The 56,994-nt window shown below is 69.5% G+C and carries 53 protein-coding genes (2 of these 53 cut by a window edge); 28 read left to right on the forward strand and 25 right to left on the reverse strand.

What is annotated here, in order from left to right; all coding sequences use genetic code 11:
* From glpK to AC1XX3_RS14775, 4 genes are all read left to right on the forward strand, one after another.
* On the forward strand, positions 1–262 hold the 3' portion of the coding sequence (glpK, locus tag AC1XX3_RS14760; RefSeq protein WP_483321892.1) for a glycerol kinase GlpK. Its footprint begins 1,256 nt before the window's first position; only the last 262 of its 1,518 coding nucleotides appear in the window; the start codon falls outside the window, past its left edge; it ends in the stop codon at positions 260–262.
* Positions 263–319: 57 nt separating this feature from the next.
* On the forward strand, positions 320–2,032 hold the full coding sequence (locus tag AC1XX3_RS14765; protein WP_483321893.1) for a glycerol-3-phosphate dehydrogenase/oxidase: 1,713 nt from the start codon (positions 320–322) through the stop codon (positions 2,030–2,032).
* A 151-nt stretch (positions 2,033–2,183) separates the two neighbouring features.
* Positions 2,184–3,605 carry an AMP-binding protein gene (locus AC1XX3_RS14770; RefSeq protein ID WP_483321894.1) on the forward strand — a complete coding sequence of 474 codons (1,422 nt, stop codon included), beginning with the start codon at positions 2,184–2,186 and terminating at the stop codon, positions 3,603–3,605.
* A 69-nt stretch (positions 3,606–3,674) separates the two neighbouring features.
* Positions 3,675–4,238, forward strand: a complete 564-nt coding sequence (locus AC1XX3_RS14775; protein ID WP_483321895.1) for a P-loop nucleotide/nucleoside kinase family protein — start codon at positions 3,675–3,677, stop codon at positions 4,236–4,238.
* Between the two features lie 15 nt (positions 4,239–4,253).
* On the opposite strand, the gene AC1XX3_RS14780 is transcribed toward AC1XX3_RS14775, so the two are convergent.
* Positions 4,254–5,150 (reverse strand): NAD(P)-dependent oxidoreductase, encoded by an 897-nt coding sequence (locus tag AC1XX3_RS14780; RefSeq protein ID WP_483321896.1) that lies wholly within the window; start codon positions 5,148–5,150, stop codon positions 4,254–4,256.
* A 69-nt stretch (positions 5,151–5,219) separates the two neighbouring features.
* On the opposite strand from AC1XX3_RS14780, the gene AC1XX3_RS14785 reads away from it, so the two are divergent.
* From AC1XX3_RS14785 to AC1XX3_RS14805, 5 genes are all read left to right on the forward strand, one after another.
* The gene (locus tag AC1XX3_RS14785; RefSeq protein WP_483321897.1) at positions 5,220–6,647 is read left to right on the forward strand and encodes a lactate racemase domain-containing protein; all 1,428 of its coding nucleotides are present in this window, start codon (positions 5,220–5,222) and stop codon (positions 6,645–6,647) included.
* Positions 6,648–6,859: 212 nt separating this feature from the next.
* Positions 6,860–7,345, forward strand: a complete 486-nt coding sequence (locus AC1XX3_RS14790) for an RNA polymerase sigma factor (protein WP_483321898.1) — start codon at positions 6,860–6,862, stop codon at positions 7,343–7,345.
* The gene (locus AC1XX3_RS14795; RefSeq protein ID WP_483321899.1) at positions 7,338–7,973 is read left to right on the forward strand and encodes a methylated-DNA--[protein]-cysteine S-methyltransferase; all 636 of its coding nucleotides are present in this window, start codon (positions 7,338–7,340) and stop codon (positions 7,971–7,973) included. Before AC1XX3_RS14790 ends, AC1XX3_RS14795 begins: the two co-directional genes overlap by 8 nt.
* A gap of 183 nt (positions 7,974–8,156) precedes the next feature.
* Positions 8,157–10,616 (forward strand): DNA gyrase/topoisomerase IV subunit A, encoded by a 2,460-nt coding sequence (locus AC1XX3_RS14800; protein ID WP_483321900.1) that lies wholly within the window; start codon positions 8,157–8,159, stop codon positions 10,614–10,616.
* 25 nt (positions 10,617–10,641) lie between these two features.
* Positions 10,642–11,142, forward strand: coding sequence for a beta-class carbonic anhydrase (locus AC1XX3_RS14805; RefSeq protein WP_483321901.1), 501 nt, complete (start codon positions 10,642–10,644; stop codon positions 11,140–11,142).
* Positions 11,143–11,180: 38 nt separating this feature from the next.
* On the opposite strand, the gene AC1XX3_RS14810 is transcribed toward AC1XX3_RS14805, so the two are convergent.
* Positions 11,181–13,256: a DNA gyrase/topoisomerase IV subunit B gene (locus tag AC1XX3_RS14810; RefSeq protein WP_483321902.1), complete on the reverse strand. Its 2,076-nt coding sequence runs from the start codon at positions 13,254–13,256 to the stop codon at positions 11,181–11,183.
* Between the two features lie 278 nt (positions 13,257–13,534).
* Between AC1XX3_RS14810 and AC1XX3_RS14815 the strand changes: the two genes are divergently transcribed.
* Both AC1XX3_RS14815 and AC1XX3_RS14820 read left to right on the forward strand, forming a co-directional pair.
* Positions 13,535–13,732, forward strand: a complete 198-nt coding sequence (locus tag AC1XX3_RS14815; RefSeq protein WP_483321903.1) for a DUF7455 domain-containing protein — start codon at positions 13,535–13,537, stop codon at positions 13,730–13,732.
* A 230-nt stretch (positions 13,733–13,962) separates the two neighbouring features.
* Positions 13,963–14,613, forward strand: coding sequence for a dihydrofolate reductase family protein (locus tag AC1XX3_RS14820; protein ID WP_483321904.1), 651 nt, complete (start codon positions 13,963–13,965; stop codon positions 14,611–14,613).
* Positions 14,614–14,794: 181 nt separating this feature from the next.
* Here the strand turns inward: AC1XX3_RS14820 and AC1XX3_RS14825 are convergent, their stop codons facing one another.
* Positions 14,795–15,382 carry a small ribosomal subunit protein cS23 gene (locus AC1XX3_RS14825; RefSeq protein WP_483321905.1) on the reverse strand — a complete coding sequence of 196 codons (588 nt, stop codon included), beginning with the start codon at positions 15,380–15,382 and terminating at the stop codon, positions 14,795–14,797.
* Between the two features lie 255 nt (positions 15,383–15,637).
* On the opposite strand from AC1XX3_RS14825, the gene AC1XX3_RS14830 reads away from it, so the two are divergent.
* Complete coding sequence (locus tag AC1XX3_RS14830; RefSeq protein ID WP_483321906.1) at positions 15,638–16,126, forward strand: hypothetical protein; 489 nt, start codon at positions 15,638–15,640, stop codon at positions 16,124–16,126.
* Positions 16,123–16,725, forward strand: a complete 603-nt coding sequence (locus AC1XX3_RS14835) for a GNAT family N-acetyltransferase (protein WP_483321907.1) — start codon at positions 16,123–16,125, stop codon at positions 16,723–16,725. The genes AC1XX3_RS14830 and AC1XX3_RS14835 overlap by 4 nt, the downstream gene beginning before the upstream one ends.
* A gap of 110 nt (positions 16,726–16,835) precedes the next feature.
* Here AC1XX3_RS14835 and AC1XX3_RS14840 read toward each other — a convergent pair whose 3' ends face one another.
* Positions 16,836–17,780 (reverse strand): NADP-dependent oxidoreductase, encoded by a 945-nt coding sequence (locus AC1XX3_RS14840; RefSeq protein ID WP_483321908.1) that lies wholly within the window; start codon positions 17,778–17,780, stop codon positions 16,836–16,838.
* Positions 17,781–17,873: 93 nt separating this feature from the next.
* On the opposite strand from AC1XX3_RS14840, the gene AC1XX3_RS14845 reads away from it, so the two are divergent.
* The 3 genes from AC1XX3_RS14845 (at position 17,874) to AC1XX3_RS14855 (ending at position 19,755) form a co-directional block, all read left to right on the forward strand.
* Positions 17,874–18,398 carry a MarR family winged helix-turn-helix transcriptional regulator gene (locus AC1XX3_RS14845; protein ID WP_483321909.1) on the forward strand — a complete coding sequence of 175 codons (525 nt, stop codon included), beginning with the start codon at positions 17,874–17,876 and terminating at the stop codon, positions 18,396–18,398.
* A gap of 79 nt (positions 18,399–18,477) precedes the next feature.
* On the forward strand, positions 18,478–18,870 hold the full coding sequence (locus AC1XX3_RS14850; protein WP_483321910.1) for an SAV_915 family protein: 393 nt from the start codon (positions 18,478–18,480) through the stop codon (positions 18,868–18,870).
* Positions 18,871–19,047: 177 nt separating this feature from the next.
* Complete coding sequence (locus AC1XX3_RS14855) at positions 19,048–19,755, forward strand: type III PLP-dependent enzyme domain-containing protein (protein WP_483321911.1); 708 nt, start codon at positions 19,048–19,050, stop codon at positions 19,753–19,755.
* On the opposite strand, the gene AC1XX3_RS14860 is transcribed toward AC1XX3_RS14855, so the two are convergent.
* From AC1XX3_RS14860 to AC1XX3_RS14875, 4 genes are all read right to left on the reverse strand, one after another.
* On the reverse strand, positions 19,699–19,986 hold the full coding sequence (locus tag AC1XX3_RS14860; protein WP_483321912.1) for a DUF1330 domain-containing protein: 288 nt from the start codon (positions 19,984–19,986) through the stop codon (positions 19,699–19,701). The two genes, AC1XX3_RS14855 and AC1XX3_RS14860, sit on opposite strands and share 57 nt — an antisense overlap.
* Before the next feature lie 155 nt (positions 19,987–20,141).
* Positions 20,142–21,602 (reverse strand): RNA polymerase sigma factor, encoded by a 1,461-nt coding sequence (locus AC1XX3_RS14865; protein ID WP_483321913.1) that lies wholly within the window; start codon positions 21,600–21,602, stop codon positions 20,142–20,144.
* Positions 21,603–21,869: 267 nt separating this feature from the next.
* The gene (locus AC1XX3_RS14870; RefSeq protein ID WP_483321914.1) at positions 21,870–22,265 is read right to left on the reverse strand and encodes a universal stress protein; all 396 of its coding nucleotides are present in this window, start codon (positions 22,263–22,265) and stop codon (positions 21,870–21,872) included.
* On the reverse strand, positions 22,265–23,740 hold the full coding sequence (locus AC1XX3_RS14875; protein ID WP_483321915.1) for a glutamate-cysteine ligase family protein: 1,476 nt from the start codon (positions 23,738–23,740) through the stop codon (positions 22,265–22,267). The genes AC1XX3_RS14870 and AC1XX3_RS14875 overlap by 1 nt, the downstream gene beginning before the upstream one ends.
* 84 nt (positions 23,741–23,824) lie before the next feature.
* Here AC1XX3_RS14875 and AC1XX3_RS14880 point away from each other — a divergent pair, with 84 nt between their 5' ends.
* The 3 genes from AC1XX3_RS14880 (at position 23,825) to AC1XX3_RS14890 (ending at position 28,029) form a co-directional block, all read left to right on the forward strand.
* The gene (locus AC1XX3_RS14880) at positions 23,825–24,625 is read left to right on the forward strand and encodes a thioesterase family protein (RefSeq protein ID WP_483321916.1); all 801 of its coding nucleotides are present in this window, start codon (positions 23,825–23,827) and stop codon (positions 24,623–24,625) included.
* A 27-nt stretch (positions 24,626–24,652) separates the two neighbouring features.
* The gene (locus AC1XX3_RS14885; protein WP_483321917.1) at positions 24,653–26,845 is read left to right on the forward strand and encodes a S9 family peptidase; all 2,193 of its coding nucleotides are present in this window, start codon (positions 24,653–24,655) and stop codon (positions 26,843–26,845) included.
* Positions 26,846–27,051: 206 nt separating this feature from the next.
* Positions 27,052–28,029: a sigma-70 family RNA polymerase sigma factor gene (locus tag AC1XX3_RS14890; protein ID WP_483321918.1), complete on the forward strand. Its 978-nt coding sequence runs from the start codon at positions 27,052–27,054 to the stop codon at positions 28,027–28,029.
* 102 nt (positions 28,030–28,131) lie between these two features.
* On the opposite strand, the gene AC1XX3_RS14895 is transcribed toward AC1XX3_RS14890, so the two are convergent.
* Complete coding sequence (locus AC1XX3_RS14895) at positions 28,132–28,995, reverse strand: acyl-CoA thioesterase (protein WP_483321919.1); 864 nt, start codon at positions 28,993–28,995, stop codon at positions 28,132–28,134.
* A gap of 146 nt (positions 28,996–29,141) precedes the next feature.
* On the opposite strand from AC1XX3_RS14895, the gene AC1XX3_RS14900 reads away from it, so the two are divergent.
* Genes AC1XX3_RS14900 through AC1XX3_RS14910 form a run of 3 tightly spaced genes read left to right on the forward strand, consistent with a single transcriptional unit; the run spans position 29,142 to position 31,172 of the window.
* Positions 29,142–29,735 (forward strand): sulfite oxidase-like oxidoreductase, encoded by a 594-nt coding sequence (locus AC1XX3_RS14900; protein WP_483321920.1) that lies wholly within the window; start codon positions 29,142–29,144, stop codon positions 29,733–29,735.
* Positions 29,736–29,737: 2 nt separating this feature from the next.
* Positions 29,738–30,526 (forward strand): FAD-binding oxidoreductase, encoded by a 789-nt coding sequence (locus AC1XX3_RS14905; protein ID WP_483321921.1) that lies wholly within the window; start codon positions 29,738–29,740, stop codon positions 30,524–30,526.
* On the forward strand, positions 30,519–31,172 hold the full coding sequence (locus AC1XX3_RS14910) for a DUF1684 domain-containing protein (protein WP_483321922.1): 654 nt from the start codon (positions 30,519–30,521) through the stop codon (positions 31,170–31,172). Before AC1XX3_RS14905 ends, AC1XX3_RS14910 begins: the two co-directional genes overlap by 8 nt.
* 4 nt (positions 31,173–31,176) lie before the next feature.
* Here the strand turns inward: AC1XX3_RS14910 and AC1XX3_RS14915 are convergent, their stop codons facing one another.
* The gene (locus AC1XX3_RS14915) at positions 31,177–32,067 is read right to left on the reverse strand and encodes a proteasome assembly chaperone family protein (RefSeq protein WP_483321923.1); all 891 of its coding nucleotides are present in this window, start codon (positions 32,065–32,067) and stop codon (positions 31,177–31,179) included.
* A gap of 95 nt (positions 32,068–32,162) precedes the next feature.
* Positions 32,163–35,990, reverse strand: a complete 3,828-nt coding sequence (hrpA, locus tag AC1XX3_RS14920; RefSeq protein WP_483322116.1) for an ATP-dependent RNA helicase HrpA — start codon at positions 35,988–35,990, stop codon at positions 32,163–32,165.
* A 269-nt stretch (positions 35,991–36,259) separates the two neighbouring features.
* On the opposite strand from hrpA, the gene AC1XX3_RS14925 reads away from it, so the two are divergent.
* Positions 36,260–37,330, forward strand: a complete 1,071-nt coding sequence (locus AC1XX3_RS14925) for a HoxN/HupN/NixA family nickel/cobalt transporter (RefSeq protein ID WP_483321924.1) — start codon at positions 36,260–36,262, stop codon at positions 37,328–37,330.
* Between the two features lie 13 nt (positions 37,331–37,343).
* Here the strand turns inward: AC1XX3_RS14925 and ppk2 are convergent, their stop codons facing one another.
* Both ppk2 and AC1XX3_RS14935 read right to left on the reverse strand, forming a co-directional pair.
* Positions 37,344–38,309, reverse strand: coding sequence for a polyphosphate kinase 2 (gene ppk2, locus AC1XX3_RS14930; protein ID WP_483322117.1), 966 nt, complete (start codon positions 38,307–38,309; stop codon positions 37,344–37,346).
* 139 nt (positions 38,310–38,448) lie between these two features.
* A complete protein-coding gene (locus AC1XX3_RS14935) occupies positions 38,449–39,378 on the reverse strand; it encodes a T3SS (YopN, CesT) and YbjN peptide-binding chaperone 1 (protein WP_483321925.1) in 930 nt (309 codons plus the stop codon).
* 153 nt (positions 39,379–39,531) lie between these two features.
* On the opposite strand from AC1XX3_RS14935, the gene AC1XX3_RS14940 reads away from it, so the two are divergent.
* The gene (locus AC1XX3_RS14940; RefSeq protein WP_483321926.1) at positions 39,532–40,086 is read left to right on the forward strand and encodes a hypothetical protein; all 555 of its coding nucleotides are present in this window, start codon (positions 39,532–39,534) and stop codon (positions 40,084–40,086) included.
* Here AC1XX3_RS14940 and AC1XX3_RS14945 read toward each other — a convergent pair.
* Entirely contained in the window at positions 40,001–40,972 is a 972-nt protein-coding gene (locus tag AC1XX3_RS14945) for a hydroxymethylglutaryl-CoA lyase (protein ID WP_483321927.1), read from the reverse strand. The two genes, AC1XX3_RS14940 and AC1XX3_RS14945, sit on opposite strands and share 86 nt — an antisense overlap.
* Positions 40,973–41,024: 52 nt before the next feature.
* A complete protein-coding gene (locus tag AC1XX3_RS14950; RefSeq protein ID WP_483321928.1) occupies positions 41,025–41,969 on the reverse strand; it encodes an AEC family transporter in 945 nt (314 codons plus the stop codon).
* A gap of 130 nt (positions 41,970–42,099) precedes the next feature.
* On the opposite strand from AC1XX3_RS14950, the gene AC1XX3_RS14955 reads away from it, so the two are divergent.
* Positions 42,100–43,272 (forward strand): PrsW family intramembrane metalloprotease, encoded by a 1,173-nt coding sequence (locus AC1XX3_RS14955; RefSeq protein ID WP_483321929.1) that lies wholly within the window; start codon positions 42,100–42,102, stop codon positions 43,270–43,272.
* Positions 43,273–43,373: 101 nt separating this feature from the next.
* Here AC1XX3_RS14955 and AC1XX3_RS14960 read toward each other — a convergent pair whose 3' ends face one another.
* From AC1XX3_RS14960 to AC1XX3_RS14975, 4 genes are all read right to left on the reverse strand, one after another.
* On the reverse strand, positions 43,374–43,940 hold the full coding sequence (locus AC1XX3_RS14960; protein ID WP_483321930.1) for a hypothetical protein: 567 nt from the start codon (positions 43,938–43,940) through the stop codon (positions 43,374–43,376).
* Positions 43,941–44,207: 267 nt separating this feature from the next.
* Positions 44,208–44,987, reverse strand: coding sequence for a GAF and ANTAR domain-containing protein (locus tag AC1XX3_RS14965; protein ID WP_483321931.1), 780 nt, complete (start codon positions 44,985–44,987; stop codon positions 44,208–44,210).
* Between the two features lie 325 nt (positions 44,988–45,312).
* Positions 45,313–45,894 carry a hypothetical protein gene (locus tag AC1XX3_RS14970; protein ID WP_483321932.1) on the reverse strand — a complete coding sequence of 194 codons (582 nt, stop codon included), beginning with the start codon at positions 45,892–45,894 and terminating at the stop codon, positions 45,313–45,315.
* Complete coding sequence (locus AC1XX3_RS14975; protein WP_483321933.1) at positions 45,891–46,361, reverse strand: SgcJ/EcaC family oxidoreductase; 471 nt, start codon at positions 46,359–46,361, stop codon at positions 45,891–45,893. The genes AC1XX3_RS14970 and AC1XX3_RS14975 overlap by 4 nt, the downstream gene beginning before the upstream one ends.
* 70 nt (positions 46,362–46,431) lie before the next feature.
* Here AC1XX3_RS14975 and AC1XX3_RS14980 point away from each other — a divergent pair, with 70 nt between their 5' ends.
* A complete protein-coding gene (locus AC1XX3_RS14980; protein WP_483321934.1) occupies positions 46,432–46,899 on the forward strand; it encodes a MarR family winged helix-turn-helix transcriptional regulator in 468 nt (155 codons plus the stop codon).
* Between the two features lie 183 nt (positions 46,900–47,082).
* Here the strand turns inward: AC1XX3_RS14980 and AC1XX3_RS14985 are convergent, their stop codons facing one another.
* From AC1XX3_RS14985 to AC1XX3_RS14995, 3 genes are all read right to left on the reverse strand, one after another.
* Positions 47,083–49,947: a vitamin B12-dependent ribonucleotide reductase gene (locus AC1XX3_RS14985; protein ID WP_483321935.1), complete on the reverse strand. Its 2,865-nt coding sequence runs from the start codon at positions 49,945–49,947 to the stop codon at positions 47,083–47,085.
* A gap of 153 nt (positions 49,948–50,100) precedes the next feature.
* A complete protein-coding gene (gene nrdR, locus AC1XX3_RS14990; RefSeq protein ID WP_483321936.1) occupies positions 50,101–50,646 on the reverse strand; it encodes a transcriptional regulator NrdR in 546 nt (181 codons plus the stop codon).
* 294 nt (positions 50,647–50,940) lie between these two features.
* Positions 50,941–51,360 carry a DUF2752 domain-containing protein gene (locus AC1XX3_RS14995; RefSeq protein WP_483321937.1) on the reverse strand — a complete coding sequence of 140 codons (420 nt, stop codon included), beginning with the start codon at positions 51,358–51,360 and terminating at the stop codon, positions 50,941–50,943.
* Positions 51,361–51,467: 107 nt separating this feature from the next.
* Between AC1XX3_RS14995 and AC1XX3_RS15000 the strand changes: the two genes are divergently transcribed.
* On the forward strand, positions 51,468–52,343 hold the full coding sequence (locus AC1XX3_RS15000) for an RDD family protein (RefSeq protein WP_483321938.1): 876 nt from the start codon (positions 51,468–51,470) through the stop codon (positions 52,341–52,343).
* Positions 52,344–52,370: 27 nt separating this feature from the next.
* Here the strand turns inward: AC1XX3_RS15000 and AC1XX3_RS15005 are convergent, their stop codons facing one another.
* A complete protein-coding gene (locus tag AC1XX3_RS15005; RefSeq protein WP_483321939.1) occupies positions 52,371–52,778 on the reverse strand; it encodes a hypothetical protein in 408 nt (135 codons plus the stop codon).
* A gap of 266 nt (positions 52,779–53,044) precedes the next feature.
* On the opposite strand from AC1XX3_RS15005, the gene lexA reads away from it, so the two are divergent.
* The gene (lexA, locus tag AC1XX3_RS15010; protein ID WP_483321940.1) at positions 53,045–53,854 is read left to right on the forward strand and encodes a transcriptional repressor LexA; all 810 of its coding nucleotides are present in this window, start codon (positions 53,045–53,047) and stop codon (positions 53,852–53,854) included.
* A gap of 42 nt (positions 53,855–53,896) precedes the next feature.
* Here the strand turns inward: lexA and sthA are convergent, their stop codons facing one another.
* Complete coding sequence (gene sthA, locus AC1XX3_RS15015; protein ID WP_483321941.1) at positions 53,897–55,342, reverse strand: Si-specific NAD(P)(+) transhydrogenase; 1,446 nt, start codon at positions 55,340–55,342, stop codon at positions 53,897–53,899.
* 93 nt (positions 55,343–55,435) lie between these two features.
* Positions 55,436–56,994: the 3' portion of an ATP-dependent DNA helicase gene (locus tag AC1XX3_RS15020; RefSeq protein ID WP_483322118.1), read on the reverse strand. It continues 397 nt past the right edge of the window; 1,559 of the gene's 1,956 nt are visible here — the last part of the coding sequence; the start codon falls outside the window, past its right edge; the stop codon is at positions 55,436–55,438.

The following is a 56,994-nucleotide window of genomic DNA, read 5'->3' on the forward strand; positions in this document are numbered from 1 at the left end:
GAACGGCCTGTGCATGCAGATCCAGGCCGACACCCTCGGCGTCGACGTGGTCAGGCCGGTGGTGGCCGAGACCACCGCCCTCGGAGCCGCGTACGCCGCCGGGCTGGGTGTCGGCTTCTGGTCCTCGGCCGAGGAGCTGCGCGCGAACTGGCACGAGGACCAGCGCTGGACGCCGTCCGTGGCCGAGGACGAGCGGCAGAGCAGCTATGCCGGCTGGAAGAAGGCCGTCGAGCGTACGTTCGGCTGGGTCGACGTGGAGTGAGCCTGTCGCCCTCGCCCGCCCCGGCGCCGATCGACTTCACCTGATAGGAAAGAGGGCATGTACTCCTCCAGCTCTCCACTCAGCCCCGCGTCCCGGGACGAGGCCCTGCAACGCCTCGCGAGTGAGGAGCTCGACGTGCTGGTGGTGGGCGCCGGGGTGACCGGCGCCGGCTGCGCGCTGGACGCGGCCACCCGCGGGCTCAAGACCGGGCTGGTGGATATGCGCGACTTCGCCGCCGGGACCTCCAGCCGGTCCACCAAGCTCTTCCACGGCGGTCTGCGCTATCTCGAGCAGCTGAACTTCGCCCTGGTGTTCGAGGCGCTGAAGGAGCGCCAGCTCGCGCTGACCAAGCTGTGCCCGCACCTGGCCAAGCCGGTGCCCTTCCTCTATCCGCTGAGCAAGCCGGTCCTCGACCGCGGCTACGCCGGCCTCGGCATCGGTGTCTACGACGTGATGGGTGCCGGTCGCGGCGTGCCGCACCACCTGCGGCACCTCGGCCGGCGCAAGACCTTCGAGTCGTTCCCGTCCGGCAACCGATCCGCCCTGACCGGGTCCATCAAGTTCTACGAAGGACAGGTCGACGACGCCCGGCACACGATGATGCTCGGCCGCACTGCTGCGCACTACGGCGCCATCTGCGCCATGAGCACCCGGGTGATCGGCTTCCTCCGCGAAGCCGACCGCGTCGCCGGCGTCCGGGTCAAGGACCTGGAGTCCGGTGCGGAGTTCGAGATCCGGGCCAAGCAGACGATCAACGCGGCCGGGGTCTGGATCGACGAGATTCAGCAGATGCTCGGTGGCCGCGGCCAGTTCCGGGTCCGCGCCTCCAAGGGCGTCCACCTGGTGGTGCCGCGGAACCGGATCAACTCCGCCACCGGCCTGATCACCCGCACCGAGAAGAGCCTGCTCTTCATCGTCCCGTGGGGCAGCCACTGGATCCTGGGCACCACTGACACCGCCTGGGATCTCGACCTGGCCCACCCGGCGGCCAGCCAGGCCGACATCGACTACATCTTGGACCACGCCAACACCTTGCTGGCCGACCCCCTGACCCGCGACGACGTGGTCGGGGTGTATGCGGGGCTGCGGCCGCTGCTGGCCGGTGAGGAGGACATCACCTCCAAGCTGTCGCGCGAGCACGCGGTGGCCTCCCCCGTCCGCGGCCTGACCATGATCGCCGGTGGAAAGTACACGACCTACCGGGTGATGGCCAAGGACGCTGTCGACTCGGTGGTGCACGACCTGGGCCGGACCGTGCCCAAGTCCTGCACCGAGGATGTCCCGCTGCTCGGGGCCGACGGCTACCAGGCCCTGTGGAACGGCCGGGAGAACCTGGCCGAGCAGATCGGGCTGCGGGTGTCGCAGGTGGAGCACCTGCTGAACCGGTACGGGTCCCTGGTCGGCGAGCTGTTCGCGATGATGGAGCAGCAGCCGGGCCTGTCCGCGCCGCTGGAGCACGCCGACGAGTATCTGAAGGTCGAGGCCGTCTACGCCGCCTCCCACGAAGGCGCCCTGCACCTCGACGACATCCTCGCCCGCCGGACCCGGATCTCGATCGAGACCTGGGACCGGGGGGTGGGCGCTGCGGCGGAGGTGGCCGCGCTGGTGGCCCCGGTGCTGGGCTGGAACGACGACGACGTGGCCCGCGAGGTGGAGCACTATGTGGCCCGGGTTGCGGCCGAGCGGGAGTCGCAGCATCAGCCCGACGACCTGTCGGCCGACGCCGCGCGGCTGGGCGCCCCGGACGTTCGGATGGGCGGCAGGCAGTAACGTGTGCCCGGGCGTGCCTGCCATCAGGTGCGCTCGGGGATCGACGGCCGCATCGCGGACCGTCAGGATCCGGCGGCGCTGCCGGGCACAGCCGAGGCGGGACGCGAGCACGCTGAGGTCGCAGCCGCCAGCGACCGGAGGAACTGAACAGATGCCACTGCACCCCCAGGTCCGAGCCGCGCGCGACTTCCTGCTGCAGCACCGCAATGACTACGACGTCGCCTACCGCGGCTTCACCTGGCCGGAGCAGCCGCTCTACAACTTCGCCACCGACTGGTTCGACGGACTGGCCGAGGAGAACCCCGACGGCCTCGCCCTGTGGGTGATCGACGGCGACGTCGAGCAGCGGCTGACTTTCGCCGAGCTCTCCCAACGCTCGGTGGCCGCGGCGCACCTGCTGTATGACCTGGGGCTGCGCCGGGGTGACCGGCTGCTGCTGGTGCTCGGCAACTGCGTGCCGCTGTGGGAGATCATGCTGGGCGCCTTCCGGCTCGGCGCCGTCCTCATCCCTGCCACACCGCAGCTGTCCAGCGCCGATCTGGTCGACCGGGTCGACCGCGGCGGTGCCCGGCTGGTGGTGGCCGATGCCGAGGCGGCCGCCACGTTCGACGGTGTCCAGCTCGAGCTCGGCAAGGTGGCGGTGGGGCGTCCGGTCGCCGGCTGGGTCCCGTACACCCGGATGGCTGACTTCCTCGGCGCCGATCCCCACCTGCCGGGGGCGAGCAAGGGGGGCGACCCGAGCCTGCTCTGCTTCACCTCCGGCACCACCGCGGTGGCCAAGCTGGTGGAGCACACCCAGACCTCCTGCCCCATCGGCCACCTCTCGACGATGTACTGGATGGGACTGCGTCCCGGCGACATCCATCTCCACCTCTCCTCGCCCGGCTGGGCCGAGCCCGCCTGGAGCAACGTCTTCGCTCCCTGGTTGGCCGGCGCCACCGTCCTGGCGGTCAGCTCCACCCGGTTCGACCCGGCCGAGCTGCTCGACGTCATCGCCCGGACGCAGGTCACCACCTTCTGCGCCCCGCCCACCGTCTGGCGGATGCTGGTGCAGACCGACCTGGCCGCGATCCGCACGTCGCTGCGGGAATGCCTGTCGGCCGGCGAGCCGCTCAGCCCTGCGGTGATCAGCCAGGTGCAGCAAGCCTGGGGACTCACCGTCCGCGACGGCTACGGCCAGACGGAGACCAGCGCGTCGGTCGGGAACCCGCCCGGTGCCCGGGTCAAGCCCGGCTCGATGGGCCGGCCGCTGCCCGGCTACCGGGTGCTGCTGATCGACCCGGCCACGGGCGACCGCTCCGACTCCGCGGGTGAGCTGTGCCTGGAGCTGGAACGAGAGGAGCACGGGTTCTGGCATCCGGCCCGGCCGTTGCCGCTGATGACCGGCTACAAGCAGCGGGCGGACGTCTTCGACGACGAGCTGAACTTCGCCGCCTTCGCCGGCAACGTCTACCACACCGGCGACCTGGTGAGCCGGGACAGCGACGGCTACCTGACCTACGTCGGGCGGGCGGACGACGTGGTCAAGGCCAACGACCACCGGATCAGCCAGCTCGAGCTGGATCGACGGTGAGTGGCAAGCGCCGCGTGGAGCTGCGGACTCGCGAGAATGACGAGGATGACCGACCGGCCGGAGAGTTCCGTGACTGCGACGTCGACCGCTGAGCCGCGGCTGTTCCTGCTCGTCGGGCTGCCGGCCTCGGGCAAGACCACCCTGGCCCGCGCGATCGAGGTGCAGCACCGGGCGCTGCGGCTGACGCCTGACGAGTGGATGATCCCGCTGTACGGGGAGTCCGATCCGGGCGGCAAACGTTCTGTGCTGGAAGGACGGCTGATCACCGTGGCGCTGCGAGTCCTGGCGCTGGGGGTGCCCGTGGTGCTCGACTTCGGACTGTGGAGCCGCGACGAACGGTCCGCGTTACGGGCCCTGGCCGCAGACGTCGGGGCCGAGACCGAAGTGACGTATCTACCGGTCGAGTGGTCGGTCCAGCGACTTCGGGTCGCGGAGCGGTTCCGGGCCACGCCGGAGCAGACGTACCCGATCACCGAGGCCGAGCTGGCCCAGTGGCGGGACCAGTTCGAGGAGCCGGACGCTGCGGAGCTGGCCGGCTCGGCGTCGCCGGAGCCACCCACGCCCTATCCCAGCTGGGCCGCCTGGGCGGTGCTGCGCTGGCCATCGCTGGTGCCGCCGTCGCCGGCTGAGTGAGTCCGACCGGTTCAGCTAGGCGGGGTCGCGCCTCGCCAGCAGCCCGACCTCGTCCTCGAGCAGGCGCAGCACCGCGATGGAGTCCTGCGCCCCGTGCCCGGCGATGACCGCGCGGTCGTGCAGGTCCCGGGCGGCCGAGCCGACCGCGAGGTGGATGCCCAGCGAGGTCGCCAGCTGCACCGCCAGGTCGTTGTCCTTGCGCACCAGGTCGAGGCTGAAGATCGGCTCGAAGTCCCCCGCCACCGCCCGCGGCGCCACGGAGCGGAACAGCCCACTGACCGTGGCGGCGCCGGAGTCGATCACGGTGTCGACGAACAAGCCGGGGTCGATCCCGGCCGCCTCGGCGAGCAGCAGCGCCTCCGCGGTGACGGCGTTGATGACGCTGAACATCAAGTTGTTGACCACCTTGACCGAGGCGGCGGCACCGACCTCGCCCGCGTGCACGACCCGGTCGGCGAGCGGACGGAGCACCTCGGCCGCCACGTCGTACGCCGCAGCAGGACCGCCGACCGGAAAGGTCCAGCTGCCGACCCGGTCGGGTCGGCCGAGGATGGGCGTGTCGAGGTAGGTCGCGCCGGCCGCCTCGGCGACCTGGGCGTTCGCCCGCGCCGACTCGGGGCCGATGGTGCTCGTGTCGAGGACCAGCGGGGTGGCGCCGTCGGCGAGGAGCCGGCTCAGCACCTCGGCGACCTGGTCGGGGCCGGGCAGGGACAACAGCACTGTCGGGCAGGTGGCGGCGAGCTCGGGAAGCGAGTCGGCCACCGAGAGCCCGGCCGCCCGCGCGTCGGCGACGACATGCTCGCGCACGTCGTACCCCACGGCCGGGCCGTGCGCGGCCAGCGCGTCGAGCATCGGGCGTCCCATGGCGCCTAGGCCGACGACCCCGATCGGGCCGTGCGATACGGTCGTCACCCTTGCCCCCTGATATCCGTCTAGCCCAACTGGTGGCTAGACAATAGGGCCACGACACGGAGGTCACGGATGCGACTCGCCATGGAGTACGGCGACGGCCAGCTCGAGGTCGAGGTGCCCGACGGCACCCGGGTGATCTCCCCCGACCACGCCCGGCACGAGCCCGACCCGCTGGCCGACCCGGTCGCCGCCACCCGCGAGGCTCTCCGCAACCCGCGAGGCTCGGCCCCGATCGGCGACCTGGTCGGCCCGGGCAGCACCGTGACCATCGCCTTCCCCGATCGGGTCAAGGGCGGCACGCACGAGACGGCCCACCGCAAGGTGGTGCTGCCGCTGCTGCTCGACGAGCTGGAGGCCGCCGGCGTACGGCTGACGGACGTGCGGCTGGTCTGCGCCATCGGGCTGCACCGCAAGAACCGGCGCGAGGAGTTCCTCGACTACCTGGGCCAGCAGGTACTCGACCGCGTGCCGGCCGCGAATCTCGTCAACCACGACGCCGAGGACCCCGGTGGCATCGCCGACCTCGGGATCTCCGAGCTCGGCGACCCGGTGCAGGTCAACAGTGCCGTGGTGGAGTCGGACCTCTCCATCCTCATCGGGCACACCGCCGGCAACCCGTACGGCGGGTTCAGCGGCGGCTACAAGATGCCGACGACCGGGCTGACCACCTGGCGCTCGATCGCCGCGCACCACGCGCCGCAGTCGCTGTACCGCGAGGACTTCGTACCGGTCTCGGCCCGCAGCCGGTTCCGCGACCAGCTCACCGCGATCGGGCAGGCGATGGAGGCGCGGATGCCGCAGCCGTTCTTCAGCGTCGACGCGGTCCTCGACTCGAAGTCGCGTCAGCTCGGCGTCGTCGCCGGGCGGATCGCCGACGTGGAGCGCGCGACATGGCCGCTGGCCTCGCAGCGGACCGACCTCGAGGTCAACGACGAGCCAGCCGACGTGCTGCTGGTGGGGATCCCCCGCAACTTCCACTACGGCCCCGGCATGGGCAGCAACCCGATCCTGATGATGCAGGCGGTCGGGTCGTCCCTCGTGCGGGCCAAGCGCGCGCTGGTCTCGCGGCCGATCGTCATCGCCGCGGCGATCTGCGACGGATGGTTCAACGACTTGGAGTTCCCGCCGTACCGCGCCGCCTTCGAGCTGTTCCAGCAGTGCCAGCACCCGGCCGACCTCGTCCAGCACCAGGAGGCGCTGGCGACCGACCCGGAGTGGGTGTATCGCTATCGGCACCACTACGGCTATCACCCGTTCCACGCGTTCTCGATGCTGTACGTCGGTGGGATCGCGCGCGACCATTCCAGCGCCGTCTACATCGCCGGTGCCAAGCGCCCCGATCTCGCGCGAGCGATGGGCGCCCGGACCAGCGCGACGGTCGAGGAGGCGCTGCGTGAGGCGGCCGCCACCATCGGGCGCACCCCGCGCGTGCTCGCCGTACCCGCCCTCTCCAAGCCGGCCTTCCACCTCGCCAGCGGAGCACGTCGCACGCTCTGACTCGATCCCGCTCTTCGCTATGGAGCGCAGGGGTCCAACGACTGACCGTCCAGCCCGGCGGTCAGCGGTCGTGGGTGGAGCGGGTGGACCGCGCCGGTCGGCCCGCGTACGGTCGGTCGAGGTGAGATCTGGTGCGGGCGGGCCCGAGCCAGCAGGTTGGCATGGGAGGAGGCGCCATCTCACATCCATCGCAGTCCGAACGTCTCTTGGGCGTGAGCCTCCCGCCATTCGAGCAGATCGTCCGTGAGCACGGACCCACTGTGCTGCGGGTCTGTCGCGCCCTCACCGGACCGGCGGACGCCGATGATGCGTGGTCGGAGACGTTCCTCGCCGCGCTACGGGCCTATCCCGAGCTGCCGCCGGGGGCCAACGTACGGGCCTGGCTGCTCACCATCGCCAAGCGCAAGGTGATCGACGGCCATCGCGCCACCGCCCGTCGACCGGTGCCGGTGCCCGACCCCGGACCACGGCACCGCTACGAGGACGACCGTCCCAGCGACGGCGACTCCACCCTCGCTGAGCTGCTTGCGACGCTGCCGGACAAGCAACGCCTGGCCGTGGTCTATCACCACGTCGCCGGGCTGAGTCATCGCGAGGTGGCAGCCCTGCTGGGCAACTCCGAGGTGGCCGCCCGGCGCGCGGCCGCCGACGGGATCAAGAAGCTGCGCCGCACCTACCCGGGAGCACGCCATGACTGAGTACTCCACCGCTGCCGATGATCAGGTCCCCGCCTCCCTGCGTCGGCTGTTGCTCGACAGCCCTGAGGAGTCAGCAACCCTGCTGCGCCTGAGCGATCGCCTCGCGGACGACGCCGCGAACGCTGGCCTGGTGGATCTGGCCTACCGGGTGGTCGACTCCCCCGTCGGCGACCTGCTGCTGGTCGCCGCCGACCGCGGCCTCATCCGGGTCGCGTTCGAGGCCGAGGGTCATGACCAGGTGCTGGCCGACCTGGCCGGCCGGGTCAGCCCGCGGGTCCTGCAGGTCCCCCGGCGGCTCGACGACGCGGCCCGGCAGCTGGCGGCCTACTTCGCCGGACGGCGAACCGGCTTCGACCTGCCGCTCGACCTCAGGTTGGCGCGGGGATTTCGGCGCGAGGTGCTGGAGCAGCTGCGCACCGTGGACTACGGCTCCACCGTCAGCTACGCGGGGCTGGCGAGCCGTGTCGGACGCCCCCGGGCCGTTCGGGCCGTCGGCACCGCTTGTGCGACCAACCCGCTGCCGCTCGTCCTCCCCTGCCACCGGGTGGTCCGCTCCGACGGGACGCTCGGCAGCTATCTGGGTGGCGCACCGGCCAAGCAGCTGCTGTTGTCCCTGGAGGCCCGGTGAGCGCCGACTGGCGTGACCGAGCGGCGCGCCATAGCGGGACCGGGCGGGGCGCAGACGGTCCCGGCCTGCGTGCCGGTTCTCGAATCCGCCCGCTGACCAGGCAGAATCGGTCCAGCGCGGGTCCCCCGCGCATCGAGTCAGTACGTCTGCGCCCGCGCAGATCCGAGGAGCACGAGTACACCGATGGCACGCAAGACACCGGCCCCACCCGCCGACGACGACTTCACCGAGCGGATCGTCGACATCGACGTCTCCTCGGAGATGCAGACCAGCTTCTTGGAGTACGCCTACTCGGTCATCTACTCGCGCGCCCTGCCCGACGCCCGAGACGGTCTCAAGCCGGTGCAGCGGCGCATCCTCTACTCGATGAACGAGATGCGGATCTTCCCCGACCGCAGCCATGTGAAGTGTGCCCGCGTCGTCGGCCAGGTGATGGGCCTGCTGCACCCGCACGGCGATGGAGCGATCTACGACGCCCTGGTCCGCACCGCCCAGCCCTGGACGATGCGCCTCACCCTCGTCGACGGCCACGGCAACTTCGGCTCGCTCGACTCCGGTCCGGCAGCGATGCGCTACACCGAGTGCCGGATGGCACCGGCGGCCCTGGCCATGACCGAAGGCCTGGACCAAGACACCGTCGACTTCAAGCCCAACTACGACGGCAAGGACGTCGAGCCGGTCGTCCTGCCGGCGGCCTTCCCCAACCTGTTGGTCAACGGGGCCAGCGGCATCGCCGTCGGCATGGCCACGAACATGCCGCCGCACAACCTGATCGAGGTGATCCAGGGACTGCGGCACCTGATCAAGCACCCGGATGCCACCGTGGACGCGTTGATGAAGTTCATCCCCGGGCCCGATCTGCCGACCGGCGGCAAGATCATCGGCCTGGACGGCATCCGGGATGCGTACCACACCGGTCGCGGCTCGTTCCGGATCCGCGCCACCACCCGGATCGAGCAGGTGCACCCGCGCCGCAAGGGCATCGTGATCACCGAGCTGCCGTACATGATCGGTCCGGAGAAGGTGATCGAGCAGATCAAGACCGGGGTCAACGCCAAGAAGCTGCAGGGCATCGCCGACGTCAAGGACCTGACCGATCTCGCCAACGGCACCCGGCTGGTGATCGAGGTGAAGAACGGGTTCAACCCCGAAGCCCTGCTCGAGCAGCTGTTCAAGGCGACCAAGCTCGAGGACTCGTTCTCGATCAACAACGTGGCCCTGGTCGACGGCCAGCCGCGCACCTTGTCGTTGCGTGAGCTGCTCACCGTCTATCTCGACCATCGCATCGACGTCACCCGGCGGCGTACCCAGTTCCTGCTGACCAAGGCGATGGACCGACTGCACCTGGTCGAGGGCCTGATGACCGCGATCCTGGACATCGACGACGTGATCGCGATCATCCGCAGCTCCGACGACGCGGCCGCGGCCCGGACCCGGCTGATCGAGGCATTCGACCTGACCGAGATCCAGGCCAACTACATCCTCGACATGGCCCTGCGCCGGTTGACCCGCTACAGCGTGCTCGAGCTGGAGTCCGAGCGCGACGAGCTGGCCGCCACCATTGCCCGGCTGGAGGAGATCTTGAACAACGAGGAGCAGCTGCGCGCCCTCGTCGGCACCGAGCTGGCCGAGATGGCCAAGCAGCACGGTACGCCCCGGCGCACCATCCTGCTGGCCGCCAGTGGCGTCGCGGCCACCGCGTCGGCCACCCCCTTGGAAGTCGCCGACGACCCCTGCTGGGTGCTGCTGTCCTCCGCCGGTCTGCTGGCCCGCACCGACCATGCCGAGCCGCTGCCGACCGAGGGCGCGCGAGCCAACCACGACGTCGTCACGTCCGCGATCCAGGTGACCGCCCGCGGCGACTTCGGTCTGGTCACCTCCGCCGGTCGGCTGGTGAAGGTCAACGCCCTCGACCTGCCGACCGTGCCGGCCACGGCGAACGCGCCGAACCTGCAAGGCGGCGCCCACGTCTCCGAGCTGGTCACGCTCGATCCCGGTGAGCGGGTGCTCTGCCTGACCACGCTGTCCGAGGACTCGCGAGGTCTGGCGCTGGGCACGGCCCGCGGTGTGGTGAAGCGGGTGAACCCCGAGGTGCTCAACAAGGAGGCATGGGACGTCATCCGGCTGGACGCCGGCGACGTCGTGGTCGGCGCGGTCGAGCTGACCCGCGACGACGCCGAGCTGGTCTTCGTCGCTAGCGACGCGCAGCTGCTGCACTTCCCCGCGTCGTCGGTACGCCCCCAGGGCCGCTCCGGTGGTGGGATGGCAGGGATCAAGCTGGCCGCCGGCGCCAGCGTGGTCTTCTTCGGGGCCACGCCAGGTACGGCCGAGAGCGTCGTGGTGTCGATCTCCGGCTCGTCGGCGGCGCTGCCCGGGACCGACGTCGGGTCGGTGAAGGTGACCCGCTTCGAGGAGTATCCGGCTAAGGGTCGGGCCACGGCCGGCGTGCGGTGCCACCGGTTCCTGAAGGGTGAGGACACTTTGCTGCTGGCTTGGGCGGGGCCGGCGCCGGCGCGCGCCGCGGCAGCCAGCGGATCGCCGGTGGAGCTGCCCGCGACGGACAGCCGCCGCGACGGTTCCGGGGTCCCGGCCGGCCAGCCGATCGTCGCCGTCTCGTCGCCACAGCACGAATCGGCGTCCTGATCGAGGTCGTCTACGCTGTTGGGTTGTGACTGAAGCTGATTTCACTGACCTGTTGGACGGCAACCGCGACTACAGCGAGCGGTTCGCCCTGGGCGGCTTCGACGGTATTGCGCACGCCGGCGTCGCCATGGTGACCTGCATGGACAGTCGGATCGAACCGCTGGAGATGGTCGGCCTGCGGGTGGGCGATGCCAAGATCATGCGGACCCCTGGCGGGCGGGTCACCCCGGACGCGCTCATCGGCTGCATTCTCGGGGTCCATCTGCTCGGGGTGAACCGGATCATGATCGTGCCGCACACCCGGTGCGCCATGGCCAGCGGCGACGACGCCGCCATCGCCCGCCGGGTGCGAGAGGAATCCGGGGTCGACCTCGGTGACCTGGTGCTGGGGGCGTCCCCCGACCAGGAGGCCCGCCTGGCCGAAGACGTCGACCGGCTGCGGTCACACCCCCTGATCGCCGGCCGGGCCCGAGTCGGCGGGTTCAGCTACGACGTCGACACCGGTCGCCTCCACCAGCTGCGCTGACCTGGAGCTTCGTTCGCCGCTCAGGGTTCTGCGCGGCGTCAGGCGTCGATGGCGGCGGCGTCCAGCTGGTAGGCGCCGTCGATGATGAACTCCTTGCGCGGACCGACCTCGTTGCCCATCAGCATCTCGAAGGTGGCTTCGGCGATGATCGCGTCGTCCACGGTGATCCGGCGCAGCTGGCGATGCCGAGGGCTCATCGTGGTCTCAGCCAGCTGGTCGGCGTCCATCTCCCCCAGCCCCTTGTAGCGCTGGGGCTCCTTGAAGTTCTGGCCACGCTTGGTCAGCTCCGCTGCCTTGCGCTGATACTCCGCGTCCGAGTACGTGTAGATGTATTTGTCGAAGCCACGCTTGGGGTTGATCAACTCGAACCGGTGCAAGGGCGGCACGGCGGTGAACACCCGTCCGGCTTCCACCAGCGGGCGCATGTAGCGGAAGAACAGTGTCGCCAGCAGGCAACGGATGTGGGCACCGTCGGAGTCCGCGTCGGCCATGAAGATGATCTTGCCGTAGCGCGCGGCGTCGAGGTCGAACGTACGTCCCGTGCCGGCGCCGACGACCTGGATGATGTGGGAGCACTCGGTGTTCTTCAGCATGTCGCCGACCGAGGCCTTCTGCACGTTGAGGATCTTGCCGCGGATCGGCAGCAACGCCTGGAACTCCGAGCTCCGGGCCAGCTTGGCCGTGCCCAGCGCCGAGTCACCCTCGACGATGAAGAGCTCCGAGCGCTCCACGTCGCCGCTGCGGCAGTCGACCAGCTTGGCCGGCAGCGAGCTGGACTCGAGGGCGTTCTTGCGGCGCTGCGCCTCCTTGTGCTGGCGGGCGGCGACCCGGGCTCGGGAGGCACCGACCACCTTCTCCATCACCAGCCGGGCTTGCGCCTTGGTCTCCCGCTTGGTCGAGGTGAGGAACGCGGTCAGCTCGCGCTCGACCGCCTTGGCCACCAACCGCGACACCGCCGGGGTGCCGAGCACCTCCTTGGTCTGTCCCTCGAACTGTGGCTCGGCCAGACGGACCGTGACGACCGAGGTCATTCCCTCCAGCACATCGTCCTTGACGATCTCCTCGCCACTCTTGAGCAGCCGGGTCCCCTGAAGCACCGTCGCGAACGTCTTGGTCAGGGCCCGCTCGAACCCGGCCACGTGAGTGCCACCCTTCGGGGTGGAGATGATGTTGACGTAGGACTGGGTACGGGTCTCATACCCGTCGCCCCAGCGCACGGCGATATCGATGTCCAGGGTCCGGTCGACGTCGGTGGGCGTCATGTTGCCGTCGTCGTCCAGCATCGGCACTGTCTCGGTGAACTGGTCCTGACCCTGCAGCCGGATCACGTCGGTGACCGGCTGGTCGGACGCGAGATACTCGCAGAACTCGGCGATGCCGCCGTCGTGCAGGTGGGTCTCCTCGGTCACCTCGCCGGTCCGGGCGTCACGGATGTGCAGCGCCAGGCCGGGGACGAGGAAGCTGGTCTGGCGGGCACGGTCCTGCAGGTCCGACAGCGACAGCTCCGCCTCCTTCAAGAAGATCTGTCGGTCCGGCCAATAGCGGACCCGCGTGCCGGTGACGCCGCGCTTGGCCTTGCCGACCTTGCGCAGCCCGCCGCCGGGAGTGAACGGCGCATCCGGCCCGGGACCGTCGAAGACGCCAGGGGTGCCGTACTTGAACGACATGCCCCACGTCGTCGAGTTGCGATCCACCTCGACATCGAGGCGACTGGACAGCGCGTTCACGACCGACGAGCCGACACCGTGCAGGCCACCGGTCGCGTTGTAGGACCCGGCACCGAACTTGCCGCCGGCGTGCAGCTTGGTGAAGACGACCTCGACGCCCGACAGCCCGGTCCGCGGCTCGATGTCCACCGGGATCCCGCGGCCCTGGTCCGCGACGGCGACAGAGCCGTCGGCCTCCAATGTGACGAAGATCTCCTTGCCGTATCCGCCGAGCGCCTCGTCCACCGCGTTGTCGATGATCTCCCACACGCAGTGCATCAGTCCGCGGGTGTCGGTCGACCCGATATACATCGCGGGGCGCTTGCGGACGGCCTCCAGCCCTTCCAGGACGAGCAGGTGGCGCGCCTCGTACTCCCGGCTTTCGGTGGCAGGCTTTGGCGTTGGCACCAACCGAGGTTAGCGTCTCGCACCGACGAATCCACGCTGGCACGCCCAACCCGGTCGGTGTCTCGCGCCGAGCTCTGGACTGCTGTTATCCGGCACGTAGGCTGGGTACTGGCTTCGTTACACAAGATTCATGAGCCTGAGACCGGCTAAGGGAACAATCTCAGCCCGATTGGATGTTGACTAGGCGTAGCCCGTAACACCCAGCAGCCAGAATCACCCAGCAGTTGGCCCGATCTCCGGACCACTAAGATCGGACTTCCTAGAAAGAGAGGCCTATCGTGAGCTCTACAGTCATCGAGGACGCTGCCTTGAACGCAGCAGACCGTTGCGACCGGTGCGGCGCGCAGGCCTATGTGCGAGTCACGCTCGCGAGCGGTTTCGACCTTCTCTTCTGCGCCCACCACAGCAAAGAGCACGCTGACAAGCTCAAGCAGGTTGCGCTCGAGATCCACGACGAGTCGGAACGGATCGCCTGAACCGCCCCACCTGAACCACGGACTGGCCCCTCGCTTCGCCGAAGCGGGGGGCCACTTCTGTCCCCGGGCGCCGCGACGGGGGTAGCCGGGAGGCGATAACGCCGTCGCCGTGCGGCGACCGAGCAGTCGCCGGCAGGCGATCGGCGACCCTGCCCACGGGAACCAGACTCTTCGGTATCACCGCCGGTGCACACTCAGAAGATCACCAGGCCTGGGAACGGAGAAGAATCATGCAGATTTCAGTACACGCCTTCGTCACGCTCGACGGCGTCATGCAGTCACCCGGAGGACCCCAGGAGGACCCCAGCGCAGGATTCTCCACCGGAGGATGGATCGTTCCGTTCCCGGGCGAGGACTGGGGTGCCGTCGTCGACGGCTGGTTCCAACGCACCAGCGCCGTACTGCTCGGCCGAAATACCTTCGAGATGATGCGTGGCTACTGGCCCCACGTCACCGAGCCGAACAATCGGGTCGCGCGGGTGCTCAACGACGGCCCCAAGTACGTCGTCAGCACGGCCCTCACAGCCGAGGACGCCGGGTGGGGCGACACGACCATCATTCGCGACGACGTGATCGGTCGGGTCGAACGGCTCAAGCGGGAGGGGGACGGCGACCTGCAGGTGCACGGCAGCTGGCAGCTGGTCCGCTCCCTGCACGACGCAGGCCTGGTGGACGTCTTTCGGCTGCTTCAGTTCCCGGTCGTGGTGGGACGTGGCAAGCGGCTGTTCGGCGACGACCCCGTGCCCACCGGCTTCACCGTCTCGGCCGCCGAGGTCCTGCCGGGCGGCATCGTGGCGCTCGAACTGCACCAGACCCGGTTCGGTTCGCTGGCTGTGGGCGAGTACGCGGTTCGCGACGGAAAGGAATCGGTCGTCAGCTAGGCCCATACTGCCCGGCACACAACGGCAGACACCCTGAACCGATGGGAGCACCACCGTGGCGACTCCCAGGTCGACGGTGTTCATCAGCCGACCCCGCGGCTGCTGCCGATGATGTCGGGCGACACTCGTCGGAGCCGGCGAGCGCTGAGGGCCTCAGCGCTCGCCCTGCGACGCGGCAGCGTCATGCCCCCGCGTCCGTGCGCGGCGCCCGCTGCTCGACCAGGCGACGGTGGGCGCAGGTGTAGGCAGCGAAGGCCCCAGCTGCGCTGGCGAGGTTGAAGACCATCCGGGAGCGCCAGTGCCAGGTCTCGAACTCGGTCGCCACCCGCTTCAGGGTCTCCGCACTGTGCACCGCTGGACCTTCGACGAACATGATGTCGTTCCGGGGCCAGAAGTAGGTGATCGAGGCAACGCCCTCGCCGACGATCATCGCCAAGCTGAGCAGCAGCAACCAACGCACGCGACGCTGCGGCCAACCCAGGAGCAGAGCTGCGGCGCCAAGGACCCAGCAGACGAAACCGATCGGCGGGAAGAAGTCGGAGGGCCCACTGACCGCGAGGAACTCCATCGTGAGGGTGAGCGACGCGGGCGGGTCGGCGAAGACGTTCGGATAGATCATGAAGGTCTCCAAGATGATCGCTCCAAGCAAGATCATCATGCCCCAGGCGTAAGCCAGGGTTGCGGCGAAGGCCAGACGCGGGCGGGTCAGCCAGCCGGCGATGGAGCCGTTGCCGGTTCGGGTGGACGAAGAAGGTGAGGACATGTTCATGGTCGGTCACGCTAGGAGCCACTGAGAGGGCTGCGCGTCCGCCGGCAAGCGACTCCCCTATCGACGTGGATCGTGCTCCCCGGTCTGGCAGCTGCGTACTCCCGGGTCGCCTCCAGCGGTCAGCGCGGCCGGCGACCCTGAGATCCCACGAGGCTACGGTCGCCGCGAGGCGATGTCGTCGTCGTCGCAGAGAACACCCACATCGCGCCCGTCGACGGATGTGGGGCCGGGTATCCCTTTCCTAGCCTCAGCGTCATGAAAACCACTACCTCTCGTCCCAGCGGATCGCGTCCGCTCTCCCGGCCCCGCCTGGGCCTGCCGCTTCCCGCCATCGCCGGCCTGGCTCTCCTCGCCGCGCCGAGAATCGTCCTGCACGATCTCGGCATCGTCGAGGAGGGCGCGTTCGTCACAGTGCTGCTCGTCTTCGTACCGATCGCGGTCTGGCTCGCGGTGGTCCTACGGATGCGGGTACCCAACCCCTTCCTGACCCTGCTGGCCACCGGCGCCTGCTACGGCGTGCTGCTCGCCCTCATCCATCAGCTGCTCTGGAGCCAGGCGTACGGCGGATCGCCGCCGACCATCGGCGGAAACTTCTCCGGGCTCGACCTTGAGGTGCGTCAGGCCGTCGTGCGTATCTTCGCGGTCTTCTCCAGCCTCATCACCGGAACGATTGTCGGCGCACTCGTCGGTCTGGTCGGCTGGGCGCTCAGCAAGGCCCTCCGACGTCGGGCGGAGCAGGAGTGAGCATCACCATCGAGGACCTGACCTTCGACGACCACCTGGTGGAGGCGGCGGCGGTGCTGGGCACCAGCATGCGCCGCAACCCCAATCACGTCGCCGCGTACGGACCCGACGAGGCACGCCGGGTCACCGCGCACGCTCACCTGTTGAGAACGGCCTTCCGAGCGATGCCCGACTGGCATCTGGTCGGCGTCCGCGGAGGCGGGAATCTGATCGGCGCTGCGGGCTATCGTCCAGCGGGTTCTTGTCAGCCGACTCCACGCCAACAGCTGCGAATGATGCCCACCCTGGCAGGGATGGGACCGAGACGGGCGGCCCGGGTCCTGGCCTGGCTGCGGCGATGGTCCAAGCTCGACCCGTCCGAACCGCACCTCCACCTGGGGCCGATCGCCGTTGCCGACGAGCACCAGGGCCAAGGCGTCGGATCCGCGCTGGTGCAGGCGATCTGTGCTCGTGCCGATGCCGAGCGCGTGTCGACCTATCTCGAGACCGACAAGGCGGGCAACGTCGCTTTGTATCAGCGGTTCGGCTTCACGGTGGTCGCCGAGCGAAAGGTTCTCGGCGTGCCCAACTGGTTCATGCGGCGGCCGGCAATCTCCTGAGCTCATCGACCGGCCTGATCGGCGCCATCGCCGCCGCGACTTCGGGAGCCACGGTGACGGACCTGGTCGATTTCCTCTCCGCGGTCGGGTGGTGTGACGTGCGGCAAAGGTCAGGCCGTGGGCACCACGACGATGACCTTGCCGGAGAGGGCGCCGGCGTCGGCCTGCGCGTGCACCACCGACAGCTCGGCCAACGGCACCCGCTGCGCGACATCGACCCGCAGCTCGCCGCTATCGATCAGCGCCACCAGGTCGGCCAGCTGTCCGGCGTCGCTGCGGACGAAGACATCGATGCCGCGCACCTTGCGCGCCTCGTCGACGGGAGCCGGCATCCACACCGTCGTGTTGACCACGACGCCGCCGGGCCGGACCAGGTTCACCAGCGCCGCCAGCTGCGCCGGGTCGATCGGCGCGAGGTTGAGGACGACGTCGACCTGATCGCCGACTGCTGCGGTCAGGTCGGTGGTGGAGTGGTCGACGATCTCGTCCGCCCCGGCCGACTGGACGCGCTCCCTGCTGCGCGGGCTGGCGGTGGCGATGACGTGAGCTCCGGCACGCTTGGCCAGCTGCACCGCGTAGCCGCCGACCGCGCCGCCGGCACCGTTGATCACCACCCGCTGCCCGGCACCGAGGCCGCCCAGCTCGAACAGTGCCTGCCAGGCGGTGAGGCCGACCGCCGGCAGCGCGGCGGCGTCAGCCAGCGGGATGGTTGCCGGGGCCGCCGTCAGGATGTCGGCGGGCGAGAGGACGTACTCCGCCGCGGCGCCATCGGCCGCCATCGGCAAGAAGCCGATGACCGCATCACCGATCTCGACCTGACGCACGCCGTCGCCGACCGCGTCGACGGTGCCGGCAACGTCAAGCCCGGGCGTGTGTGGCAGCGCTACCGGGATGGCACCACGCATGGCGCCCCGGCGGATGCTGGCATCCACGCCGTTGAACGACGTCGCCGCGACACGGATCCGTACCTCACCGGCACCGGGGACGGGCTGCTCCACCTCCTCGTAGCCCAAGACGTCGGGTTCGCCGTACTCGTGGAAGCGCACTACCTTCATGGCAAGACCTTTCATGGTGTGTCATTTGCTTCGAACTCGAAGCATGTGATCCACGCTAGCACCGCTTCAAATTCGAAGCAACAAGGATGCCTGATGCCTGATCTGCCCGACGCGCCGTCGCCGCTCGACCCCGACCAGCTGGGGGCCTACTTCGCGCTGATCGAGGTGAGCAGCCTGCTGCGGCACACCGTCGAGCAACAGCTGCGTGACGCGGGCGACCTCAGCTATGTGCAGTTCCAGCTGTTGGCTCGCCTCGGGGACTCCCCGACCGGCAGCGAGCGCATGACCGATCTCGCCGACGGCGTCGTCTACAGCCGCAGCGGCTTGACCTATCAGGCCGGCCTGCTGGAGAAGGCGGGCCTGGTGACCCGCGCCCCGTCGACGGACGACGAGCGAGGCATCACGGTCACCATCACCGATGCCGGACGCACCGTGCTGGCCAAGGTGTTCCCCGGCCACATCGAGGTGATCCGGCAGCTGCTGCTCGCACCCCTGGATGCCGGCGAGGTGGAGTCACTGGCCGCGATCCTGGGATCAGTGCGCGACCACATGCGTTCGACACCGCCGCGCTCGGCCGCCCCGCGCCGGCGTAGTGCCGCCCGCCCGAAGGAGTCCTGACCGCTAATTCTGCGTACGTTCGCGTCAACATCGCGTCAGGAACAGGGATCAGCATCCGTGGCCTCCCTAGTCTTCGAGGGTGAGTTCTGTCCGTCTGCCTCTCTCTTCCGACTCCGCGCACCCCGTCCCGCCGGTGCGCTGGTACGTCCCGGTGCGGGTAGGACCGGTGGGTGGTGGCTGGTCGGTGCTCAGGCTCTTCCGCACCCCGTTGGGTGATCGAACAGCCGCCGCGTTCACCAGCGCGGAGAAGCTGGCCGAAGTGTTCGGGTCCGCCCACCCCTGTACGGTCCTCAGCGAGAGCACCCTTCGCGCGCTGATCACGCCGCTGGGGATCACCCGCATCACGGTCGACCCGACACTGGCGGCTCCCGGCGCGGATGCGGCCGTCGACCACAGCGCGAACGCGAGCGCCGACCTGCTGGGCTCTGACCAGCGCTACCGCGGCGATGCGGCAGTGCAGTTGCCGGCCTGACGCGGGGTGTCAACCTCTGTATCCCGCCGTCGGGCGGTGTCACCGGCTGATGCCGACAGTCCTGTCGCGGCCCCGACGTCGGAGGCCAGGCTGGTCGAGGGGAACGCCACAGGGCGTGAGCTCGCCACGGCTCGCAGCCGGCGCCGGAGCCGGGTCAGGGCTCGACCATCGACGGGGATGAGCCTGGTCCACGTCTCGGCGGCCAACCCCTCGTCGAGAGCCGACCCGTGGGTCTGTGACGAGAGCACCGCACAGGTTCTCGTCTCGGGACAGGACCTGGCCTTGGCTGTCGCGGCGATGGTGCCCCCGCGGGACAGGGTGGTCAGATACGACCCTGCTGACCTGCCGTTGATCGACACCGCCATGTCGGTCGGAGTGGGGCGGGTGGTGCTGCGCCGCGCGTTCGATGCGCCCGACCTCGCGGCTCGAGTACCGCAGCGTTCCCCCCAGCCGGTCCTGCTGAGGGTCAGTTCCGGCATCAGCAGGATCGACCAGCGTCATGGCGCCGCCGACGGCGGCCCCGCTGCCTCGATGCCGTCCATCACGGATGGCTCAGCCGAGTACGCCATTGGGATGATCATGCAACACCCGAGGCTGCGTCTGGTGGGTCTGTACTGCGAGCTCGGAGGCTTCCCGGCCATCTCGGTGAGCCAGCGCACCTCGCTGGTCCGACGCCTGATGGGGCAGGTGGCCCGCGCGCAGCGCAGGTTCGACCTGCAGCTCGACGAGATCCTGCTGGGTGAGAACTCCCGTCCGGACCCGGAAGGCAGCGGCTCGCCCCGTCACGTACGAGGTCGACGCACTCGTACAGCTCGCACGGTGCAGGAGCTAGAGCGCTGGCAGGATTCGCATATCGCGCCGCGCGCCACCGTCCAGGGCGGCTAGCGCCTCCTGATAGGCGACGCTGTCGTGGGCGGCGCGAGCCGCCTCCACGGAGTCGAAGACGATGAGCACCGTGCGCGTTGTCTCACCGGCCTCGTACGTCTGCTCGGGCAGGCCGCGAGCAACGAACGTCCCGCCCGCCGCCTCCAGCGCGGGTCGAGCAAGCCGCGCGTACGCGTCGACCTTGTCCTGGTCGAAAATCTCCTGGTACACGCTGATCCAGTAGGCACCCATGCGGCCATTCTGCCCGACCGGCTCAGCTGAGGCACCGGGGGCCTCGAACAGGTTCGCAGCGAATCCAGTGGCGATCGACCGAGCATCTCGGCGAGTCGGCAGTGGGGCCAGGACACCCTCTGGGCACGTCCTGACCCCACTGCACGAGCAAGCACTCAGTCCAGATAGTCGCGCAGCACCTGGCTCCGCGACGGGTGCCGCAGCTTGCTCATCGTCTTCGACTCGATCTGGCGGATCCGCTCGCGGGTGACGCCGTAGACCTTGCCGATCTCGTCCAACGTCTTCGGCTGACCGTCGGTCAGCCCGAAGCGCATCGAGACCACACCGGCTTCGCGCTCGCTGAGGGTGTCCAAGACGTCGTGCAGCTGCTCCTGCAGCAGGGTGAAGCTGACCGCGTCGGCGGGCACGACGGCCTCGGAGTCCTCGATCAGGTCACCGAACTCGGAGTCACCGTCCTCACCCAGCGGGGTGTGCAGCGAGATGGGCTCGCGACCGTACTTCTGGACCTCGACGACCTTCTCCGGGGTCATGTCGAGCTCTTTGGCCAGCTCCTCCGGCGTGGGCTCGCGGCCGAGGTCCTGCAGCATCTGCCGCTGGACGCGGGCCAGCTTGTTGATGACCTCGACCATGTGCACCGGGATACGGATGGTGCGGGCCTGGTCCGCCATCGCGCGGGTGATGGCCTGGCGGATCCACCAGGTGGCGTAGGTCGAGAACTTGTAGCCCTTGGTGTAGTCGAACTTCTCGACCGCGCGGATCAGACCGAGGTTGCCCTCCTGGATCAGGTCCAAGAACAGCATGCCGCGACCGGTGTAGCGCTTGGCCAGGCTGACCACCAGGCGGAGGTTGGCCTCCAGCAGGTGGTTCTTGGCCCGCCGCCCGTCCTCGGCGATCCATGCGAAATCCTCCGCCTGAGCGGGCTTGATCTTGGTGCCGGGGTCGTTGACCTTCTCGTCGGCGAAGAGACCGGCCTCGATCCGCTTGGCCAGCTCGACCTCCTGCTCGGCGTTCAGCAGGGCGACCTTGCCGATCTGCTTCAGGTAGTCCTTGACCGGGTCGGCGGTGGCGCCGGCCGCCATCACCTGCTGCTCGGGCTCGTCGGCGTCGTCGGCGTCGGACAGGCTGAACCCCTGGTCCTCGACCAGCTCCTTCTCCAACGTCGCCTCGGCGGCGGGGACGAACGTGGACTCGTCCACATCGTCCAGGGTGCGCTTCTTGCCACCCACGGTGAGGACGACCTCCTCACCCGACACCTCGACGAGGACGTCGGCGGTCACGGTGACCTCACCGTCGGCACCGGTGGTGGCGGCGGCCTTCTTGCTGGTGCGCTTCGCCGGAGCCTTCTTGGCGGCAGGCTCATCGGGAGCGTCGACCGCCTTCAGCGCGGTCTTCTTGGCGGCAGCCTTCTTGGCCGGGGCCTTCTTGTCGGCAGGGACCGAGACTTCACTGGCCCGACTGGTGGCCGCGACGACCTGGTCGCTGACGACCTGGCCGCCGTTCGAGGTATCTGATGTCTCAGCCGGTGAAGCTGGCTTGGACAGTTGGGCTTTGGAGGGGGGTGTCACAAAGAACCTCTCGGGCTTACCGGTGTTCGAAATAGGGCAGGCAGCGCCCATTGGAAGTCAATAGGTGCTCCACGACGTATTCTGGCACGACTTTCCAAAGGATCTGTCCATGGGCCCGGTTCAGCGTGTCGATGCTGGACCGGCGGGCTGCAGTCGGCGGACGACCCCGACCGCAGCTGCGGGCCTGGATCGTGATCCGGGTCGCGGAACCCGACCAGTGCCAGCCTACGTCGAGCGCCCATATCCACAATCGACCACGGACCCGCAGCCCGCGCGTGACCGGCAGTGGCATGGGCGCGGTGGGCCTCGCTGTCGGGGTCAGCTGGTGGGCTCGGCCTTGACCGCCAGCACCGGACAGGCGGCGTCCAGCAGGACCCGTTGGGCGTTGCTGCCGAGCAGCAGCTTGCCGACCGGCGACCGGCGCCGCAGGCCGATCACGATGAAGTCGGCCGCCGACTCATCGGCTGCGGTGATGAGCTCGTCGGCCGGGTCGAGCGCGTCGGGTGCCTGACGGATCTCGTGCGGTACGCCACTGGCGGTGAGCTGGTCGGTCAGCACGGCCAGCTCCTCGTCGCCCGCGGTGTGCACCACGATCAGGCGGGACGTCCGCAGTTCGGCCTCGGTGATGGCCCGCTGCAGCGCGGCCTGCCCCTCTGGCTTGGACGAGTAGCCGACGACGATCGTCGACGACCGCTCCGAACCGATCTGCGGCATCAGTTGCCCTCCCAGGTGTGTACGGGTTCGTTGCTGTGCATCCGCTCGAGATAGGCACCGAGCATGCCCCGCAGCGCCTCGCGACGGTCGTCGCCGGCTGCCTCCCGTCGGGACACCTCCGCAGTCTGCCATGTCGCTCCGTTGGCTGCACGCAGGCAGCGGCGCTCGACCACGTCCAGCAGCCGGCCGGTCTCCGCCTCGTCCACGCCCCAGTCCCGCAGCCCTGCCGCGGCCAACGGCAGCAGCTTGCGGACCACCAGCTCGGTGGCCTTGACCTGCCCGACCCGCGGCCAGTACACCTCGGCGTTCACCCCGTGGCGGACACCGGCGGCGAAGTTCTCCTGGGCGGCGGAGAACGACATCTGCGACCACACCGGCCGGTCCTCACCGGCCAGCGACCGCACCAGACCGGCGAAGAACGCGGCGTTGGCCATGGTGTCCACCACGGTCGGGCCCGCCGGCAGCACCCGGTTCTCCACCCGCAGATGCGGGGCGTCGCCGCTGATGTCATACACCGGCCGGTTCCAGCGATAGACGGTGCCGTTGTGCATCCGCAGCTCGTCCAGCTGCGGGATGCCGCCCGCATCCAGCACCGCGACCGGGTCCTCCTCGGTGCTGATCGGGAGCAGCGCCGGGAAATACTGGGAGTTCTCCTCGAACAGGTCGAAGATCGAGGTGATCCACCGCTCGCCGAACCAGACCCGCGGCCGCACTCCCTGAGCCTTGAGCTCGTCGCTGCGGGTGTCGGTCGCCTGCTCGAACAGCGGGACCCGCGACTCGGCCATCAGCTCGCGCCCGAACAGGTACGGCGAGTTTGCGCCGACCGCGAGCTGGATGCCGGCAATGGCCTGCGCCGCGTTCCAGTAGCCGGCGAAGTCGTCCGGGCTCACCTGCAGGTGCACCTGGGTGGAGGTGCACGCGGCTTCGGGCATGATCGTGTCCGAGATCATCTGCAGCCGCTCGACGCCGTCGATGCTGATCTCCAGGTCCTCGCCGCGGGCGGCGAAGATCTGCTGGTCCAGCAAGGAGTAGCGGGGGTTCGTCGAGACCGCCGCCATGCTGACGTGCTCGGGGTGCAGCGTCGGCAGGATCCCCACCATGGCGATCTGGCTACCGACCCCCTTGGCCCGATCGTTGGCCTGGTTGAGAGCGGCCCGGACCGACTCCTCGAACGAGGTGAGCCCTCCGGCCCCGAGCGGGCGTGGCGGCACGTTGATCTCGATGTTGAACCGGCCGAGCTCGGTCTGGAACTGGTCGTCCGCGATGGCCTCGAGCACCTCGGCGTTGCGCATCGCCGGCTCGCAGTTCTCGTCCACCAGGTTCAGCTCGATCTCCAGCCCGGCCATCGGGCGTTCGAAGTCGAACCGTGACTCCGTCAGCATCCGGGCCAGCACGTCGAGACCCTTGCGGACCTTGGCGCGGTGGCGCTTGCGGTCGTCCCTCGTGAAGTGCGTCGCGTCGACCTCTTCTCCCATGGCGCCTATCCTCACCCATGCCGTGGTGCGACGGACCCCAGCGGGGGAAATGCCCACCGGCGCCGACCAGAGAGAGGTTCGCAGATGCTGCTCGACCCGGACTCGGGCTCGTTCTACCGGCGGACCGGGGAGAAGACGTATCAGCCGACACTGCACACCCAGGGCGCCTGGCGCCCGGACGAGCAGCACATGGCACCGGTGACCGGGCTGGTGGTGCACGCGATCGAGGCACACCTGGCCGCAACCGGACGGCTCGACGACGGGCTGCAGCTGTGCCGGCTGAGCGTGGAGATCCTCGGGATGGTCGCTGCCGTGGCGACCACCGTGGAGGTGCAGACCATCCGCCCCGGCCGCACCATCGAGCTGATCGAGGCGACGGTGCTGGTCGCCGACCGCCCCGTCGTCCGCGCCCGGGCGTGGCGGCTGCAGCGCAGCGACACCGCCGCGGTGGCCGGCGGCGAACCGGACCCACTGCCGTCGCCGGACGATCTGCCCGCCTGGGATGCGGCCGCCGCCTGGGGCGGTGGTTACATCGACTCCCTCGAGGGCCGGCTGGTGCCGGGCAGCGTCCCCGGTCGGGTCCGCGCCTGGCTGCGGACCACCAAGACGCTGGTCGAGAACGAGTCGAGCAGCGACCTGGCCCGCTGGGTCGGGCTGGTGGACACGGCCAACGGTCTGGCCGCCCGGGTGCGGCCCGGGCGGTGGATGTTCCCCAACACCGACCTCGGGGTGCATCTCCACCGCTCCCCGGTGGCCGGCTGGGTCGGCTTCGACGCCTCGGCGGTGCTGGGCGCCGACGGCATCGGCCTCACCTCGTCGGTGCTGTTCGACCAGCACGGCGCGGTCGGCCGGTCGGAGCAGATCCTCACCGTGCGGCGGCTGTGAGCCGAGCCCGCCGGTAGGGTCGCCTTCATGTCTGCGTCGTCCACTCCCAGCTCCTGTGCACCGTCCGCCCCCGAGTCCGACGGCAGCGTCCCGACGCCGCCGGTGGCCGATCGGCGGCCGCAGCCGCGGGTGCATCACGGCGACACCTTCGACGACCCGTACGAGTGGCTGCGGGACAAGGAGGACCCGGAGGTCCTGGCCTACCTGGAGGCCGAGAACGGCTACACCGAGGCGCTGACCGCCGACCAGGAGGAGCTGCGCGAGGCGATCTTCGCCGAGATCAAGAACCGCACCAAGGAGACCGACCTGTCGGTGCCCGTGTACACCTCGCACAGCGGCGGTGCGGCGTACTGGTACTACGTGCGTACGGTCGAGGGCTCCGAGTACGCCATCTACTGCCGTCTCCCCGCCACCGACCGGCACAGCCCGCCGGACCTGGAGGCCGGCCTGACCGACGAGCAGGGCCTGACCGGGGAGCAGGTGCTGCTGGACGGCAACGTCGAGGCCGGTGACCACGAGTTCTTCTCCATCGGGGCCTTCGCCACGTCGGTCGACGGGACCCTGCTGGCGTATTCGGTCGACACCACCGGCGGCGAGCGCTTCGAGCTCCGGGTGAAGGACCTCACCACCGGACAGCTGCTCGGTGACGTCATCCCCGACACCGCCTATGGCGTGGCCTGGGCCGGCAACAGCCACCTGTTCTACACCCGGGCCGACGACGCCTGGCGGCCCTACGTCGTCCGCCGGCACCGGCTGGGCACCCCGGCCGACGCCGACGCCGACGTGGTGACCGAGCCGGACGAGCGCTTCTGGATCGGCGTCGACTCCAGCCGCGACGACCGCTGGATCGTGATCGGCACCGGCAGCAAGCTGACCTCGGAGTTCCAGCTGCTCAGCGCCGACGATCCCGAGGGCACCCCGCGGGTCGTCGCCCCCCGCCGTCAGGGAGTGGAGTATGACGTGGAGCCGGCCGGTGACCGGCTGCTGATCGTGCACAACGACGGCGCCGAAGACTTCGCGCTGGCGCAGGCGCCGCTCGACGCCACCAGCCCGGACGAGTGGACGCCCGTGCTGGCCGCTGAGCCCGGGGTACGGATCACCGGGGTCGCCGCCTACGCCGGGCATGCCGTCGTCTCGCTGCGGCGCAACGGACTGACCGGTCTGCACGTCCTGCCGCGGACCGCTGCCGGCGGCTTCGCGCCGGGTTCGGACATCGTCTTCGACGAGCCGCTCTACACCGTCGACTCCCCCGGCTCAGCCGACTACGACGCCACCGTGATCCGGGTCAGCTACGGGTCGATGCTGACCCCGGACTCGGTCTTCGACTACGACCTGACCACCGGCGAGCTCACGCTGCTCAAGCAGACCCCGGTGCTGGACGACCCGGTCCGCGGCCCGTACGAGGCGCAGGCGTACATCCAAGAGCGCGCCTGGGCCACCGCGGACGACGGCACCCGAATCCCGCTGTCCATCGTCCGGCGCGCCGACACCCCGCTGGACGGATCCGCTCCGGCACTGATCTACGGCTATGGCTCCTACGAGATCGCGATCGACCCGAGCTTCGCCATCTCCCGGCTGTCCTTGCTGGACCGGGGCTTCGTGTTCGCGATCGCGCACGTCCGCGGTGGCGGCGAGATGGGCCGCAGCTGGTACGAGAACGGCAAGACGCTGACCAAGAAGAACACCTTCACCGACTTCGTGGCCTGCGCCCGGCACCTGGTCGACGCCGGCTACACCTCGCCGGAGCGGCTGGCCGCGCGCGGCGGCAGCGCCGGGGGCCTGTTGATGGGGGCGGTGGCGAATCTGGCTCCGGAGCTATTCCGAGCCATCCACGCGGCGGTGCCGTTCGTCGACGCGCTCACCACCATCCTCGATCCCGAGCTGCCGCTGACGGTGATCGAGTGGGAGGAGTGGGGCGACCCGCTGCACGACCCCGAGGTCTACGCCTATATGAAGGACTACAGCCCGTACGAGAACCTGCAGCAGACGCGGTATCCGGCCATCCTGGCCACCACCAGCCTCAACGACACCCGGGTCTACTACGTGGAGCCGGCCAAATGGGTGGCAGCGTTGCGCCGGTGCGCCACCAATGACGCCAGTCGGCCGATCCTGCTGAAAACGGAGATGACCGCCGGCCACGGCGGAGTCAGTGGGCGCTACAAGGGCTGGCGCGAGGTGGCCTTCGAATACGCGTGGATCGTGGACCAGGTCACCTCCTGACCGGCGCCGTCGCCGGCCCCGATCCCGGCGAGAAATACCTGCTCATCGCCGGCGGGTGATTCACGCCGCGATGTTGGGGGTATGTCTGACGCATCCAGCGAGGCACTCGGCCGCGAATCAGTGGTACGGGATCACCCCGGGCGAGGTCTCAGGGATTCTTCAGGGCTAAAGCGGAATCTCTCACCCTACCCGATCCGTTGATCTCTATGAAGGCAACGAAAGGGGCCACTGTGGTAGCACATGCAACTCGTTCTCGAGTTTCCGAGGGTATCGACGGCAAAGACGCGGTAGGTCTTTATCTCGATGGCATCGCGAAGACTCCCCTGCTGTCGGCAGAGGAGGAGGTCGAGCTGGCCAAGGCGATTGAAGTCGGCCTCTACGCAGAACGGATACTGTCCGGCGAGGTGACCGCGGCGGAACGCGGCAAGCGCGCGAAGCGGCCGACCAAGGCCGAGCTGGAGTATCTGGTCGACGAAGGCCAGCGGGCCCTCCAGCGGTTCGTCATGGCGAACCTGCGGCTGGTCGTCTCGGTCGCGCGCAAATACGGCCGTTCCCAGATGCCGCTGCTTGACCTGGTCCAAGAAGGCAACACTGGTCTGATCCGTGCGGTCGAGAAGTTCGACTACACCAAGGGATTCAAGTTCTCCACCTACGGCACCTGGTGGGTGCGGCAGTCGATCAGTCGTGGCATCGCTCAGCAGGGTCGGATCGTGCGTCTTCCGGTGCACGTCGCCGAGCAGGTCAACCAGGTCGGCGCGGTGCGCCGGACGCTGGAGCGCCGGCTGGGACGCGAGCCGGAGATCGCCGAGATCGCCGACGAGATGGACCTGGAGAGCGACCGGGTGCTGGATCTGATCCGATACGGCCGCGACCATGTCAGCCTCGACGCCCCGGTCGAGGAAGGTGGCGACACCGCCCTGGGCGATCTGATCGCCCGTGAGCCGATGCCCGGACCGGACGAGGTGTTCCTCGACGCCGAGGAGCACGCCAGGCTGGAGGCTCTGCTGGACCAGCTCGACGACCGGTCCGCCGACGTGGTCCGCCGTCGCTATGGTCTGCTGGACGGACGCCAGGCCAAGCTGGCCGATATCGGCGCCATCTGGGGCATCACCGCCGAGCGGGTACGCCAGATCGAGCGGCACGCCATCGCGAAGCTGCGCGGCAAGTCAGTTCTCGCCGCCTGAAGCCAACCACCCTCCCCCCAGACCCGACCCGCAGCCGTTCTCGGTTGCGGGTCGGGTCGTCTTTGCTGCCTGGGCACCTGTCATCGCCGGCGGTCGCGACGCTCAGCGGCGCTCGATCGGGCGGATCAGGCCTTCCTGCGCCACGTTGGAGACCAGCGTGTCGTGCTGGAACAAGCGTGCCGTCGACAGCCCCAACGCGCCCGACGCCGACGGGGAGATCTGGTCGTAGAGCAGCCAGTCGTCGGCCACGAACGGCCGGTGGAACCACATGGCGTGGTCGATCGACGCCGCCTGCACGTTGATGCCGATCAGCGCGTTGTGCGGCACCGTGGTCGCCGACAGCAGGGTCAGGTCGCTGGCATAGGCCAGCACCGCCTGGTGGATGCGGGGGTCCTCGGGAAGGGTCCCGTCGGCTCGCACCCACACCCGGGCTCGGGCGGGGTGGTGCGGGTCGACCAGGCCACCGCCGGGCCGGGAGTCGCCGACGTAGCGCAGATCCAGCGCACCCCACTCGCGGTCCCAGTAGCCCGCGTCGCGGCCGGAGGCCCGGGCCAGCACCTCCGCCAGCCGCGGGCACTCCTCGGGCCCCGGAACGCCCTCGGGCATCGGGTCGACGTGGTCGAACCCCGGCTCGGGCTGGTGGAACGACGACGACAGATAGAAGATCACCTCGCCGCCCTGGCGCGCCACCACCCGCCGGGACGAGAACGAACGGCCGTCGCGGATCGACTCCACGTCGTAGACCATCGTCGTGTCCGTACGGCCCGGCCGCAGGAAGTACGCATGCAGCGAATGGATCACCCGGGTCTGCGGCACCGTCCGGCTGGCGGCCATCAGAGCCTGGGCCAGCACCTGCCCGCCGAACGCGCGCTGCAGCTGGGTGTCGGGCTGCCGGGCCCGGAACAGACCCACCTCGATCTCCTCGAGGTCCAGCAGGTCGATGAGCTCGTCGATGGACTGGGGCACGATCGAGAGCCTAGCGGGCACGGCCTGCCGCCGGCCCGGCTCAAGCGTAGGATCTGCTCCGGCCCTCTGGACGAGCACGCCCAGCTCCGCCCGGTTCGGGATCGGGTCAACCTCACGGCAGGAGAAACCGCACATGGCCCCACTGCGTGGCTTCACCGGACGACGGCGGCCCGAGCGCGACGGCCTGCCCCCCGGGTCAGTACGACATCGGGACGGACTTCCCGGTGCTCACCGCCGAGGTCACCCCGCGGGTCGACCTCGCCTCGTGGACCATGACCGTCGACGGGCTGGTGGACAGCCCCACCACGTGGACCTGGCCACAGGTCGAGGCCCTGCCCGGCTCGGAATATCGCGGCGACATCCACTGCGTGACCACGTGGTCCAAGTTCGACACCTCCTTCGGCGGCGTCAGCGTCGACCTGCTGCTCGACGCGGCCGGCGTACAGCCGCAGGCCAGCCATGTGCTGGCCACCTCCACCACCGGCTACACCACCAACCTGCCGCTGGAGCACCTGCGGTCCGGGCAGGCCTGGTTGGTCTGGACCCACGAGGGCCGGCCGCTGCCGCGCGAGCACGGCGGACCGGTACGTCTGCTGGTCCCGCACCTCTACTTCTGGAAGAGCGCGAAGTGGATCACCCGGCTGACCCTGCTGGATCATGACCAGCAGGGATTCTGGGAGCGCAACGGCTACCACGACCTCGGCGACCCATGGCGCGAGCAGCGCTACCAGGGCGACTGAGCGTGACCAGCCAAGCCACACCGGCGCGGCCGATCTGGCGGACAGCGGTGGTGGACACCGTGGACCGGCCGACGCCCACCACGGTGCGGCTGCGGCTGGCCGTACCCGAAGGTCCCCGGCCCCGACCCGGACAGCACGTGGTGGTGCGACTGACCGCCGACGACGGCTACGCCGCCTCCCGGTCGTACTCCTTGGCCTCCGCGCCGTCGGACCCGCGACTGGAGCTGCTGGTCGAACGACTCAGCGACGGTGAGGTGTCCAGCTATCTGGCCGAGGCGATCCAGCCCGGCGACGAGCTGGAGGTGCGGGGTCCGATCGGCGGCTGGTTCGTCTGGGACGCCGACACCCCGGCCGTCGGTGTCGCGGGCGGCACCGGGGTGGTGCCGCTGGTCGCGATGCTGCGACACAGCCGCGATATCGGCCGCACCGATCTGCTGCGCCTCGCCGTTGCCGCTCGGACCCGGGCGGAGCTGCCGTACGCCGACGAGCTGCTGGCCGCCGGGGCCACCGTGGCGCTCAGCCGGGAAGCTGCCCCCGCTCGACTGGCGGCAGCCGGGGCCACAACGGAGGCAGCCCTTGGCGCCGGCAGCCGGCCCGCAGCTCGCCCGACCGGCGCACCCAGGGCCGCAGCCCGGCTGCAGGCCGACGACCTGGCACCGCTGCTCCGGCCCGACGCCACCTACTTCATCTGCGGCTCCACCGGATTCGCAGAGTCGGCATCGGACCTGCTGCTCGACCTCGGCGTCGACTCCGCCCAGGTCCGCGTCGAGAGGTTCGGTGCCAGTGGCTGAGCATTCGGGCGGCGCCGGCGGACTTCCGGCTCCGACGGTGACCGCGCTGCAGACGCTGGACTGGCGGCGGCGTGTCTGGGCGCTGTACGCCGAGGTGCGGGACCGGGCCGCCTCGGATCCGGTCGGCGCGCACGCCCACTGGCGTACGGTCCGCGACGAGCTCTTCGCGGACCATCCCGCCTCGCCGTTGCTGGCCGAGGACCGGGCAGGGTTCACCGGACTGCCGGTTGCCGACTACGACCCCGGCTGGCGGTTCGCGGTGGCCCTGCAGCCGGCCGAACCGCTGCAGATCGAGATCACCACCGGCTCCGACGGTGACGTCGGCTTCGAACGCGTGGCCACGGCCCCGCTGGGCGATCTGGGCACCCTGGACGTCTGGCGGTTGACCGGCTACGGCGGCGGGCTGTTCGTCCCGGTCCGCGACGGCCTGGCCGGCCGGCCGGCTGGGACGTACGGTGGCGGGCGCTATCTGGTCGACACCGCCAAGGGCGCCGACCTGGGCATCGACACCGACGGCCGAATGGTGCTCGACCTCAACTTCGCCTACAACCCGTCGTGTGCCTACGATCCCGCCTGGGCCTGCCCGCTGGCGCCGGCCGGCAACGTTCTTCGGGTCGAGATCGGGGTCGGTGAGCTGACCCGCTGACCGCTCAGTCCTCTGGCTTGTCCTGCTCGGCCAGGAAGCGCTCGAACTCGGCCGCGATCTCGTCAGCACTGGGGACGTGCTCGATGTCGGCCGCCCGCAAGGTGTCGTACTGCTGCTCCAGGGACGCGACCAGCTCCTGCACCTCCCGGGAGGTGGCCACCTCGTCGGCGATGTCCGACAGGTTGGTCGCCGACGCCTCCTCCAACGGCTCCAGCGGCACTGCGAGCCCGGTCGCCTGGTTGATCGACTGGGTCAGGCTGAGCGTGGCCTGCGGGAACGGTGCCTGCGCCAGGTAGTGCGGCACATGCACCGCGAAGCCCATCGCCTTGCGGTCGAGCTGTCCGAGGCGGAACTCCAGCAGCGCGTCGAAGCTCGCGGGCACCTCGGCCCGGTCGATCCAGCTGCGGTAGCCCTGGATCAGGTCCGGGTCGGTGGCATGGGCGGTGAGCGTGGTGGGCCGGGTGTGCGGGACGGCCATCGGGATGCCGTGGATGCCCACGGTCAGCCGTACGTCCAGCTGCTCGATCAGGTCGACCAGGGCCGCGGACAGCCGCTCCCACTGCACATCGGGCTCCGGCCCGGTGAGGAGCAGGAACACCTCGTCCTGCTCATCGACCACGCGGTACAGCGTGAGGGAGTATTCGCGATAGGACGCCCAGTGGTTCTGGTCGAACACCATCAGCGGCCGGCGGCTGCGGTAGTCGTGCAGCTGGTCGGTGTCGAACTCGGCCAGCACCTCGTGCTCGAGCTGCTCCAGCGCGTGCGCGGTGAACAGCCGGCCCGCCTGACCCGCGTCGACGTAGCCGTCCAGCTGGTGGATCAGCACCGGCCGGTGATGCTCCAGTTTGGCGAGCTGGGTGTCGTCCAGGGTGTAGAGCAGGCGCGGATCCATCATGGCGCCCAATCTACCTGTCACCGAGTGGGCGACCCGGCGCTGTCCGGATGGTCACCGGCATGGCCGCCGTGTGCTGTCAGGGACGCGTTGGCGACTCAGAGCCGCGCTCGCGCCGCGCTGATGGCGCTCATCACCCGCTTCTCCGACACGGCCACCTTGGTCCGCAGACTCTGGGCGAACAGGCTGACCCGCAGCTCCTCCAGCAGCCAGCCCACGTCCTCGACGAACTCCGGCAGCGGACCCGGGGGTGCGGCGTCGACCAGCGCGGCGTATGCGTCCTCACACCGGCTGATGACCGCCAGCCCGGCCTCGTCGCGGGCCGGGGTGGCCACCAGCACCTCGAGCCGCAGCTGGACCGCCCGCAGATAGCGCGGAAGGTCGACCAGGTTCGGATAGCGGGTCGCGGCCAGGAAGCCGGCGAAGACGAGGTTGTTGACCTGCTCGGTGATGTCGGCCGCGGACGTCGGGCTGACGCTGCGGGCTCGGGGCAGCGCAGTCAGCACCGACTGATGCACGGTGAGGATGTCGGCAGCGACACCGACCACGCTGCGCATCAGCTCCGGCTGGTCAGCGCGGACCAGGTCGCAGAGTCGGCGGAAGGCCGCCTCATCGCGGATCCCGGCCTCGCCCTTCTTCCCGGCGTGCCGTTGCACCAGCTCGCCGACCGCGGCCAGTCGTGCGTCGGCCAGCAGCGCCGGTACCCCGGGGTACGGACTGTGTCCCAGCGCCAGCTTGGTCGTGTTGCTGAGGTGCGAGACCACCCACTTGGTCGGGTCGGGGGTCTGCAGCACGACCAGTCGGCGCAGCCCGGACCGGTGCCGGGCACGTTGCCGCTCGACGCTGTCGGTCACCACCACCCCGACAGCGGTGCCCTCATCGGCCAGCGCCGGGAACCCGACAACGCGCTGGCTGCCGCGGTCCAGCTGGACCTGCTCGGGGATGGTGCCGAAGATCCAGTCGGTGGCCGAGCGATGGGTGTGCTCGGCTGCGGCGGCATTGAGCCGGGCGGAGAGCCGGGGCGCCAGCTCGGCCCGCAGCGCCGCCAGGTCCTTGCCCTCGGCCACCGTCCGATCACCGTCGCGGATGACGAAGGTGATCTGCACGTGCGTGGGCAGCGGTGTGCTCTGCCAGGCGTCGTCGGGGACCACCTCACCGGTCAGCATCCGCAGGGCACGACCCAAGGCCGACGACAACGACTCCGCCTGGTCGCCCGGATGCTCCGACAGCCAGGCCAGGGCGCGCCGGGCGTACTCGGGAGCGGGGACGAACTGGCGGCGGAGGGCCTTCGGCAGCGATCGGATCAGCTCGGTCGCCAGCTCGGGGCGGACCCCGGGCACCTGCCAGCTGAACGGGGCCGGATCCACCTGGTTCAGGACGGCCAGGTCGATGGCCACGCTGACGCCGTCGGAGGCTGTGCCCGGGTCGAACGTATAGGTGACGTCGAACTCCATCTCCCCCACCCGGAAGGTGTCGGGGAAGGCGTCGGCGTCGATGTCGGCCGCGCCCGGCGTGATGAGATCCGCCAGCGTCAACGACAGCAGGTCCGGCGTGGTGTGTCGGGCGTCCTTCCACCACGCGTCGAAGGCCGCGCCGGAGGTGACGGTGCCGGGCAGCCGGGCGTCGTAGAACTCGAAGATCACCTGGTCGTCCACCACCACGTCACGGCGGCGGGTCCGCTCCTCCAGCTCCTCGGCCTCCGCGCGGACCGCGGCGTTCTCGGCGAAGAAGTGGTGCCGGGTACGCCAGCTGCCCTCGACCAGCGCCGAACGGATGAAGATCTCGCGCGCCTCGGCCGGGTTGATCCGGGCGTACGACACCTGCCGGCGGGCGATGATCGGGATGCCGTAGAGGGTGACCTGCTCGTAGGCCATCACCGACCCGGAGCGCGACGACCAGTGGGGTTCGGAGTAGGTCCGCTTCAGCAGATGCTCACCGACCTCCTCGACCTGGCGGGCGTCGATGCCGGCGACCGTCCGTGCCCATAGTCGGCTGGTCTCGACGATCTCTGCCGCCATCACCAGCGGCGGCTGGATCTTCGCCACGCTGGAACCCGGATTGATGGCGAACCGGGAGCCGCGGGCGCCGAGGTACTCACGAGGGCCGGGACGGCTCCGGCGGCGCGTCGGGTTGTTGCGCGCCGTCGCCTTGGTGTCCTCCACCACGTCTGCCAGACCGACGTGGGACAGCAGCCCGCTCAGCACCGCGGTGTGGATCTTGTACGGGTCGGCCGGCTCGCTGTTGCGGTTCAGCCCCAGTTCCCGGGTGATGTCGCGCAGCTGGGCATGCAGGTCCTGCCACTCCCGGATCCGCAGGAAGTGCAGATACTCGTCGCGGCACAGCCGCCGGAACGCGTTGCCCGACAGATCGTGCTGGGAGCTGCGCAGGTAGTCCCAGAGCCGCAGCAGGGAGAGGAAGTCGCTGCCTTCGATCGAGGGCTGGTCCGCGTCGTCGGCCCCGCTCGTCGGCGGGGCCCAGAAGCGCCGGTGCAGTGCGTCGGCCTTCTCCCGGTGCTCGGCCGGGCGCTCGCGCGGGTCCTGGATGGACAGGCCGGAGACGATGACCAGCATCTCGCGCAGGCAGCCCTGCCGCTCGCCGGCAAGCAGCATCCGGCCCATCCGCGGATCGAGCGGGATGGCAGCGAGGCGGCGTCCGACCCCGGTCAGCCGTGGCTGGGTCCGGCTGCCCTTGCCGGAGATCGCCCCGAGCTCGTCCAGCAGCCGCAGGCCATCGGTGATCTGAGCGTTGTCGGGCGCCTCGACGAACGGGAACGACGCGATATCGCCCAGCTCGGCCGCAGTCATCTGCAAGATCACCGAGGCGAGGTTGGTCCGCAGGATCTCGGGCTCGGTGAACTGGGGTCGGCTCTCGAAGTCCTCCTCGTCGTAGAGCCGGATGCACACCCCGGCGGCGACTCGGCCACACCGACCCGCGCGCTGGTTGGCGGACGCCTGGCTGATCGGCTCGATCGGCAGCCGCTGCACCTTGGTGCGGGCGGAGTAGCGCGAGATCCGCGCCGTGCCGGTGTCGACCACATAGCGGATGCCGGGCACGGTCAGCGAGGTCTCGGCCACGTTGGTGGACAGCACCACCCGACGGCCGGGGTGGCTGGTGAAGACCCGGTGCTGCTCGGCGGCCGACAGCCGGGCGTACAGCGGCAGCACCTCGGTGGAGCGCAGCCGCATCCCCTCGATCGCTTCCGCGGCGTCGCGGATCTCCCGCTCCCCGGAGAGGAAGACGAGGATGTCACCGGTCCCGAGGGTGGACAGCTCGCGGACGGCGGCGCAGATGCCCTCCACCTGGTCGGACTCGCCGGCCTCCAGGGTCGGCCGGTAGCGGATCTCGACCGGGTAGGTGCGGCCGGAGACCTCCACGATCGGCGCCGGATTGCCGTCCGCGTCGGCGAAGTGCTCGGCGAACCGGGCGGTGTCGATGGTGGCCGAGGTCACGATCACCTTGAGCTCGGGGCGACGGACGAGGAGCTGACGGAGATAGCCGAGCAGGAAGTCGATGTTGAGGCTGCGCTCATGCGCCTCGTCGATGATGATCGTGTCGTAGCGCCGCAGGTCGCGGTCGTGGCCGATCTCGGCCAACAGCACCCCGTCGGTCATCACCTTCAGCTGGGTCGCCCGGGACGCCTTGCGGGTGAAGCGCACCTGGTAGCCGACCAGCTCGCCGAGCTCGGAGCCCAGCTCATCGGCGATCCGCTCGGCCACGCTCCGAGCCGCGATCCGCCGGGGCTGGGTGTGGCCGATCGACTGACGGCCGAGCTGGAGGCAGATCTTCGGCAGCTGGGTCGTCTTGCCCGAGCCCGTCTCACCGGCCACCACCACCACCTGGTGGTCACGGATGGTGCGGGCGATCTCCTCGCGCCGGGCACTGATCGGCAGGTCGTCGTCGAAGGTGATCTGCAGGTCGGCCGGCAGCGGTGCGGGCCGATCCGGCTGGAGCTCTCGGCGTCCCTGGCCCGATCGCGGCCGCCGCTGGCGTGGCGGCTGCTGCTGCGGGGGCGAGGCACTGGACACTCGGTCGATCCTACTGCGCGGGGTCACACCCAGCCGCACTGGTTTTCGCTGGTGGCCGCTCCTGCGGTGGCCGATCGGCGCCCGTGCTGGAAGTCCACCGGCAGGCGGCGCACCCTACGATGTGCTGGAACCGTTCGGGGACCTCCGAACGCACGGCGGCAGGAGGCTCGATGACCGACACGGTGACCACGCGCGCCAACCTGCGGTCGTTGCTGACCACGGAGGGTCGGGCGACTCGGCCGTTTCGGCTGCGGGTCCGGGCGACGTTCGTCGCCGTCGCGGTGCTGCACCTGATCGGGCTCGCTCTGTTGGCCACCGGGGTCGCCGCCAGCACCACCGGCGTCGTCACCGTGTCGCTGGCTGCGTTCGCCTACGCCCGCGGGCTGGTGCATTCGTTCGACTTCGACCACATCTCCATGATCGACAACTCGACCCGCAAGTTCGTCGCGGAAGGTCGCACTCCGGCGTCGGTCGGGCTGGCGTTCTCCGCCGGCCACTCGACGGTCGTGCTGCTCACCGGCGTCGGCGTGATCGCCGGGATCGGTGTGGTCCGGACGGCGCTGGACGAGCGCACCGGCCTGGCCGCCACCCTCGGGGTGATCGGCATGTCGGTCTCCGGGCTCTATCTGCTGCTGGTCGCGGTGACGAACCTGGCCTGGTTCGTCACCACCTGGCGGCTGCGACGACGGGTGCGGGAGGATCCCCAGCTGGTCGTGCCGGCCGACGCGCTCACGCCGCGCGGGCCGGTCACCCGGCTGATGACCGCGCCGTTGCGTCGGGTCCGGCACCCGCGCCACATCTATCTGATCGGGGTGCTGTTCTCGCTGGGCTTCGACACCAGCTCGCAGATCGGACTGCTGATGATCACCGCGAGCGCGACGCTGGCCGGGGCGCCGCCGCTGTCCCTGCTGGCGTTGCCGGTCCTGTTCACCGCCGCGATGACGCTGGGCGACACCAGCAACGGGTTGATGATGCTGCGGATGTACGAGACCGCTGCGGCGGACCCGATCCGCAAGATCAACTTCAATCTGGTGGTCACCGGCCTCAGCATCGCCTCGGCCGCGCTGGTGGCGGTGCTGGTGGGGTCGACGTTGTTGACCGAGGTCACCGGTGCCCAGGCCGGGTGGCTGGTCGCGCTGGCGTCGGTCGACACCAGCTACGCCGGATACGGCCTCGCCGGTTTGTTCGCGGTGATCGGTCTGGTCGCGCTGGCGCTGTGGCGCCGTACCCGCGCCCACTGAGCCAGAGCTGAAGTCAGCGCTCCGCTGGGTCAGCGTTCGGCTGATGTTGGCGCGAGCCGGGTCGGCGGGTGGCCGCAATGACCTGCTCGGTGTCCTCCAGCAGGTCCACACCACGGCCGACGATGAGCGGGTCGGGAGTGCCCACCACGGTCGTGTCCTTGCCGTCGTAGTCGAACCGGTGGAGCACGTGCCGCATCGACTCCAGCCTGGCCCTCAGCTTGTCGTTGCTCTTGACCACCGTCCACGGCGCGATGTCGGTGTCGGTGTGGGCGAACATCTGCTCCTTCGCGGCGGTGTAGTCGTCCCACTTGTCGAGTGAGGCGAGGTCCATCGGGGAGAGCTTCCACTGCCGCACCGGGTCGATCTGGCGGATCAGGAAGCGGGTGCTCTGCTCGGCGCGCGACACCGAGAACCAGAGCTTGGTCAGCACGAACCCCTCGTCGACCAGCAGCTCCTCGAAGGTGGGCGCCTGCTCGAGGAACGCCTCGTACTCGGTGGCGGTGCAGAAGCCCATCACGCGCTCCACTCCGGCCCGGGTGTACCAGGACCGGTCGAACAGGCTCATCTCGCCGGCAGCGGGCAGGTGGGCGATATAGCGCTGGAAATACCACTGGCGGGCTTCGTAGTCGGTCGGTCGCTCCAGCGCGACCACCCGGGCGCCACGGGGGTTGAGGTGCTCCATGAAGCGCTTGATGGTCCCGCCCTTGCCTGCGGCGTCACGGCCCTCGAACAACATCACGTGCCGGGTCCCGGTGGCTTTGATCCAGCGCTGCAGCTTCAGCAGCTCGATCTGGAGCAGCCGCTTCTCGTGCTCATAGACCGCTACCTGAAGACGCTCGTCGTAGGGGTAGTCCTGCCGCCAGGTGTCGACGATCGAGCCGTCCACCGCTCGGAGCACCGGGTCGTCGTCATCGGCGTCCTCCACCACGAAGTCGGTGGCGCCGTAGCGCTCCCGCAGCCGGTTCAGCTCGTCCTCCAGCTTCGACACTGTGCTCCTGTTCTGCACCCGGCGACTTCGATGTCGCTGCGGTGTCATGGTCTGGAGTACCCACCGCGCCCGATTGCGGTCGGTCACGGATCAGCGGTCGCCGCAGGCCCTTCGGCGCAAGTCACCGCGATCAGTCCGGTTGGTCACCCTCGACGAACGTGGTGCGGCCGTCCAGCTTGGCGGCCAGCTCCTCGTCGATGCCATCCGCCACCTCGGACATGATCCGGACAGCCTGATGCAGGTGGGCGGGGACGAAGGGCCTGGCCGGCACCGACAAGGTGACGAAGACGCGGTCGCGGATGAGCTGGAACTTCACCCAGCGGGCCTCGACGTTGAGGTCGTTCAGGACCTCCATCGCGCGCGAGCGGCCGGACACGTCGTGCACCAGCGTGGCGAACACCACCACCTCACGGCCGTCCGGAGAGGTACGCAGGAACAGCATGGTCGAGCCGACGCGGATGGCGATGTCGCCCTCCGCGTCACGGATCGGGCGATGACCGAACATCTCGATCAGCTCGTCATCGACGAGGTCGTTGAGGTGCTCCTGGCTGCCGGGCACGGTGGGCACGACGTCCTCGGCGTCGAGCTCGGCGACCTGCTCGATCGGCGCCGGATGAGGCTGCAGCACCTCGGCCAGCTGGTCGGGAGCGAGGAAGACGGGGTGCTGTACCCCGTAGACGTCGCGCAACGCGCGGACCGCCAGCTCACTCAGGCGGTCGGACTGCTCCTGGGAGTCCTCCACCCAGAAGTTCGGGGACGGCGTACGGCCCTCGGCGGTCGGCGCGGACCAGCCGAGCCGCTCCATCCGATCCAGCTGGGCGGTGTCGAGCTGGAAGTCCTCACCGAGGACGGCGTTGGAGGCGGCTTCGCAGCGCAGCACGTCTCGGGCAGGGCTGGCGAACCGGACGAACGGCGCCGGGTCGTCACTCTCCGACTCCGTCCCGATGGTCAGATCCCCTGAGTCGTCGATCATCGAGATGACCTCACTCAGCCGCGCCTGGAACTCCGCCCACGCCTGGGCAGTGCTCCGATCGATGTCGAAATCCTCGTAAACCGTCACGCTCCACCTCCTGTCGTTCGAACCTAGCGCACTGCCGCACGGTGGTTGAACGACCGCCCGCACGGGCGTGCCGCGGCACAGACGAGTCCGCAACGCGGATCAGCCGGTGCGCGCCCCTTCAGCCGGTAGGTGCCATGACGCAGACTTTCTTCCATGACCCAGTCCCCGGAGTCGGTGATCCCCCCTGCTGGCCGGTCGAACCCGGAGCCACACTCGAGCGGTGACCGCACCGCCGTGGTCCCGTGGCCGGTCGTCGCTCTCGTTCTCGTCACGATCGGCGCCTGGCTGGCCGCCCGGCCGTTCGGCCTCGACCCGGCGCGGCTCCCCAGCGACGCCTGGAGCTCCGGCGGCGTCCTCAGGTTCTGGCTGCTACTGGTCGTCCTCGGCGTCGCCGCCGGGCTGCTCCGGTATGAGCGCGCGGTGCTGCCCGGCGTGGTGGCGCCCTCGCTCGCGCTGTACGGCTGGATCCTTGCCGCCGGCCGGCTCGACCCGGGCGCCGTCAACGGACTGACCCACGTCCCCCTGTGGCCGGTCGCCGCGGTGCTCTGGGCCGGCTTCGTGCTGACCACCGCGGTCGTGTCCACCTCGGCCGGGGCGGGGCTGCGCCGGGGGGTGGGGTGGCTCAGCGCGGCCCGTGCCTCTCGGCTGGGTCCGAGCCCGTCAGCGCCGTCAGGACCCGCGACGGCGCGGGGCGACCGAGCACGCTAGCCATCCACCGACTGGTCGCCGCCAGCCGGGGCAGGTCAACGCCGGTGTCGAACCCCAGGCCGGCCAGCAGCCAGACCAGGTCCTCGGTGGCGAGGTTGCCGGTGGCCGAGCGGGCGTACGGGCAGCCGCCCAAGCCGCCGGCGGCGGCGTCGAACTCGATGACGCCTGCCTGCAGCCCGGCCAGCACGTTGGTCAGCGCCTGACCGTAGGTGTCATGGAAGTGCAGCGCGAGCTGCTCCGACCGCACACCGACGTCGTCCACGGCGGCGAGCACGGCGTGGACCTGACCGGCCGTGGCCACCCCGATGGTGTCCCCCAGGCTGACCGTGGCGCAGCCGAGCTCGACCAGCCGCGCCACGATCGGGGCCACGGCACGCGGGCTGACCGGTCCCTGCCAGGGGTCGCCGAAGCACATCGACACATAGCCCCGTACCGGGATGTCATCGACGCCGGCCTGGGCACAGATCGCGGCCGCCCGGTCCAGCGCGCCGGCCACGGTGGTGGCCAGGTTCTCCTGGGCGAACCGCTCGGTGGCGCTGACGACAACGGCGACCTCCGTAGCCCCCGCCGACCGCGCCCGGTCGTAGCCGCGCAGGTTGGGCACCAGGACCGGTCGGCGCGCGCCGGGTGGCTGCTCGATGCCACGGAGGACCTCCTCAGCGTCGGCCAGCTGTGGAATCCAGCGGGGCGGGACGAAGCTGGTGGTCTCGATGGCCGACAGGCCGCAGCCGGCCAGCCGGGCGATGAACTCCCTCTTGGTGGCCGCCGAGACGATGGTCGGCTCGGCCTGCAGCCCGTCGCGGGGACCGACCTCGTAGATCCGGACCGCGGCCGGCAGCCCAGCCATCGGATGCGGAGCGGGAAATCCGGTCGGCACGCTCACCATGGCCCGACTCTAGTGGCCCCGTCGGTCGCCCACCCGCGGTCAGCCCCACTCCTCAGGCCAGCAGCGCGGCGATGACAGCCAGGGCCGGCACGGCGAGGATGGTGGAGATGAAGATGCTGTCCCGGGCGAGGATGACGCCACGGTCGTAGCGGACGGCGTGGGTGAACACGTTCTGCGCGGTGGGCAGTGCGGCGACGACGGTGACGGCCAGCACACCGGCATCGTCCAGCCCGAGCAGGTAGCGGGCGACGACGAAGGCGACGACCGGCTGGACGACCAGCTTCAGGGCAACGATGGTGCCGATCTGCACCGCCGGCTCCCCCGCCCCCGGACGCGGACCGAGCCGCAGCGACACGCCGTAGGCGATCAGCATGGCTGGGACAGCCATCCCGCCGACCAGGGTGAGCGGGTCGGCCACCAGCCGCGGGATCTCCAGGTCGAAGATCGACAGCAGCAGCCCGAGCAGCGAACCGAGCATCAGCGGGTTGCGCAGCGGCTGACTGAGCCGACCCAGCCAGCGGCGCCAGGCTGGGTCGTCGGCGTGCCGGCCGCGGTTGACGGTGAAGTCGAGCACAGCCAGTCCCAGCGGCTGCAGCAACAACAGCTGGGTGAGCAGCATCGGGGCGATCAGCGAGGCGTCGCCCAGCACGTAGGCCGCGATCGGCAGGCCGAGGTTGCCCGCGTTCACATACGCCGAGGAGAAGGTGCCGATCACGGTGTCGGCGGCGGTGCGGTGCCAGACCAACCGTGCGAGCAGCAGATAGATCGACGCCACCACGACCACACCGCTGATCGAGGCGAGCAGGTTGGCCGAGAACAGCTGGCTGACGTCGGTCCTGCCGAGCACCGTGATCATCAGCGCGGGGCTGGCCACGAAGAACGCCAGTCTCGACAGCATCCGTTGGCTGGAGTCGTCCAGGATCTTTAGCTGGGCCAGCAGCATCCCGATGCCGATGATCGAGCCGATGGTGACGAAGCCAGCCAGGACGCCCTGCACCGACACCTCCTTCTGCACAGTTCGGCGGGCCCAGTCTGTCGAAGGTCCTCCGACTCCCGCAGGGTGACCCCGCTGGAAGACGGCCGCGGTGCGCCTTATCGTAAAGGTCCGAACCTGCAGGAGGTCCTACGTGTATCCGGTGCCGGCCTCAGGCCCCGCCGTCCCGCCTCTGCCGGCGGCCCGCCGCCGGTCAGCGCTGATGATCATCACCACGGTCGTGCTGTCGGTCGCCGGGCTGGCTGTGGCGGTGCTGGTGCTGCTGAGCGGTGGAGCTGTCGGATCGGTGATCAGCATCACGATGGCCGCGCTGTCCGTGCCGCTGCTGGTGCTGGTCTGTCTCTGGCTGGATCGCTACGAACCCGAGCCGCGGCGCTACCTGGTGGCCGCACTGGGCTGGGGCGCGACGGGTGCGGTGGCGGTCGGTACGGGGCTGAGCCTGCTGGTGTCACTCGTCGTGGGGGCCGGCAGCACCAGCTTGATGACGGTGTGGGCACCCGTGACCGAGGAGCTGGGCAAGGGCCTGTTCTTCCTGCTGATCCTGTGGCTGCGGCACGAGCAGGTCCACGGCCTGCTCGACGGCATCGTCTACGCCGCCCTGACCGGGATCGGCTTCGCCTTCACCGAGAACATCTTGTACTACCTGTCGAGTCTCGGGCAGGGCGGCGTCCCCGAAGCCCTGGCCACCTTTGTCCTGCGGGGCGTGATCGGTCCGTTCGCGCACCCGCTGTTCACCGCGGCGATCGGGGTCGGCGTGGGCGTCGCGGTCGTCTCGCGGTCCGCGGTGGTCAGGCTGTTGGCGCCGGTGACCGGCTACCTGGTCGCGGTGGTCCTGCATACGGCGTGGAACGCCAGCTCGGCGCTGTTCGGGCTGACGGGGTTCCTGGTCACGTACCTGCTGGCCATGCTGCCGGGGTTGATCATGTTGGCACTGCTGGCGATCTGGTCGCGCGGCAAGGAGCGGCGGATCCTTGCGCTGGCGCTGGAAGACTGCGCCCGACGCGGCTGGATCGACGACCACGACATCGACTGGGTGGCTGACATGGCCCACCGCGTCGCGGCTCGCCACTTCGCGAAGACACACGCCGGCCGGGTCGGCGCGACAGTGGTCCGTGACTATCAGCAGACGCTGACGGAGATGGCGTTCCTGCACCAGCGGGTGCTGCGCGGCATGGGACCGGTCGGAGCCGACGCGAAGATGACCGCCCTCGTCCAGCGGGCCGCTGCACTGCAGCCGCACGTGGTGTGGCCGCCCACCCGGCCGGCCCGAACGGGTGCGCTGGTGCCCGGGCCTCCCCCGAGCTGACCGGCTTCTTGGTACCGGCCCTGGCCATGACGCTCTCCCCCACGACCAGGCCGATCACTGTCGCTGGTGGCGGCGGGCGGTGCCGAGCGTCGACGTCTGCATCAGCGCAGCTTGCCGACCACCGTGTCCGTGTAGGCGAGCGAATGCACCGGCATCGGGCCATCGCCGGGCTCCACCAGTGGCTCTCCGCAGCTGCCGGTGGGCAAGGTGGGTGCTATCCAGCGCCCGCTGTCGTCCAACAGGAACAGCCAGGGCCGTAGCCAGGCGATATCCGGGCACGCCAACCCCGGGTCCCGAGACACCAGGCTCGGGCGGTCGAGGTAGGCCAGCAGCGGGGCGATCTCCACGGCCCGACGCTCGAGCTGGGACGCGCCGGGCGCGGGCAAGCCCGGTTCGTCGTATTCGCACAGCACAGCCACGGCAGGTCGGAAGTCCCGCGGCACCGCGCCGAGGCCCGGCAGGTCGATGGAGGCCAACGCCACATCGAAGGCACCGACCGCGACACAGCCCTCCCAGTGGGGGTGGATCGCAGCGGGCGGCGGAGGCGGCGCTGCGACGGTGCCCCGCAACGGCAAGCCACCGGCGAGGACGGCGAGCAGCACGCCGACGGAGACGGTCACCAAGACGGTCAGCCGCGTGCGGGTCCTGTTCCGGGGTTGTGCGCTCACCCGGTCAGTGTGGCGCGGCCTCCGCACGATCGGGGGTGTCGCCGGCGATTGTGTTTGGCTTGTGACGGCGCCCGGGGATGGCGACGAGTGGCCATCGGGTCTTGATCACTGCTCGGCAGCCGGCTTCGGGGGGTGAGGACGGCTGGCTGGAATCTCAACCAGCCGCCCTCGACCCTCGCAAGTTCCAACTCGAGCATGGACCTTGCCATCCATATACCCGGTGGAGCGGTTCGAAAACTCTGATGTCAGCCGCGGCAGGGTCCGCTGTCAGGAGCTGTGCCGGGCCGGGGTCACGTCGTCGATCTGACCGGTGCTCGTCAGCTCGGTCGCCAGGTCGCGAAGCCTGACATTACGCTGCTGGCTGGCGCGAACCAGCAGGGCGAACGCCTTCTGAGCGTCGATCTTGTATCGCTCCATCAAGATGCCTTTGGCCTGCCCGATGAGGTCACGGGTGGCCATTCCTGCCGCCAGCTGATCCCGTTTCTGCGCACCGGCCATGGCAACGGCCGCGTGGCTGACGAACAGCAGCCCGACCTGCTCGGACTCCTCGGAGAACGAGTTCGGTTTCCGTCCGTACAGGTTCAACGCGCCGAGGTTGTCACCCTCCACCCACAGCTGGAAGGACAACATGCTGCCCGCGCCGGCCTCCGCGGCCCGCCGCGCGAAGTCTGGCCACCGGGTCTCCGTCGCCATGTCCGGCACATGAACCGTCTTCTCGTCGTAGACCGCGTCCAGACACGGACCTTGCCCGGTTTCCGTCTGGAGAGCGTCCACCCGCCGCGGCAGGTCGCTCGAAGGACTCTGCGAGCTCACGTCCTTCCGGGCCAAGACGATGCTGATGGAGCCTTCGTCGACGCCCGGGATCTGTGCCACCGCCGCCGCCACCAAGTCGTTCAGCATCGACTCCGTGTCGTCCTCAGCCTCCAAGGTCCGCGCCAGCGCGCTCAGGGTCTGCGCCAGCTGGTTCAGCTGGGACGAATCGGGTCCGTCTGTGAGGTCCTGACCATTCGCCTGTGGGTCAGGTCCGGCCGAGGTTGTCCCGGTCATCCATCGCCTCCCTCGTGTCCGCGGCGCCGAGTCGGACGCTGGCACATCGCAACTCCATCACTCCGCTGTGAAGAATAGCCTGCTCAAGGCGCCGCGCCACCTCCTCCTCCGATCTGCTGCACCGGCCCGTGTCGTCGCCGCCCAGCCGGGCCGGGGTGGACATGAACCAGCGCGCCGGCGAGGGTAGCCGGCCACGACCTCGAGCTCCGCGATCTGCACTCGGGTGGGTCATTCGGGTCCGCGGAGAGACGCCGAGCCCCGCGCGCACCTGCTGAACTAGTCCGCCTGGTGCCCCACCTACTAACCACCTCCAGCGCCATCTCCGCTAGAGCTGACAACGCTGTCGCGGCTGCGGGCTGGGCGGCCCGGGTGGGGCCGGCGGGATGACCCGGGTGGCCTGCAGCAGGGCGACCAGGTAGATCGGGATGACGACGAGGTTCTTGACGGCCGAGTTCACGCCGTCGACGGCGTGCGGCGTGAAGGCGGCGTCCAGACCGACGGCACGTCGGCTCCAACCCACCCATCGGTCGTCGACGAGGACCTCGACAACCACGTTGAACGCGAGAGCGGCCGACGTCACCACCGTCATCGTGATGGCGATGTTCAGCCAACCGGTGCGGAACGCCTTGGCCGCGTCGACGCGAACCTCAGCCCAAGGCCAGGTCAGAGGCCCCGAGGACAGCCGCCAGCCGCGTCCTCGCGCGATCATGGCCGTGATGAGCAGGAGCCGCAGCACTCCCACGGCGAGCTCGAGCCAGCCGCTGTCGTCGCGGCGGGAGAGCTGGTAGGTCCGGAGGGCGGCCGGCATCGCGGCCAACCCGAGCAGGGCGGGGCTGCTGAGATACAGCACTGCGGAGCTCCGGACCAAGCGAGCCCCCGCGATGAGCTCTGCGGCTGGCCGGCTCATGACACGGAGCGGGTCATCAACCGCCCCATGAGGGTCTTCGACCACGGGCGGAAGCGGGTGTTCTGGAAGGCCGCCACCAGCCAGCGGTCCCCCTCGCGGCGCAGCAGCATCGTGTTCGTCGAGAGGCGCTTCCTGGAGGGCGCCGGACGATCGCGTTGCCACGACATGACGATCCCCGCCCGTTGGACGACGATCACCAGGTCCGGCGCGAGGAGCCTGGCCTCACGGCTGACGGCAGCCAGTCGTGAGCGCCGCATGATTCCCGCGAAGAGCGGCCGATGGCCCGCCGCGATCTCCTGTCGGCCGTTCATGACGGTCCCGTCGAAGGCGACGTAGCTGGCGTCGGAGGTGTGCAGGGCGGCGTAGTCGTCCGCGTCGCCGTCGGCCCAGGCGCGTTCCAGTGCCGCGACCGTCTCGAGAGCAGCGCTCACGTCGCGCTCCGGTCCTGGGCTCGCGGTGGCGTCCATAGTGGCTCCCTGGTTCACTTAGATCGATCGTAATAAATACTACGACAGATCTAAGTGATAAAGGAGGGCCATGTCAAGAGACCAGCACCCCGACGGCGGGCACGAGCTCGGACGCGACCTGAGCACGGCCGTCGTGCTGTTCCACGAGGCTCTCGCGTCGAGGATTGGCCTCTCCGCCGGCGACCTGAAGACGCTGGGCCTGATCGCCCGTGACGGCCCGTTCAGCGCGAGTGAGCTGGCCAGCCGTACGGGACTGACGCCGGCTGCCATCACCAGCGTGGTGGCACGCCTGAGCGCCGGCGGGCACGTCACTCGCGAGATCGACAGCAACGACCGCCGGCGCGCGGTCATCCGGGCGGAGCCGGAGACCAGCCCGACGCTGGTAGCGGCGTTCGAACGGCTGGGGGGCGCGCTCGGAGGCTTGATCGGCGACTACGGGCCGTCGGAGCAGAAGGCGATCGTGGACTACCTGCAACGCATGATCGTCGTGCTGCGTGACCAGACTGCACACCTGGTCACCGATGACGACGACGTGTGACTCGGCGTCGCAGACGCTCCCGAGGTCTACACCCACGCGCCGGGACCACACCGGTGGCGTCCGTCTTGGTCATGTGCCACCCACGTCTTTGCGACGCACTCCTACGGGTACCGGCCCGGCCCCACGAGGGGACCGGGCCGGCATGTCGTGCACGTCAGCGCGCCATTTCGGCGCAGCTCGACGTCAGCTGCAACCGCTGGTGCTGCCGCAGCCCTCGCACACGTAGCAGCTGCCGCTGGGCCGCATCTTCGTCCCGCAGGTGAAGCACAGCGGAGCGTCGACACTGGTGCCGGAGATCTGCTCCATCAGCTCCGCCGTGGTCCGCGCCGCGGCCGGGGCCGGCTTGGCTGCGGCGAAGTCCTCAGCGGCGTGGTTCGACGCCGAGGTGTCGACATCGTCGCCGGCGTCGTTCTTCAGCGACTCCGACTCGATCTCCTCCACCTGCTCGGGCAGGTACGACCCGGTCTCCACCTGACGCGCGCGCTCGCTGGCGGTGTAGATGCCCAGCTCGGCCCGGTCGTCGAACGGCAGGTAGTCGATGGCCAGCCGCCGGAAGATGTAGTCCATGATCGACTGCGCCATCCGGATGTCCGGGTCGTCGGTCAGACCGGCCGGCTCGAACTTGAGGTTGGTGAACTTCTGCACGAAGGTCTCCAGCGGCACGCCGTACTGGAGTCCGATGGACACCGCGATGGAGAAGGCGTCCATCACACCGGACAGCGTCGAGCCCTGCTTGCCCAGCTTGAGGAAGACCTCGCCCAGGCCGTCGTCGGGGTACGAGCCGGAGGTCATGTAGCCCTCAGCGCCGCCTACGGAGAACGAGGTGGTGCGGCTCGGGCGCGACTTCGGCAGCCGCTTGCGGGTCGGCTGGTAGACGACCTTCTCGATCACCGCCGGTGCGGGCGTCACCTCAGCGGCCTTCGCCTTGCCGTCGCTCAGCGGCTGGCCCACCTTGCAGTTGTCGCGGTAGACGGCCAGAGCCTTCAGCCCCAGCTTCCAGCCCTGGAAGTAGACGTCGGCGATCTCCTCGACCGTGGCGTCCTCCGGCAGGTTGACCGTCTTGGAGATCGCACCGGAGAGGAACGGCTGCGCCGCAGCCATCATCCGCACGTGACCCATCGGCTTGATCGAGCGCGCACCCATGGCGGTGTCGAACACCTCGTAGTGCTCGGTCTTGAGGCCCGGTGCGTCAATGACGTGACCGTTCTCTGCGATGTACTCCACGATCGCCTCGACCGTCTCTTCGGCGTAGCCGAGCTTGCGCAGCGCCCGCGGGATCGTCTGGTTGACGATCTGCATCGAGCCGCCGCCGACCAGCTTCTTGAACTTGACCAGCGAGAAGTCCGGCTCGATGCCGGTGGTGTCGCAGTCCATCATGAAGCCGATGGTGCCGGTTGGGGCCAGCACCGACGCCTGGGCGTTGCGGAAGCCGTTGGACTGGCCGAGCTTGATCACGCCGTCCCAGGCCTGAATGGCGCGCTTGTGCACATCGGCGTCGAGCGAGCCGACGGTACGCAGCGCGTCGTTGGCCGCCTGGTGCTTGCGCATCACGCGCTGGTGGGCGTCGGCGTTGCGGGCATACCCGGCGTACGGGCCCACGATCGCGGCGAGCTCGGCTGAGCGACGGTACGACGTACCGGTCATCAGCGAGGTGATCGCCGCGGCGAGCGCCCGGCCGCCGTCGGAGTCATAGCCATGGCCGGTGGCCATCAGCAGCGCACCCAGGTTGGCGTAGCCGATGCCGAGCTGGCGGTAGTCACGGGTGGTCTGGCCGATCGCCTCGGTCGGGAAGTCGGCGAAGCAGATCGAGATGTCCATCGCGGTGATGATCAGCTCGACGGCCTTCTCGAACAGCTCGGCGTCGAAGGTGTCGTCGTCGCGCAGGAACTTGAGCAGGTTGAGGCTGGCCAGGTTGCAGGAGCTGTTGTCCAGGCTCATGTATTCCGAGCAGGGGTTGGACGCGGTGATCCGGCCCGTCTCGGGGTTGGTGTGCCAGTCGTTGATCGTGTCGTCGTACTGGATGCCGGGGTCGGCGCAGCCCCAGGCGGCCTGGGCCACCTTGCCGAAGAGCTCGCGGGCGTCGACGGTCTCGATCACCCGGTTGTCCTGGCGGGCCCGCAGTCCGAACTCGCCGCCCTCCTCCACGGCGCGCATGAACTCGTCGGTCACCCGGACGGAGTTGTTGGCGTTCTGGTACTGGACGGAGGTGATGTCCTTGCCGCCGAGGTCCATGTCGAAACCAGCGTCACGCAGAGCACGGATCTTGTGCTCCTCGTTGACCTTGGTCTCGATGAACTCCTCGATGTCGGGGTGATCGATGTCGAGCACGACCATCTTCGCCGCACGCCGGGTGGCCCCACCGGACTTGATCGTTCCCGCGCTCGCGTCGGCGCCGCGCATGAACGACACCGGACCGGACGCGGTCCCACCGGAGCTCAGCAGCTCCTTCGACGAACGGATGCGGGACAGGTTGAGCCCGGCCCCCGAACCGCCCTTGAAGATGAAGCCCTCTTCCTTGTACCAGTTCAGGATCGAGTCCATCGAGTCGTCGACCGACAAGATGAAGCAGGCGCTGACCTGCTGCGGCGACAGGGTGCCGACGTTGAACCAGACCGGGGAGTTGAAGCTGAAGTACTGGTGCAGCAGCATCCAGGTCAGCTCGTGCTCGAAGATCTCGGCGTCGACCGGCGCGGCGAAATAGCCGAAGTCCTCCCCCGCCTTGCGGTACGTCTTGACCACGCGGTCGATCAGCTGCTTGAGACCCTGCTCGCGTGCCTCGGTGCCGAGAGCACCGCGGAAGTATTTGGTGGTCACGATGGTCGAGGCGTTCACGCTCCAGAAGTCCGGGAACTCGACAGCCTTCTGCTCGAAGACCACCTCACCGGTCTTCCAGTTCTGCTGCACGACGTCGCGACGCTCCCACGTGACGTCGTCGTACGGGTGTACCCCCTCGGTCGTGAAGACCCGCCCGATGGAGAGGCCGGCGGCCTTTCCTCGGGGCTTGCGGGTCTCGGGACGACCGTTCGCTGAACGCGTGGTCTCGGTCATGTGCGCCTCTTTCTTGCCGTGCTGACGGGGGATGGACTGGAGCGGGGGGTGTGACGTTTGGAAACGACGTGCAGGTGAGCCTTGGGACCGGGGCAGAGCCCGCACGAGCCTTCCCCTGCTGTGCGGGCCCTGCCTCGGAGTCGAGCGGGCCGATCAAGGGCTCTGACGACCCGGAGTGAGCTTGTGCGGGGTGAACCGGCTGACCGTGTTCTCTGCACCCCGGTCTGGGATCAGCGGCTCGATGCCGAGCGGTTCCTGCTCCACCCGGAGGAGAGCGATCTCGGCCTCGAAGTCGTCGACTGACTGGTATTGGCGATAGACGCTGGCGAACCGCAGGTAGGCGACCTGGTCGAGGTCACGCAACGGTCCCAGGATCGCCACGCCCACCTCGTCGGCGGGGACCTCCATCTGGCCGGAGGCCCGCAGCGAGTCCTCGACCAGTTGGCCGAGACGAGCGAGCTGCGTCTCGTCGACCGGGCGGCCCTTGCAGGCCTTGCGGACCCCGCTGATCACCTTGTCGCGGTTGAACTGCTCGACCACGCCGCTGCGCTTCACCACCACCAGCTGCATCTGCTCCACCGTGGTGAAGCGACGCTCGCAGGCGGGGCATTGGCGACGGCGACGGATGCTGCAGCCATCCTCGGCGGCCCGGGAGTCGAGCACCTTGGAGTCCGTATGACGGCAGTAAGGGCAGTGCACGGAGGCTCCTTCCGGGGGCGCCTGGGGATAGATCTGGGGATAAGCCTGTGGTCGGCCTGTGGACCAGTGTGGACAACCAACCACTATCTGTGGAGGAAGCACACGGGTGTAACTACTAGATATAGGTACGGTACGACCTAACCTCATTGTCCGCAAGGCCACTGACACTTTTAGCGCGTGTCGTCGAGAGAGCTGGCGGGCGAGCCTGTCGCGGCAGCCGTACAGCCGCAGAGACTCGCGCTCGATCGCCCGGTGCGCCCGACTGGCCGGCAGTGCCTGCGGTGCGGGTGCAGCTCAGCTGAGGTTGCGCAGCACGGTGTAGATCACGCCGGCAGCCACGACGAGAACCAGCCAGCGGGTCGGATGGACCCGCCGCAGACGGTCAGCGATCCTGGCCGGTGGACGGACCCGTGGGCCGCCGAGAACCTCCGCGGTCCACAGCAGCCCCAGCACACCAACCACGACCAGCCCGATCAGGACGACGGGGTTGTAGCGAAACGCCTGGGCGATGTCGAGCCGCAGCAGCGCCGCCCCCATCCGGGTCCCGCCGCAGAGCGGACAGTCCCAACCGGTCAGGCTCCGCAGCGGACACGGCAGGCCCAGCCCGGTGGCGGCATAGAGAGCACTCAGCCCGATCCCGTAGGCGACGAAGCCACCGAGCGCCACCAGCCCGCGGCTGGGGCGGAACTCCTTGGCGAGGTAGCTGGTGCCCATGGCTCCATTGTGCCCGCCCGGTGATCGACCGACTTCGGCGACAGGATCCGACGACCCTTCGGCGGCCCTAGAATGCTCCGCGACCCGCACCCCGCACGAGGATGGCCATGACCGAATCGCACCCTCCCCAGTGGAACGACCGCCAACCGGGCGGACCCGATCCCGCACGCCAGAACGACGCCGGCCAGACCGGATCTTCCACCCAGCCCGCTCACGGTCAGGCCCAGTACGGCCAAGCTCAGTCTGGCCAGCCCCAATACGGTGAAGCTCAGTCCGGCCAGCCCCAATACGGACAACCCCAATACGGACAACCCCAGTACGGCCAGGCGGGAGACGGGCAGCCGGAGTATGGATGGACGCAGTCCGCAAACCAACAGCCGCCGTACGGGACCGGTGGGTACGGGCAGGCGTCGTACCCGCAGCAGCCAGAGAGCGGGGTGTGGCAACCGGGACCGGGTCAGCAGCCCGGCCAGCCCTACGGCGGATATCCGGGCGCGGGTTACGTCCCGGCCCTCCGTTCCGACTATGCGACCTGGGGCAAGCGGGTCGGGGCCTACCTCATCGACTATGCCCCGAGCCTGGTCGGGCAGCTCATCTTCTATGTCGGCTACGCCATCTGGATCTCGCGGGTGGTCAGCACGAGCAGCAGCAGCAACCCGGACCTCACCGGCGGGGTCACGCTGATGGTGATCGGGTTCGTCCTCCTGCTGGCGACCATCGGGTGGTCCATCTACAACCGCTGGGTGGTGGCCGGACGCACCGGCCAGTCGCTCGGAAAGCGGGTCACGCACATTACGTTGATCAGCGAGCAGACCGGCCAGCCGATCGGCGCGATGAACGCATTCGTCCGCGACCTCGTCCACATCCTCGACGGGATGGCCTACATCGGCTATCTGTGGCCGTTGTGGGACGAGAAGAAGCAGACCTTCGCTGACAAGCTGGTCAAGACCGTCGTCGTCGATGCGCCCGATCGCGGTCACTGACCCCCGGCGTCGACATCAGCCGGCGGATCACCCCTGGGCGGAGTACGAAGACGTGACCGGCTCGTAGCTGTCGCCGGTCACGCGCAGCGCGGTCATGGCGACGACGGTCACTGCCGCTGCGGCGATCATCAGCCCCAGCACCAGGACCACAGCGATCCCCCGATCGGTCAGCCGCCATCCGCTCGGGGCCGCGACGCTGCAGGACGCCGTCGCCGGCCGGGCACCCCGCGCCAGGGTCGGGGCCGGGACCGGCCGCAGGGGCCGCGTGACCGGGCCGGTGCCCCGCCCGGCGCCGTGAGCCGGTCGGCGGGTCCGTCCGGGCGCCGCGGGGACGCCGGAGCGACGCGCGGCGGTGAGGTCCTGCGCACCGGCGCGGGTCACACCCGCGCCGGTCACACTTGCGGGGGTCACACCTGCGATGGTCATTGCACTCATGGTGCTGCTCCTCGGGAAGGCATCGAACGCGTGTTCGATAGAACGTGTGTTTGATTTGTATCGCACTGACGATCCGACGTCCAGCACATTCGTACGTGTGTTCGAGGCGTGTCGGCTCATGGAAGAAGCACACCAGAGACCACTGACAGTTCTTCCGGCATCGTTCCTGCGGGGGCGGCGTGAACCGCAGCCGACGCACTCCGCCCGTCGCGACACGCTCGAACAGGTGTTTGATTTTGTCAGTCGGCTTCTCTATGTTCAGCCTCATGGCAGACAGTGACGACACCACCGCCCCCACTCCACCGCGCAACCGCCGCGGGCGCCCGCGTGCGAGCGACGTCGCCGCCCAGCTCGGCGAGCATGCATCAGTCAGCTCGCTCCCGGACGGCCCCGCCGACTCCAGCGGTCTGACCCCGCGCCAGCGACGCATCCTCGAGGTGATCAAGGACGCCGTCGACTCGCGGGGCTATCCGCCGAGCATTCGTGAGATGGCCGAGGCAGTCGGCCTGGCCAGCTCCTCCAGCGTCGCGCACCAGCTCAAGATGCTGGAGGCCAAGGGCTTCCTGCGGCGTGACCCCAACCGGCCACGGGCGCTCGAGGTCCTGTTGCCGGGCGACGGCCAGGCCGCGGCGCGCAGTGCGGCGCTCGGACCGGTCACCACCACGGCCGCGGATGAGACCGGCGTCGGCGACGCGTACCCGGAGCCGGTGCACGTGCCGGTGCTGGGTCGGATCGCGGCCGGCGGGCCAATCCTGGCCGAGGAGCGGATCGAGGACGTCTTCGCGCTCCCCCGTCAGCTGGTCGGCGAAGGCACCATGTTCCTGCTGCAGGTCAGCGGTGACTCGATGGTCGACGCAGCCATCTGCAGCGGCGACTGGGTGGCCGTCCGGCAGCAGTCCACCGCCAACAATGGCGACATCGTGGCAGCGCTGCTGGACAACGAGGCCACAGTGAAGACGTTCAAGCGTGACGGGGACCAGGTCTGGCTGCTGCCACACAACCCGGCGTATGACCCGATCGACGGCAACCACGCCTCGATCCTCGGCAAGGTGGTCGCGGTCCTGCGCCGGCTCTGACGGCGACCAGAGCCCGCGGTGGCTCGAGAGCCGCGGTGCCGGTCAGAGCAGACTCGGCTCGGCGGTGACCATCGCCGTCGTCAAGCGGGTCACCGCCCGGAGCTTGTTGGCCACGTCCAGGGCTGCGACCTTGTAGGCCTCGGACAGCGTCGGGTAGTTGAAAACCGTGTCAACCAGATAGTCCACCGTCCCGCCACATCCCATGACTGCCTGCCCGATGTGGACGAGCTCGGTGGCACTGGTGCCGAACACGTGCACGCCGAGGATCTCGCGCGTCTCGGCGTGCACGATCAGCTTCAGCATTCCGTAGGAGTCACCGATGATCTGGCCGCGGGCCAGCTCCCGGTAACGGGAGATGCCGACCTCGAACGGGATCGCCTCCGACGTGAGCTCCAGCTCCGAGCGGCCACAGTAGGAGATCTCCGGGATGGTGTAGATCCCGATCGGCTGCAGCCCCAGGAGCTCGTTGGCGGGCTCATCGAACGCGTGCGAGGCGGCCAGGCGGCCCTGGTCCATCGACGTCGCCGCCAGCGCCGGGAAGCCGATCACGTCGCCCACCGCATAGATGTGCGGCACCGCGGTGGCGTAGTGCTCGTCGACCTCCAGCCGCCCCCGCCGGTCGGCGACCAGACCGGCAGCAGCCAGGTCGAGCGCGTCGGTGTTTCCCTGCCGCCCGGCGGAATACATCACCACCTCCGCCGCAATTCGTTTGCCGGAGGCGAGGGTGGTGATCGTGCCCACGCCGGCGCTTTGCACCGAGGCGACCTCCTCGCCGAATCGAAACGACATGGCGTGGTCGCGGAGATGGAACTTCAGCGACTCGATGATCTCGGGATCACAGAAGTCCAGCATCTGTGCCCGCTTCTCGACCAGCGTCACCCGGGTGCCTAAGGCGGCGAAGATCGACGCATACTCCACCCCGATGACGCCGGCACCGACGACCACCAGCGAGTCGGGCACGTGGTCGACGGTGAGGATCTGGTCGGAGTCGAGGACGCGGACGCCGTCGAACTCGACCTGGGGCGGTCGGGCCGGTGTGGTGCCGGTCGCGATGACGATCTTGGCCGCCGTGACGGTGCGACTCCCCTGCGGCCCGTCGGTGTCGACCGAGAGGGTGTGCGGGTCGACGAACCGGGCGATTCCGGCGATGAGCTCGATGTGGTTGCGCATCAGCTGCGCCCGGATCACCTCCGTCTCGCGCCCGATCACGTACTGCAACCGGGCCAACAGGTCCGAGACGGTGATATCGGCCTTGACCCGATAGCTCGCCCCGTAGATCTCCCGCATCTGCATCCCGCTCAGATACAGCACCGCTTCGCGCAGCGTCTTCGAGGGGATGGTGCCGGTGTTGACGCAGACGCCGCCGACCATGGCCGTCCGATCCACCACGCAGACTCGGCGACCCAGCTTCGCGGCCATGATCGCGGCCTTTTGACCGCCCGGACCCGAGCCGATGACGGCGAGGTCCACGTCGTAGGTGTGCTCCATCTGGCCAGCGTCGCAGAGGATCGACCCGCTGACCAGAGGCAGCCGAACGCACCGCTGCCCGCCGGTCGTCGGCCCGATGGGCCGACGGTCCGCTCAGTCGGTGCCGGCCAACCGGCGCAGAGCCTGCACCGCCGTCTCCCGGTCGGTGGTGGGCCACATGTCAGGCATCGACGACTTCAAGAAGCTGCCGTACCTGGCTGTCACCAGGCGGGGGTCCAACACCGCGACGACGCCCTTGTCGGAGATCCGCCGGATGAGCCGGCCGGCCCCCTGCGCGAGCAGCAGCGCGGCATGGGTGGCAGCCACCGCCATGAACCCGTTGCCGCCGGCCTCAGCCACCGCACGTTGCCGGGCCAGGGTGAGCGGCTCGTCCGGCCGGGGGAAGGGGATCCGGTCGATGATGACCAGCTGGCAGGTGGCCCCCGGGACGTCGACGCCCTGCCACAGCGACAAGGTGCCGAACAGGCTCGCTTCGTCCTCGGCGATGAACCGGCGGGTCAGCTCGGACAGCTGCGCGTCGCCCTGACACAGGATGGTCATCTTCGGCAGCTGACGGCGCACGTGCTGGGCCGCCGCCTCGGCCGCGCGCCGGGATGAGAAGAGCCCGAGGGTACGTCCCCCCGCCGCCCAGACGAGCTCGGCGATCTCGGTCTTGGCCTCCTCGGACAGCCCGTCCCGCCCCGGCGGCGGCATCGTCTTCGCCACATAGAGGATGCCTTGGCGCCGATAGTCGAACGGCGAGCCGACGTCCATCGCGCGCCAGGGTGCTGCCGTGTCGCTGCCCTCCTCCGCCTTGGTGCGGGTCGCGGGTGGCGCGTCGCTGTCCACCTGCTCGGCGGCGCGCAGCCCCACCGACGACGCCACGCCGGCGAAGTCCCCGCCGAGCTTGAGCGTCGCCGACGTCAGGATGGTGGTGTGCTCGGCGAAGACGCTCTGGCGCATCAGACCGGCCACTGACAGCGGTGCGACGTGCGCCTCGCGGCCGAACCGCTCCCGCTCGGAGACCCAGACCACGTCGTGGGCGTTCAGGCCGGCCATCCGCTCCGCGACGTCGAAGACCTCCTTGACTGCGGCGGCGGCTTGGCGCTTGTCGGGATCCTGCTTGTCCTCACCGGTCGACATCGCCGTGACGGCGCGCCGGGTCACGTTGCGGATGGCGGCGAAGGCCGCGACCACCGCTGCATCGGGATCCTCCACCCGCTCCAGCGGCGTCTGGTCCAGCGCGGTTCGCAAGGCGTCGGCTGACTCCAGCAGCTCCAGCGCCAGCTCGTCCTCGAGGTATGTCATCGCCCGCCGACCGCTCCGCTCGATGGTCTGCGGGCTCAGCTCGGCCGACGCCGCCCCGGTCACCCGGGCTACCAGCTCGTGTGCCTCGTCGATGATCACCGCGTCATGCTCGGGCAGGGCCGTGCCGCCGTGCATGGCATTGATGGCCAGCAGCGCGTGGTTGGTGACGACCAGATCGGCCGAGCGCGCGGTCTCGCGCGACTTCTCCACGAAGCAACCGTCGCCATAGGGGCAACGCTGCACCCCCAGGCATTCACGGACCGGGATCGAGACCTGCTGCCAGGACCGGTCGGTGTGGGTCGGCGCGTCGTCGCGATCAGCCAGTCCGCCGTCGGTCGACTGCTTCTCGGCCCACTCCCGCAGGG

Source organism: Microlunatus sp. M237 (assembly GCF_056896895.1).

Coding starts and splice junctions, on each gene's coding strand:
- lexA (WP_483321940.1), top strand. CDS start 53,045: ATGGCAGACAGTGACGACACCACCGCCCCCACTCCACCGCGCAACCGC.
- AC1XX3_RS15005 (WP_483321939.1), bottom strand. CDS start 52,778: ATGAGTGCAATGACCATCGCAGGTGTGACCCCCGCAAGTGTGACCGGC.
- AC1XX3_RS14860 (WP_483321912.1), bottom strand. CDS start 19,986: ATGGGTGCCTACTGGATCAGCGTGTACCAGGAGATTTTCGACCAGGAC.
- AC1XX3_RS14785 (WP_483321897.1), top strand. CDS start 5,220: ATGCGACTCGCCATGGAGTACGGCGACGGCCAGCTCGAGGTCGAGGTG.
- AC1XX3_RS14870 (WP_483321914.1), bottom strand. CDS start 22,265: ATGCCGCAGATCGGTTCGGAGCGGTCGTCGACGATCGTCGTCGGCTAC.
- AC1XX3_RS15000 (WP_483321938.1), top strand. CDS start 51,468: ATGACCGAATCGCACCCTCCCCAGTGGAACGACCGCCAACCGGGCGGA.
- AC1XX3_RS14880 (WP_483321916.1), top strand. CDS start 23,825: ATGCTGCTCGACCCGGACTCGGGCTCGTTCTACCGGCGGACCGGGGAG.
- AC1XX3_RS14945 (WP_483321927.1), bottom strand. CDS start 40,972: ATGGTGAGCGTGCCGACCGGATTTCCCGCTCCGCATCCGATGGCTGGG.
- AC1XX3_RS14965 (WP_483321931.1), bottom strand. CDS start 44,987: ATGACCGGGACAACCTCGGCCGGACCTGACCCACAGGCGAATGGTCAG.
- AC1XX3_RS14885 (WP_483321917.1), top strand. CDS start 24,653: ATGTCTGCGTCGTCCACTCCCAGCTCCTGTGCACCGTCCGCCCCCGAG.
- AC1XX3_RS14985 (WP_483321935.1), bottom strand. CDS start 49,947: ATGACCGAGACCACGCGTTCAGCGAACGGTCGTCCCGAGACCCGCAAG.
- AC1XX3_RS14925 (WP_483321924.1), top strand. CDS start 36,260: ATGACCGACACGGTGACCACGCGCGCCAACCTGCGGTCGTTGCTGACC.
- AC1XX3_RS14800 (WP_483321900.1), top strand. CDS start 8,157: ATGGCACGCAAGACACCGGCCCCACCCGCCGACGACGACTTCACCGAG.
- AC1XX3_RS14855 (WP_483321911.1), top strand. CDS start 19,048: ATGAGCCTGGTCCACGTCTCGGCGGCCAACCCCTCGTCGAGAGCCGAC.
- AC1XX3_RS14980 (WP_483321934.1), top strand. CDS start 46,432: ATGTCAAGAGACCAGCACCCCGACGGCGGGCACGAGCTCGGACGCGAC.
- AC1XX3_RS14830 (WP_483321906.1), top strand. CDS start 15,638: ATGAAAACCACTACCTCTCGTCCCAGCGGATCGCGTCCGCTCTCCCGG.
- AC1XX3_RS14940 (WP_483321926.1), top strand. CDS start 39,532: ATGACCCAGTCCCCGGAGTCGGTGATCCCCCCTGCTGGCCGGTCGAAC.
- AC1XX3_RS14765 (WP_483321893.1), top strand. CDS start 320: ATGTACTCCTCCAGCTCTCCACTCAGCCCCGCGTCCCGGGACGAGGCC.
- AC1XX3_RS14915 (WP_483321923.1), bottom strand. CDS start 32,067: ATGATGGATCCGCGCCTGCTCTACACCCTGGACGACACCCAGCTCGCC.
- AC1XX3_RS14865 (WP_483321913.1), bottom strand. CDS start 21,602: ATGGGCGCTGCCTGCCCTATTTCGAACACCGGTAAGCCCGAGAGGTTC.
- AC1XX3_RS14875 (WP_483321915.1), bottom strand. CDS start 23,740: ATGGGAGAAGAGGTCGACGCGACGCACTTCACGAGGGACGACCGCAAG.
- AC1XX3_RS14795 (WP_483321899.1), top strand. CDS start 7,338: ATGACTGAGTACTCCACCGCTGCCGATGATCAGGTCCCCGCCTCCCTG.
- AC1XX3_RS14970 (WP_483321932.1), bottom strand. CDS start 45,894: ATGAGCCGGCCAGCCGCAGAGCTCATCGCGGGGGCTCGCTTGGTCCGG.
- AC1XX3_RS14770 (WP_483321894.1), top strand. CDS start 2,184: ATGCCACTGCACCCCCAGGTCCGAGCCGCGCGCGACTTCCTGCTGCAG.
- AC1XX3_RS14820 (WP_483321904.1), top strand. CDS start 13,963: ATGCAGATTTCAGTACACGCCTTCGTCACGCTCGACGGCGTCATGCAG.
- AC1XX3_RS14995 (WP_483321937.1), bottom strand. CDS start 51,360: ATGGGCACCAGCTACCTCGCCAAGGAGTTCCGCCCCAGCCGCGGGCTG.
- sthA (WP_483321941.1), bottom strand. CDS start 55,342: ATGGAGCACACCTACGACGTGGACCTCGCCGTCATCGGCTCGGGTCCG.
- AC1XX3_RS14840 (WP_483321908.1), bottom strand. CDS start 17,780: ATGAAGGTAGTGCGCTTCCACGAGTACGGCGAACCCGACGTCTTGGGC.
- AC1XX3_RS14890 (WP_483321918.1), top strand. CDS start 27,052: ATGAAGGCAACGAAAGGGGCCACTGTGGTAGCACATGCAACTCGTTCT.
- AC1XX3_RS14975 (WP_483321933.1), bottom strand. CDS start 46,361: ATGGACGCCACCGCGAGCCCAGGACCGGAGCGCGACGTGAGCGCTGCT.
- AC1XX3_RS14845 (WP_483321909.1), top strand. CDS start 17,874: ATGCCTGATCTGCCCGACGCGCCGTCGCCGCTCGACCCCGACCAGCTG.
- AC1XX3_RS14825 (WP_483321905.1), bottom strand. CDS start 15,382: ATGAACATGTCCTCACCTTCTTCGTCCACCCGAACCGGCAACGGCTCC.